Source organism: Isoptericola sp. NPDC056134, assembly GCF_042264825.1.
Lineage (GTDB): Bacteria > Actinomycetota > Actinomycetes > Actinomycetales > Cellulomonadaceae > Isoptericola > Isoptericola nanjingensis.
This window is the reverse complement of the sequence record NZ_JBHJVM010000025.1, coordinates 434-57,554: the sequence shown is the minus strand read 5'-3', so window position 1 is coordinate 57,554 and position 57,121 is coordinate 434. Positions and strand designations below refer to the sequence as shown.

Below are 57,121 nucleotides of genomic sequence, written 5' to 3'. Positions count from 1 at the left end.
GCGGTCGGCCGGCTCGCGCGCGACCCCGCGGCCTCGCTCGGGCAGATCGCGGACGCCGCCGGGGTCGGTCGCACCACCCTCCACCGGTACTTTCCCGACCGCGCCACGCTGCTCGAGGCGGTCGGCGCCGAGACCGTGGCGCGGCTGACCGAGGCGCACGCGCGGGCCCGGCTCGACGAGGGCGACGCGCGCTCCGCGCTGCGGCGGCTGTGCCCCGAGTACCTGCTGCTGGGCGACCTGCTCACGCTGCTGTTCACCGGCGTCGTCCCGGACGCCGTCCTCGACGGGGAGGGCGCCGCCCCGCTCGCGGCGCTCGTGGCACGCGGGCACCGCGAGGGCAGCATCGATCCCGCGCTCGACCTCGAGTGGGTGGTGGGCGTCGTCTGGGCGCAGCTCTACCTCGCGTGGGCCACGCTGCGCGAGGGGCAGGCCGCGCGGCACGACATCGTCCCGATGCTGGTGCGCACCGTGGACAAGGCCGTCGCTCCCTGACCTCGTCGGGCGGGGCCGACGTCAGGTGGTCAGCCGGACCCGGTCGTGCGGGGCCACGCCGTGCGAGCGGCCCGGGTACCGCAGCCCGGAGAAGTACATGGTCGTGTGCGCCACGATGTGCTCGGCCGGGACCACGACGCCCTCCCACTCGGCATCCGTCGTCGTGTGGGCGTCGCTGACGAGCGTGACGTCGAGACCGCGGGCCGCGGCGGCCTGCGTCGTGGTGCGGATGCAGTAGTCGGACTGCGCCCCGGCGACGACGAGGCGCGTCGCGCCGAGGTCGTGCAGCACGTCCTCCAGCTCCGTGCCCGCGAACGAGTCGCGGTACGCCTTGCGCACCAGGGGCTCGCCCGAGGCCCGCTCGAGGGGCGCCGCGAGCTCCCAGCCGGGGGAGCCCTCGGGCAGGTCGCCGTGGTCCTGGACCCAGACGACAGGCGTCCCCGCGCGGCGGGCCCGGTCCACGAGAGCGGCGGTGCGGCGCACCACGCCGTCGGCGTCGAGGCAGCCGTCGAGCACCCCGACCTGAAGGTCGATCACCAGCAGCACGGACCGCTCGGCCCCGAGCGCCCGAGGCGTCGGGTGCGTGACCACCACCGGCGTCAGGCGGTCGCCGCGGCGGCGGCGCGGGCGCCGGCGGGCAGGGCGTCGAGGATGCGGTTCACCGCGTCGTCGTCGTGCGCGGCGGAGACGAACCACGCCTCGAAGACGGACGGCGGCAGGTTGACGCCGGCGTCGAGCAGCGCGTGGAACAGCGCACGGTAGCGGTACGCCTCCTGCGCCTGGGCCTGCGCGTAGTCGCGCACGCCCTCGGCAGCGGCGAGCGGGCCGAAGAACGTCGAGAACAGCGACCCGGCGCGCTGCACGCGGTGCTCCACGCCCTCGGCGGACAGGGCGTCGCCGAGCGCGGTGGCGATGGTGTCCGCGACGGCGTCGACCCGCGCGTAGACGGCGTCGTCGGCGAGGCGCAGCGTCGTGAGGCCGGCGGCGACCGCCACCGGGTTCCCGGACAGCGTGCCCGCCTGGTAGACCGGGCCGGTCGGGGCGAGCTGGTCCATGACCGACGCCGGGCCGCCCAGGCCCGCCACGGGCATGCCGCCGCCCACGACCTTGCCGAAGGTGATCAGGTCGGGGGTGTACCCCTCGCCGCCCTCGCCCCGGATGCGCGCGTTCTCCAGCCCCCACCAGCCGGACGGGCCGACGCGGAAGCCGGTGAGCACCTCGTCCATGACGAACAGGGCGCCGTGCGCGCGCGTGATCCGGCGCAGGCCCTCGTTGAACCCCTCGGCCGGGGGCACCACGCCCATGTTGGCGGGGCTCGCCTCGGTGATGACGGCGGCGATCCGCGAGCCATGCTGCGCGAACGCGGCCTCGACGGCGGCGAGGTCGTTGTAGGGGAGCACCAGCGTCTCGGCCGCCGTCGCCTCCGTGACCCCGGCCGTGCCCGGCATGGCGAGCGTCGCGACGCCCGACCCGGCCTCCGCCAGCAGCGCGTCGACGTGCCCGTGGTAGCAGCCGGCGAACTTCACGACGAGAGGCCGGCCGGTGACGCCGCGCGCCAGCCGGACCGCCGTCATCGTCGCCTCGGTGCCCGTGGACACCAGGCGCACCCGCTCGGCGACGGGCACCCGGCGGCGGATCTCCTCCGCGAGCTCCACCTCGGCCACCGTGGGCGCGCCGAACGACAGGCCGCGCGCGGCGGCGTCCTGCACGGCCGCGACGACCTCGGGGTGCGCGTGGCCCAGCAGGGCCGGGCCCCACGAGCAGACGAGGTCCACGTACTCGCGCCCCGCGACGTCGGTGACGTACGGGCCGCGCGCGCTGGCGAGGAACCGCGGGTCGCCGCCCACCGAGCCGTACGCCCGGACCGGGGAGTTCACGCCCCCGGGGATCGCGGCCTGCGCGCGCAGGAACGCGGCGTGGTTGTCGGTCGTCATGGTCACTTGATCCACTCCGCGATCTCGTTGGCCCAGTAGGTGAGGACGACGTCGGCGCCGGCGCGCTTGATGGCGGTCACGGACTCGAGCACGGCGCCCTCGCGGTCGATCCAGCCGTTCGCGGCTGCCGCCTCGATCATCGCGTACTCGCCGCTGACCTGGTACGCCGCCACGGGGACGTCGGACCGGTCGGCGACGCCGCGCAGCACGTCGAGCGACGTGCCCGCCGGCTTCACCATGACCATGTCCGCGCCCTCGGCGAGGTCGAGGTCCGCCTCGCGCAGGCCCTCGCGGGCGTTGGCGGCGTCCATCTGGTACGTGCGGCGGTCGCCCTGCAGGGCGCTGTCGACGGCCTCGCGGAACGGGCCGTAGAAGGCGCTCGCGTACTTGGCGCTGTAGGCGAGGATGCTCACCTGGTCGAACCCGGCGTCGTCGAGCGCGTCGCGGATGACGGCCACCTGGCCGTCCATCATCCCGGACGGCGCCACGACCTCCGCGCCCGCCCGCGCCTGGGCCACGGCCATCGCCGCGTACCGGTCGAGGGTCGCGTCGTTGTCCACGGTGCCGTCGGCGGCGAGCACGCCGCAGTGGCCGTGGTCGGTGAACTCGTCCAGGCAGGTGTCGGCCATGACGACGGGGCCCGGGCGTCCGGTCTCGGACTCGACCTCCGCGACGGCCTCGCGCGCGACGCGGATGCCGCGCTGCAGCACGCCGTCCGGGTCGTCGCCGGCGGTGCCGGTCGCGTCGCGCTCGGCGGGGATGCCGAACAGCATGACGCCGCCCAGTCCCGCGCGGGCAGCGTCGGCGACGGCGTCGCGCAGCGTGGCCTCGGTGTGCTGCACCTGGCCGGGCATCGAGGTGATCGGCGCCGGCTCGGCCAGGCCCTCCTTGACGAACAGCGGCAGCACGAGGTCCGCCGCGTGCAGGCGGGTCTCGGCGGCCAGGCGCCGCATGCGGGGGGTGGTGCGCAGGCGGCGCGGTCGGTACACGATGCCGGTGCCCGAGGTGCTCACGGGTGCTCCTTCGCTGAGGTGTCAGGCGCACGGTTCGCTCCCGTGGGCCGTGGTGCTGACGGTGCCGGGTCTGATGCTGCGGGGTCGGTCAGCGCCTGCGCGACGGCGGCGGCGAGCGCGTCGTCGGTGGGGTGCGACGCGACCGCGGCGACGCGCAGCCCGGCCTCGCGGGCGGCGTCGGCCGAGGGGGTGCCGATGGCGACGACGGGCGTGCCGGTGCCCGCCTGGTCGGCGATCTCGCGCGCCACCGAGCCGGACGAGACGACGACGACGTCGAAGCCGCCGGCGCGGGCGCGCTCCGCGACGTCCGCGGGCAGCGCGTGGCGCACCGTCCGGTAGGCCGTCACGACGTGCGGCGCCCAGCCGCGGTCGGCCAGCCCGTCGTCGAGGGTCGGCCGGGCGAGGTCGCCGAGCGGCAGCAGCACGGCCGGCGTCTCCGGGTCGGTGACGGCCGGGTCGGGGAACGCCGCGACCAGGCCGGCGGCCGTGGCGTCGTCGTCGGGGACGAGGTCGGTCGTGACGCCGGCCGCGGCGAGGGCACGGGTCGTCGCGGGCCCGACGGCGGCCCAACGCGCGGGGGTCTCCGCGAGGCTCGTGCCGGTCCGGGCGGCGGCGTCGACGAGCGCGTCGACGGCGTTGACGCTGGTCACGACCGCCCACACGTAGGCGCCCCGGGCCAGGCCGCGGACGGCGTCGTCGAGGGGGGCGAGGTCGTCCGCCGGGGCGCGCTCGATCACCGGCGCGACGACGACCTCCAGCCCGTCGTCCCGCAGCCGGGCCGCGAGGCCTGCCGCACGCTCGGGGGCCCGCGCCACCAGCACGGCGCGGGCCGGGGTCGCGGGGGTGTCGGGTGTCACGCGCCCTCCGGGTCGTCGGTGCCGGTGGGCGTGTGCAGGGGCTCGACGTCGGAGCGCGGGGTGACGGCGTCCGCCTCGCCCCGGCGCGGCTCAACCGTGCCGCCCACCAGCGGCGCGAGCCGCGCCGCGCCGTCGGCGAGCAGAGCCTCGGCCACGCGGACCCCCAGGGCCGTCGCGGCGTCGTCCTGCGCGGCCGGGTCGAGGGGGGCGTCGTCCGCGGCGAGGACCGCCGACGCGCTGTGCGTGAGCTGCTCGGTCCCGTCCACGCGCGCGACGACGGCGGTGAGCTGCAGCTCGCCCGCCTCGACGCGGGCGTGCGCGCCGACCGGAGCCGCGCACCCGGCCTCGAGGCGCGCCAGCACCGCGCGCTCGGCCAGCACGGCGAGCCGCGTGGGGCGGTGGTCGAGGGCGGCGAACGCGTCGGCCAGGGGCGTGCCGGGCGCGAGGTCGGCGGTGCGGGCCTCGACCGCGAGGGCCCCCTGCCCGGGCGCGGGGGCCACGACGGCCGGGTCGAGCGCCTGCGTGACCACCTCGGTGCGGTCCAGCCGGGTCAGGCCGGCGAGCGCGAGCACGACGGCGTCCAGGTCGGCGTCCGGGCCGAGCGCGCGGGCGAGGCGGGTCTCGACGTTGCCGCGGATGTCCACCAGCTCGACGTCGGGGCGCGCCGCCTGTACCAGCGCCGCCCGGCGCGGGGAGCCGGTCCCGACGCGCGCGCCGCGGGGCAGGGTGTCGAGGGTGAGGCCGTCGCGGGCGCACAGCGCGTCGCGCGGGTCCTCCCGCTCGGGGGTGGCGATCGTGAGCTCGGCGGGCTGCGCCGTCGGCAGGTCCTTGAGCGAGTGCACGGCGACGTCGCAGCGCCCGCCCGCCAGCGCCTCCCGCAGCGCGGTGACGAACACGCCCGTGCCGCCCAGCGACGCGAGCGAGCCCGTCTTCACGTCGCCCTCGGTGCGGATGCGCACCAGCTCGACCGGCCGGCCCAGCAGCTCCTCCAGCCGGCGCGCGACCAGGCCGGACTGAGTCGTCGCGAGGGCGCTGCCGCGGGTGCCGAGGCGCAGCGGGGCGGGGGCGGTCTCGGGGGTGCTCACCCGTCCAGTGTCGCGCAGCGGTACCGCCTGTGGACAACTCCCGGCGGGCTGGAGGCCGATCTCACACCGTTCTCCCCGACGTCGTGACGCAGGGTCATGACGATGCGTCACTACCGCCCGGAGAGCTGTCAGAGGGCGGCGACGGCGGCCTGCGCGTGCGCGACGATCGCGGCCAGGCCGGTGCCGGCCACCCAGCCTCCCGTCACGGCCAGCCCGGGCGTGTGCCCGACGGCGGCGGTGAACGCCCCGACCTGCGCGCGGTAGGCGGGGGTCGGCGGGGGCAGGGCGCCGTCCCAGCGCTGCAGCAGGTGGTCGCGGACCCGGTCGGTGAGGTCGACGCCGAGGAGGGCGGACGCGTCGCGGGCGGCCTCCTCGGCGGACGGGGGCTCGGTCGCGGCGCCGATCCGCCCGTACGACAGCCGCACCACGTGCACACCCGGGCCGGCGACGGCGCGCAGGCGGTCGGCCAGCCACGGCCACTTCGCCGTCGCGTGCGTCAGCGCCTTGGCGCGCACCCCGTCCGCCCCGTCGCCGTCGGGAGCGACGAGGAGCCCGGAGCCGCGGGGGGCGTCGTCGAGCTCGGGCGCGTCGAGCAGGAGCGTCGCGAGCCAGATGTCGGCGCCGGCCTCCGCTGCCGGCACGGGCACGGACCCCGGCTCGACCTCGCCCGGAGCCGTCACCCACGGGGACAGCAGCGGCGCGACCTGCGGCGTCGTCACGACCAGCCGCGGCGCGCGCACGGTGTCGCCGACGGTCGTGGTGACCTGCCAGTCGACGCCGAGCCGCTCGACGCCGTCGACCTGCTGCCCCACGCGCACGGCGGCGTGGATCGGGCCGGTCGCGTCGGTGCGCGGGGAGTCGGCGAACTCCTCGGCGCTCGCGGCGATCTCGCCCGTGAGCGCCTCGACGACGGCGTGGATGCCGCCGTCGATGCCCCTGACGGCGGACCCGGCCGGCGCGGCGGCCCGCAGCTCGGCCACGGCGCGCGACAGCGACGCCGTGCGGGCGAACGCGTCGAGCAGCCCGGGTGCGACGGCGGCGACGTCGAGGCGGTCGAGCGGGGCGGAGTGCACCCCCGTCGCGACGGGCGCGACGAGCCGGTCGGCCACGCGCCGGCCGAGCCGGGAGCGCACCAGCGTCCCGAGGTCGGTGGTGTCGGCGACGAACCGCGGCAGCACGCGGTCGAGGGCCGCTCGTGCGACGCCGGGCCAGCCGATCGCGCGGCGGACGTCGGGAGCCCACGGCACGGAGGGGATGCCGAGCACTCCCGCCTTCGGCAGCGGGAAGGCGCGGCCCGCCGCGTACCCCCAGGCGGACAGCGGGGCCGGGCTCACGACGTCCAGCCCGAGCTCCTCGGCCAGGTCCGTGACGGCGGTGCCGCGCGCCGCGAACGACTCGGCGCCGAGGTCGAGCCGCACGGGGAGCGAGCCGAACGCACCGCCGCGCACGGGCCCGCCCACGCGGTCGGACGCCTCGAGCAGCACCACCTGCAGGCCGCGGTGCACCAGCGTGCGGGCCGCGACGAGCCCGCCGATCCCGCCGCCGACCACCACCGCGTCCACGTGCTCGGGCGGCCGGGCGGGCCGGCCCGAGGGCACGTCGACGGGGGCGCCGAGCGGCGGGAGCGGCGTCACAGCGAGTGGACCAGCTCGACGACGCGCGTGAGCACGGTCGGGTCGGTGTCCGGCGGGACGCCGTGGCCCAGGTTGACCACGTGGCCGGGGGCCCCGGCGCCGCGCGCGACGACGTCGCGCACGTGCGCCTCGAGCACCGGCCACGGGGCGCCCAGCAGCGCGGGGTCGATGTTGCCCTGCACGGGCACGGCGCCGCGGGGGTGGTCGGCGAGCAGCCCGGCGGCCTCGTCCAGCGGGGTGCGGTAGTCGACGCCGACGACGGGGTACCCGATCCCGGCGGTGTCGAGCACGTCGCGCAGCGCGGGCAGCAGGTGCCCGGTGCCGGTGCCGAAGTGGATCGCCGGGAGGCCGTCGCCCTCGTCGGCGCCCGGCGTGCGCAGGTCGGCGACGTGCGCCAGCGCGGCGGTCGACGACGGCGCCACGTGCGCGGTGTAGTCGGCCAGCGAGAGGGAGCCCGCCCACGAGTCGAAGAGCTGCACCGCCGAGGCGCCGGCGAGCACCTGCGTGCGCAGGAAGCGGCCGGTGAGCTCGGCCGTCCAGGCGGTGAGGCGGGCCCACGTCTCGGGGTCGGCGTGCATGAGGGTGCGCGCGGCGAGGTGGTCGCGCGAGGGCCGGCCCTCGACCAGGTAGGCGGCGAGGGTGAAGGGGGCGCCGCCGAAGCCGAGCAGCGGCACGTCGCCCAGCTCGGCCACCGTCAGCCGCACGGCCTCCGCGATCGGCGCGAGCGCGCCGTCTTCGAGCGTCCGCGAGGTGAGCCGCGCGACGTCCTCGGCCGTGCGGTACGGCTGGTCCATGACGGGCCCGACGCCGGGCTTGATGTCCACGTCCACGCCTGCGAGCCGCAGCGGTACGACGATGTCGCTGAAGAAGACGGCGGCGTCGACCCGGTGGCGGCGCACGGGCTGGAGGGTGATTTCCGCGGCGAGCGGTGGCCGGAGGCAGGAGTCGAGCATCCCTACTCCCTGACGGACCTCGCGGTACTCGGGCAGGGAGCGACCCGCCTGCCGCATGAACCACACTGGGGTCACGTCCGGACGGTCGCCCCGCAGGGCACGCACCAGCGGGGCACGCGTCGTCCGGCCGTCGACCAGCGGGTGGTCGGCGGGGAGCGGGTGGGTCTCGCGGCTCGGCTCGGGAGCGATCGTGGGGGATGTCACGGTTCATGATTCTGCCCCGCCTCGTCGGCCCTCTTAAAGTGGAGCCACTGTGGTACTCCTCTCCCTCACCGCCTCGCACCGCGAGCTGGACCTGGACGCGCTCGAGCGGCTGTCCACCGGGTCCGGCTCCGTCGGGCGCGTCGCCGTGGGGTCGTGCGGGCCCGTGCAGGGCGCCGTCGTGATCTCCACGTGCAACCGTTTCGAGCTCTACCTCGACGTGGACGCCCCGTTGCACGGCGACGCCGTCCGGCACACGACGAAGCACGTCGCGGCGCTGGTCGCGGCCGGCTCCGGGGTCTCGGAAGAGGTCGCGGCCGACTCGTTCACGGTCCGCACCGGGCCGGAGGTCACCTCGCACCTGTTCACGGTGGCCGCGGGCCTGGACTCGATGGTCGTGGGGGAGCGCGAGATCGCCGGGCAGGTGAAGCGCGCCCTCGCCGAGGCCCGCGACGACGGCACCACGTCCAAGACCCTCGAGCTGCTGTTCCAGACGGCGTCGCGCACGTCCAAGCGCGTCGGCACGCGGACGGAGCTCGGCGCCGCCGGGCGGTCCGTCGTGTCGCTCGGGCTGGACCTCGCCGGCCAGGACCTGCGGCGCGGACGCGCGGCCGAGCTCGACGCGTCGTGGCGGGGCCTGCGCGTGGTGCTCATCGGCACGGGCTCGTACGCGGGGGCGTCGGTGGCGGCCCTGCGTGCCCGCGGCTGCGACGACGTGCGGGTGTACTCGCGCTCCGGCCGCGCCGAGATCTTCGCGCAGGGCCACGACGTCGAGGCGGCGCCGGACCTCGTCGAGGCGCTCGCCGACGCCGACCTCGTGGTGTCGTGCTCGGGCGCCCGCGGCCGCCGGGCCGGCGGCGTCACGGACGGGCGGGCCGAGGCCTCCCTGGAGTACGTGCTCGACGCGGCCGCCGTGGTGCGCTCGCGCGAGCGGGCCGCGGTCGCCGCGGGCGACGAGCCGGAGCCGCGCCCCCTGGTCGTGCTCGACCTGGCGCTGCACCGCGACGTCGACCCGCGCGTCGCGGACGTCGAGGGCGTGCTGCTGTACGACCTGGGAACGCTCAAGGCGCACGCCCCGGCCACCGCCGCGGACGTCGTCGACCGTGCCCGGCGGATCGTGGACGACGCGGCCGCGGGCTTCGAGGAGACCCGCCTGGGCCGCGCCGCGGACGCCGCCGTCGTGGCGCTGTTCGACGCGGCCGAGGTCGAGGTCCGCCGGGAGGTCGACGCGGCGGTCGACCGCCTCACCACGGAGCTGGCGGCGCGCGGCGGGACCACCCCCGACGAGGCCGACGTCGACGCCATCGCGCGTGACGTCCGCAAGCGGGTGCACGCCGCCCTGCACGGCGAGATCGTGGCCGCGCGGGCGGAGGCGCTGGCCCGGGCGCGGGCCGAGGAGGCCGCCGTCGTGGCGGGCGCCGAGGAGCTCGTCGAGGACGCCGAGCGCGCCGACCGGCGCTGATCGTCCCGCCTGTCGCGAACCTCCCGCAGAGCCCGGTTCGCCGGTTGGGGGCCTAGATCACCCCGTTTCAGCGCGCGCGTCCGGCATGTCGGCACTAGCGTGCCGAAAGCGGGCACCTGGCCGCCCCTGTCGGCCGTCGACGGTGTGGGAACCGCCTTCGAAAGGACGCGCTGAACATGGACACCTTCTGGGACTTCTTCTGGTACCTCGTCTGGATCTTCCTCTTCGTGGCTTACCTGATCGTCCTCTTCCAGATCCTCACCGACCTCTTCCGTGACCGGGACCTGTCGGGCTGGTGGAAGGCGGTGTGGGTCATCTTCCTGATCTTCGTCCCGATGATCACCGCGCTGATCTACCTCATCGCCCGCGGGCGGGGGATGTCGGAGCGCCAGCTCGCGGCGGTGAAGGAGGCCAAGGCCGGCACCGACGCGTACATCCGGGAGGTCGCGGGCAGCCCGGCCGACCACATCGCCCAGGCGAAGAAGCTGCTCGACGAGGGCACCATCACGCCGGAGGAGTACGCGCAGCTCAAGGCGAAGGCGCTCGCCTGACCACTCCCGGCTGACCGGCTCACGACGCCCGGCCCCGCCCCGCGGGACCGGGCGTCGTCGTGCGCGGGGCGGGTACGGCGTCCGACGCCGCCGCTACGCTCGGCTGCCATGAGCAGCGCAGCCCGGGCCTCCGCGCCCCGCCTCGGCGTGATCGACATCGGCTCCAACACGGTGCACCTGCTCGTGCTGGACGCGCGGTACGGCGTGCGGCCGGTGCCGCACGCGGAGCGCAAGATCACGGTGCGCCTCATGCGGTACCTCGACGCCGACGGCGCGGTCACGGACGAGGGGCGGCGCACGATCCTGGCCGCCGTCGACGACGTCATGGAGCTCGCCCGCGAGTCCGCGGTCGACGAGCTGCTGCCGATGGCGACCTCCGCGCTGCGGGACGCCGCGAACGGCACCGCGGTGCTCGCGGAGATCGCCGGGCGCGTGGGGCGCGAGGTGGTCGTGCTGTCGGGCGAGGACGAGGCCCGGCTCACGTTCCTCGCCGCCCGCCGCTGGCACGGGTGGGCCGCCGGCCGGCTCCTGGTGCTCGACATCGGCGGCGGCTCGCTGGAGATCGCGACCGGCGTCGACGAGGAGCCGGACCTCGCCGCGTCCGTGCCGCTCGGCGCCGGCCGGACCACGAGGGAGCACCTGCCCGACGACCCGCCCCCGCCCGACCAGGTCCAGGCGCTGCGCGTGCACGCCCGCGCGCTGCTGACGCCCGTCGTCGACAGGCTGGCCACCGTGCCGGCACCCGACCACGTGGTCGCGACGTCGAAGACGTTCCGCTCGCTCGCGCGGCTGGCCGGCATGCAGGTGGAGGCCGTCGGCCCGGACGACCGCTGGCGGTTGCGCCTGCCCCAGCTCGCGGACTGGGTGCCGCGGCTGGCCCGCCTCACCGCCGAGGGCCGCACCGCGCTGCCCGGCGTGACGCCGGAGCGCACCTATCAGATCGTCGGCGGTGCGGTCGTGGCGGAGGAGACCATGCGCGCGCTCGGCGTCGACGAGGTCGAGATCTGCCCGTGGGCGCTGCGCGAGGGCGCCGTGCTGCAGTGGCTCGACCACCTGTGAGGCCCGATCCTCGGTGCAGCCGGCACTGATCCGGCGGGCTCAGCGGGGCGGGGCCTGCACCCAGGCCGCGCCGGACGCGGACACGCGGACGCCGTCGGGGCGTTCGACGACGACGAGCAGGACGGCGGCGCAGGTCGCGCAGCGCACGACGCCGCCCATGGCGGACAGGTGCACGGTCGTGCGGGCGAGGACGTCGGTGTGCCCGCAGCTCGCGCAGCGCACGACGGCGCTCGTGGTCTCGAAGGCGTAGACCTCGCTCAGTGCGCCGGCCAGGGCCGACCCGTCGAGGACGGGCCCGCCCGGGGCGGACGGCTCGGGGGACGACATCAGGCACCTCCGAATCGCTCGGTGCGGACCCGGTCGGGCGGGTGCCCGAGGCCGGTCAGCAGGCCGGCCGCCGCCTCCACGAAACCGGTGGGGCCGCAGACGAAGACGTCCGTGCCGTCGTCCGGGCCGAAACCGGGGGCGGCGAGGTCGTCGGTCGTGATCCGGCGGGGCGGAGTCGGCCACCCCGCCGGGGCCTCGCGCGTGAAGACCCAGCGCACGTCGAAGCCGCGGTCGGGGGTGTCGACCTCTCCGCGCTCGATCACGTCGGCGGGCGTGCGTACGGAGCACACGAGGCGGAACGGCGCGCGGCGGCCGGTGCTGCGACGGGCGCGCAGCATCGCGAGGAACGGCACGACGCCGGAGCCGCCGGCGACGAGCAGCACCGGGGCGGTGTCGGCGTCGTGCCAGACGAAGTACCCGCCGAGCGGACCGCGCACCTCGAGCTGGTCGCCCGGCCGGGCGTCGCGGACCAGGTAGGGCGACACCTCGCCGTCGGGGACCTCGTCCACGACGAGGTCGACGCGCTCGTCGTGCCCCGTCTCGGCGAGCGAGTAGGCGCGGGTGGCCTGGTAGCCGTCGGGGGCGGTGAGCCGCACGTCGACGTGCTGGCCGGGCAGCGCCCCGACGAACCCGGGCACCGCCAGGGTCAGGGCGCGGGCGGTGCGCGTCAGGGGCCGCGCCCCGACGACCGTCGCGACGTGCCAGCTCACGCGTACCGCTGCTCGAGCCAGGGGTCGCCGTAGGCGTGGTACCCGTTCTGCTCCCAGAACCCCAGGTCGTCGTCGTCCATGAGGTCCAGGCCGCGCAGCCACTTGGCGCTCTTCCAGAAGTACAGGTGCGGCACCAGCAGCCGGGCAGGCCCGCCGTGCACGGGCTCCAGCGGCTCGCCCTCGAACTCGTACGCCACCCACGCCTGCCCGTCGAGCAGGTCCTGCAGCGGCAGGTTCGTGGTGTAGCCGCCGTAGGAGCGCGCCATGACGAACTCGGCGCTCGTCTCGACGTCGGCCAGCAGCGTGTCCAGGGAGACGCCGCGCCACGTCGTGCCGAGCTTGGTCCAGTGCGTCACGCAGTGGATGTCGGTGACGACGTCCTCGGCCGGCAGCGCCAGAAGCTGCTCCCACGTCCACGAGACGCCCTCGCCCGTCTCCGTGCGGACGGTGAGCTCCCAGCGGGACACGTCCACGTCCGGGGTCGGCCCTGCCGACAGCACGGGGAAGTCGTCCGTGACGAACTGCCCCGGCGGCACCTCGTGCTCCGGTTCGGGGCGCCGGCCCCCGAACCCTCGTGTCACGACCGCCATCGCCGCCCCCTCTCACGCCGCCGCCCGGACGGTGCGTGCCGGGTCAGGTCCGATGACACCAGAGGCCCGGCCCCTTCGCACGTCCCGGGCCGAGGATCACCCCGGCAGCGGTGTCGACCAGGCGGCGTGGTCCGTGCCCCAGGGGTGGGCGGGCGCCGGGTGGTCGTCGTGGCCGGGCAGCGCGGGGCGGGCGGTCGTGACGCGCGGGCGACGGCCGTGGCTCACGACCGCTTCCGGTCCGGGCGCCGCGGCCGGCGGGTGCGCGGGGTCGCGGCCACCGGCGTCGAGCAGCCAGGCGGCGGTGCGCGCGAGCGACGCCGCGACGTCGCGCCCGCGGCCGTCGTCGCGGCGGGCGGCGAGCGCGTCCACGACGCCGGCGGCGAGCAGGTAGCCCGTCGCGTGGTCGAGCGCCTGCGCGGGCAGCGCGCCGGGGGTCTCGCCGTCCGGCGACTCGAGCAGCGCGACGCCCGACGCCGCCTGCACGATCGAGTCGAAGCCGCGACGGTGCGCCCACGGACCCTCGACGCCCCAGGCCGACACGTGCGCGACGACGGCGCCCGGCGGCGGACGCAGCCCGAACCGTGTCAGGGCCCCGGGACGGTAGCCGGTGACCAGCACGTCGGCGTCGTCGAGCAGGGCCTGCGCGCGCTCGCGGTCGCCGTCGTCGCGCAGGTCGAGCAGGGTCGTGCGCTTGCCCTGCCCGACGTCGAGGTGCTGGTGCCGGATCTCGGCGGGCAAGGGCGGGTCGACGCGCAGCACGTCGGCGCCGAGGGCGGCCAGCGCCCGGGTGGCGACGGGGCCGGCGATGACGCGGGTGAGGTCGAGCACGCGCACCCCCGCGAGGGGTGCGGCCCCGCCCGCCAGGACGGCCGGCCGGGCGACGACGTCGTCGCGCACCCCGGCCCGCACCAGCGCCCCCCGCGAGGCGGCCCGGCCGGGCGCGGACGCGCGCCACCCCGCCTCGGGGCGCACGCGGACGGCGATCGCGCCCGCGGCGGCGGCGTCGTCCTCCACGGCGCCGGCCGAGGTGTCCGCGAGCCGGGCGGCGAGGTCGTCCCGGTCGGCGCCGTCGCGAAGGCCGAGCAGGCGCAGCAGCCGGACCCGGTGATGCGGGTAGTTGGCGTGCGTGCGCACCCAGCCGTCGCGGGTGCGGAAGAAGCCGGACAGCGGCGCGAACCCCGGGACCGGCCGCCCGTCGAGCCGCAGCAGCTGGTCGGAGCCGAACGACGCCGCGAGCCTCGCCGGCGACGGCCCGCGCTCCACCAGGGGGCCGGTCGCGCCCGCGCGGCGGGCGGCCGAGGCGAAGGCCGCGACCGACCCTGCCGCCAGGTCCAGCGCCGGCAGCGTGCCGGCGAGCCAGTGGTCCCGCGCGCCGTCGAGCGGCGGGACGTCGTCGTCGGTCCGGGCGCCGTCGTCGAGCCCGGACCGGTAGTCCGCCACGAGGCGGCGCCACGGCTCCATCCCGTCACCGTACCCACGCCCTCCGGGGACGACCCGACCTGGCGAGGTAGTACCGGACCCGTCGAGGTAGTACGAGATCGCGCGAGGTGGTGCCGGGCCCCGCGAGGTGGTGCGGCACGCCACGAGGTACTACCTCGGCAACCTCCGTACTACCTCGGCGAGCCCCGTACTACCTCGGCGGGACCGGTACGACCTGGGCGGGAGGGGGGGTGTGCCGGGCCGATAGGATCGCGGGCATGGCCAAGAGCTCTGCGACCGCCCCTGTCCTGCGTCCGTTCGAGGGTCTTCCCGGGGAGGCGGACTGGGTCGCGCTGCGCGAGGTGGTGCCGTCCGCCACGGCGACGGCGCGCACGACGGCCGACCACGGCGGGCGCGACGTCACCGTCACGACCGTCCTCCCCGGCGGCTGGTGCGCGCTGCACCGTGAGGACGGCACGGTCCTGCTCGCGCTGCAGGGCCTGGGCGCCTCCGACGACCTCAGCCGCGACCTGGCCGCCGCGCTCCTCGCGGCGCTCGCGGCGGAGCCCGGCTCGGGCATCCTGCCCGAGGAGCTGCCGGCCCCGGCGGACGACGACCCGCGCCTGCAGGACGTGCTCGACCTCGACGTCCCGTTCGAGGTGACCGTGCACGACGGCTACGACTACTGGATCGACGCCGGCACGCAGATGACGGACGAGATCCGCGAGTCCCTCGACGAGGCCGCGGAGTCGTCCATCCCCACCGTGAAGCTGGCGTCGGTCGCCGCGGCGTACTGGTGCCGGATGTCGCGCGAGTTCCTGCGCTGGGCGCGCACGGAGGACGAGGACGCCGTGGTCGACGCGATCGCGCGGCTGCACGCGCGGCGCGAGTCCGGCCTCGCGGGCGGCAAGTTCCTCGGGATGTTCCGCGCCTGCGGGCTCGTCGTGCCGGTCTGGGAGCTGCCGCGCGGCACCGAGGCGGCGGAGCTGGAGGAGCCGGTGGCGGAGCTCGCGGCCCGGCTCGACGAGGCGCTCGCGGTGACCGAGCCGCTGGACGCGAACGAGCGACGCGCCCGGGCCGGTATCGTCTCCCGACAGGTGACGCTGCGCTGACGCGGCGCCGCCCGGCGGCCTCGGCCGCCGGCGGTACCCCGCGACGTCGCGGGCTCCGCACGATCTTCACGGACCGTCCCGCTCGACACCGTTTCTTGACCAGAGATCGGGCGTTCCGGGGGAGTACAGTTTCTCAGGAAAAGTTTGCTCTTCTGATTCCCGGTGATTCCCCCAAGGGGACACCGCACAGCACGCCGGCGGAGCGCCGGCCGACACGGGCGAGAGAACCCAACAGGCAGGGAGTCGTGAACACGGACCACGGAGCGACCCGCACGGGCGCTGAGGTGTCCACCAGCCAGGACGAGGCCCGCGAGCGGAACTCCGTCGCCGGCGGCGACGGCAGCGTCGTGACGACCCGCGTGGGCGCGCTGCCGGTCGCCAAGACCCCGCGGCCACCGGTCGCGCAGGGGAGGCGCAACCCGCAGCGCGTCGCGGTGATCATCCCCGCGAAGGACGAGGCGGCGCGCATCGCGGCGACCGTGCGCTCGGCGCGCGCGATCCCGCACGTCGACCTCGTGCTGGTGGTCGACGACGGCTCGACCGACGACACGCAGCACGTCGCGCGCGACGCGGGCGCCGTCGTCGTGCGCCACTCGCACAACCGCGGCAAGGCCTCCGCGATGGAGACCGGCGCGGCGGTCGTCGCGATGCGCGACGCCGACGGCCGGGCCCCGCGGCTCCTGCTGTTCGTCGACGGGGACCTCGGCGACACCGCCGTCAACACGGCGCCCCTCGTCGCCCCGGTGCGCGAGGGCGTGGCCGACCTCGCCATCGCGCTGCTGCCGAAGCAGACCGGGGCCGGCGGTCGCGGCATCGTCGTCGGCACGGCGCGCCGCGCCATCCAGCACCTCACCGGGTGGAGCCCGAGCCAGCCGCTGTCCGGGATGCGCTGCCTCACCCGCGAGGCGTTCGAGGCGGCGACGCCGCTGGCGCACGGCTGGGGCGTGGAGACGGGCATGACGATCGACCTGCTCCGCCAGGGCTACGTCGCCGTCGAGGTGCCGTGCGACCTCAGGCACCGCGCTTCGTCGAACGACCTCAAGGGCCAGCTGCACCGGGCCGGGCAGTACCGGGACGTCGTGCTCGCGGTCAACGCGCGCCGCGTGCGCGGGGCGGTGGACGCGGTGCGCGGCATCGGGCGTTCGCACGAGAGCGCGCAGTCCTGACCCGGGCGACCTGACCGGGCCGCCGGGGCCGATCTGGCCCCTGATCAGCGCCGACACCTCGCGTCGACAACCTCGCCGGGGCGTGGCTAGGCTCGCAGCGCCGGGACGAACGCGTCCCGTCCCGCCCCGACGGAGGCCTGATGCCCACCACCACTGACACCGGAGCTCCCGGCCCGCTGCGCGGGTCCGACGTCCTGGAGGTGCTCGACGCGCTGGTGGCCGCCGGTCCGGCCGACGACGCCTCGGTCGCCGAGGCGACCGGCCTGCCCCGCGCGACCGCCGCGGACGCTCTCGCGGCGCTCCGGGCGAGCGGCGCGGCCGCGGACGACGGCGCCGCGGGCGCGTTCCGAGTGGACCCGGACACCGCGTTCGGGCTCGGCGTGGACGTCGCCCGGGACCGGGTGCGGGTCGCCCTGGTGGACGCGACCGGCGCCGTCCGGGCGCGTGCGGAGCGGCGGGACGTGCAGCGCACCCCCGTGGCGCGGGCGCGGGCCGCGGCGGTGCTGGCGAACTCCTGCCGGGAGGACGTCGAGGCGCGGCTCGCGCCGGGCCGCCGGGTCGAGGTGAGCCGCGCGGTCGTGGCGTTCCCCGCCGTCGTCGGGGCCGACCGGACCACGGTGCTGCACGTGCCCGGGTACGAGAAGGGCGGGACGGCCCTGCACGACGCCCTGGTGGACGCCCTGGCCTGCCCCGTGGCGCTGGACAACGACGTGAACCTGGCCGCGGTGGCGGAGCAGCACCGGGGAGCCGGGCGCGGACGCACGTCCTTCGTGACGGTCTCGTTCGGCGCGGGGTTCGGGGCCGGCATCGTGCTCGACGGCCGGGTGCACCGGGGTGCCGCAGGCATCGCGGGCGAGGTGGCGTTCCTGCCGCAGCCAGGGCACGCCCTGGGGGAGCAGGTGCTGGGCGACGCCGCGATCGCGGCGCTGGCGAAGGACCACGACCTGCCGGAGGACGTCACCGTCCGTGAGCTCCTCGACCGCGCGGAGCAGGGCGACGGGGTCGCGGACGAGGTCGTCGCGGAGCTGGCGCGCCGGGTCGCCGTCATCGTCGCGTCGCTGGCGATCGTGCTCGACCCGGAGGCCTTCGTCCTGGCCGACGAGGCGGCGCGGCCCGCGATCCACGACCGGGTCGCCAGCTACCTCCGCGACCGCATCGGCGTCCTGCCCGTCCACATCGACGCGTCGCCGCTCGGCGCGGACGGCGCCGTGCTGGGCGCCGCGTGGGCCGCCGGCGAGGCGCTGCGCGCGCGGATCGCCGACGACGTGGCCGACGACGCGGCGGCAGTCGTCGACGGGGCCACCCGGTGAGCGCGGCCGGCGCGCCGCCGTCCGACCTGACCGCCCGCCTCGGGCTCGCCCCCGACGCCCGTGCGATCATCCTCAACGCGGACGACCTGGGCATGTGCCGGGCCGCCAACCGCGCGATCCTGCCGCTGCTCGGCGAGGGGCTCCTGGACTCCTCGACGGTGATGGTGCCGTGCCCGTGGGCGCCGGACGCCCTCGCGGCGGCGGCCGCGGACCCAGGGCTGGACGTGGGCGTGCACCTGGTCCTCACGAGCGAGTGGACCCGCTACCGGTGGCGGCCGCTCACCGGCGTGGGCACGTCGCTGGTGGACGACGCCGGGTACTTCCCCACCGCGGTGGACGTCGTCGAGCGTCACGCGCGGGACGAGGACGTCGCCGCCGAGCTCGCGGCCCAGCTCGACGCCGCGCTCGCCGCGGGCGTCGACGTCAGCCACCTGGACAACCACATGGGCTCGGTCTACGGGCTCGCCACCGGCCGCACGTTCCTGTCGCAGGTGCTGGAGCTCGCGGCGACGCGCGGCCTGCCGTTCCGGCTGCCGCGCTCGCTGGACGGGCTCGCGGCGATGGGCGCCGACCCCGACGCGCCGGGGTCGCAGGCGATCCTCGACGCCGCGACCGCCGCCGCCGACGCGGCCGGCGTCGTCATCCTCGACCGGCTGTGGACGCACCCGTTCGAGCTGGCGGGCGAGGGCACCCCCGACGCGGAGGGGTACGAGGCGGTGAAGGCCGGCTTCCTCGACCTGCTGCGCGGCGTGCAGCCGGGGGTCACGGAGATCTTCCTGCACCCGATGCTGCACGACGACGAGCTGCGCGACGCCGTCGACTACGCGGCGCCCAAGCGCGGCTACGAGGAGCGGCTGCTCCGCGACCCGGACGTGGCCGCCATGATCGAGGACGAGGGCCTGGTCCGCGTCGGCTGGCGCGACCTGCGCGCGGTGCAGCGGGGCGAGACGGTGCAGCGGGCCGAGCGGTGAGCGACACCGGGACCCGCGCGGGCGTCCTCGCCCGGCTGCGCGACCGGCGTCTCGAGGGGGACCCGACCCGGGCGCAGGCCGTCGCCTACGGCGCGTCCGCGTTCCCGGCGAACCTCATGCTGCAGACGTTCTCCGCGTTCGTCGTCTTCTTCTACGTGGACCACCTGGGCGTGCCCGCCGGCTGGGTCGCGGGCGCGATGGTGGCGCACGGCGTCCTCAACGCCGTCCTCAACCCGGTGGTCGGGGCGGCGTCCGACCGGCGCCGCACGCGCTGGGGCCGCCGCGTCCCGTGGATCGTGCTGGGGATCGTGCCGCTCGTCGTGTCGTTCGCGCTCGTGTGGGCGCCGCCGTCCCTGCCCGCGGCGGGGCTGGTGGTGTGGTTCCTGCTCGTCGTCGCGGTGTTCGACGTCGCCTACGTGGCGGTCGTGCTCAACGTGTCCGCGCTGTTCCCGGAGATCTTCCGGACGACGGCGGAACGGGCGCGCGGCAACGCGCCCCGGCAGCTCTTCGCCCTGGTCGGCATGATCCTCGGCACGGCGGGGGCGCCGCTGCTGTACGACGCGATCGGCTGGGCCGGGATGGGTGTCGCGCTCGCCGTCGTGTGCGCCGCCTTCTTCGCCTGGTCGCTGCTGGGGATGGTGGAGCGCGACGCCGACGACGCCGTGCGGGCCCGCGCGTCCGCCGTCGGGCTGCGCGACCAGCTGCGGTACACGTTCGCCAACCGCGCGTTCGTCACGTACGTGCTCGGGTCGCTGTTGCTGCAGAGCACCACGGCGGTGCTGCTGGCCGGGATCCCGTTCTACGTGAAGTACACCGTGGGCGGCACGGAGGCGGACGCGACGCTGCTGCTGGCGCCGATCTTCGTGGCCGCCATCCCCGCGATCTGGGGCTGGTCGTGGGTGGTGCGCCGGCTGGGGCCGCGCACCACGATGCTCGCCGTCGTCGCCGTGTACGGCCTGGCGACGTGCCTCTACCTGCTGCCGACGACCGTGCTCGGCGCCGCGGTGGCCGGGCTCGCCGTCGGCCTCGGCGTCGCCGGACTCATGCAGGTGCTGGAGGTGGCCCTCGGCCAGGTGATCGACGACGACGAGCGCCGCACCGGCCTGCGCCGCGAGGGCATGTACTTCGGCGCGAACGGCTTCGTGGTGCGCGGGTCCGTCGTGGTGCAGGCGGTGGTCGTGGCCGGCGTGCTGGCCGCGAGCGGGTACGTCGAGGGCGCAGCGACGCAGGTGCCGCAGGTGGCCACCGGCATCCGTCTGCTCGTCGGCGGGGTGCCGGTGGCGCTCGCCGCCCTGGCCTTCGTCTGCTTCTGGCTCTATCCCCTGCGCTCCGCGGCGCCGGCCGCGCCCGCCCCCGCCGCCACGCCCTGAGCCGGGCCGCCGCGCCGTGCGACGAGCCTGTTCAGGCGCTCGGACATGACCAGGCCCAGCGCCACGAGCACCGCGAGGAACAGGGGGAACACCCAGGCCCCGGCCCACGTCGAGAGCACGCCGAAGGCGGGCGGCGCGAGGGTCGAGCCGGTGTACGCCGCGGCCATCTGGATCCCGATGATCGCCTGCGAGCTGCGCGCGCCGAAGTTGACCGGCGTGGAGTGGATGATCGCGGGGTAGATCGGCGCGCACCCCAGTCCCGCGACCACGAGGCCCGCCAGGGCGGGCACGGGCGTGCCGACGGGCAGGGCGACCAGCAGGACACCGAGGCCGACCACCGCGAAGCCGCCGCGGATCAGCAGCTTGTCGCCGACCCTGTCGGCGAAGAATCCGGCGAGGAACCGCCCGGCGGTGATGCCGAGGAGGAAGAGGGAGGCGAACGCGGCCGCGGTGGCGTCGTCGACCCCGCGGTCGGTGACCAGGTACGTCGACGCCCACAGGATCGCGGTGCTCTCGAGCGCGCAGTAGGCGAAGAACGCGGCCAGGACCAGCAGGACGCCGGGGATCCGCAGTGCCTGTGCGAGCGGGACGTGCGAGCCGCCGGTCGCCGGCTCGCCGTCGCCGGCGTGCTCGGCGCCGGGGGCCGGCCCGACCTTTCTCCAGAGCGGGATGCTGAGGATCAGCACGGCCGTGAGCACCGCCTGCGTGACGCCGACGATGCGGTAGGCGCTGGACCAGCCCAGGCCCGAGGTGATCGCGTAGCTCATGATGAACGGGCTGATCGAGGCGCCCAGGCCCCAGAAGCTGTGCAGCCAGTTCATGTGCCGCGCCGCGAAGTGCAGGGCGACGAAGTTGTTGAGCGCCGCGTCGACCGCGCCCGCCCCCAGACCGTAGGGGACGGCCCAGAGGCAGAGCAGCCAGAACGAGCCCGAGACGGAGAAGCCCACGAGCGCGGCGGCGGTCAGCCCGACGCTCACGGCGGTGACGGCGCCGGCGCCGAACCTCCGGGTCACCCGCTCGGACGCGAGGCTGGAGAGGATCGTGCCGCCCGCGATGATCATCGTGATGATCCCGGCGAAGGCGACGGGGACGCCGAGGTCCTGGTGCATCACGGGCCAGCCCGCACCGACGAGGGAGTCCGGGAGCCCGAGGCTGACGAAGGCGACGTAGATGAGGGCGAGGAGGAGCGAGTACACGGTGGGGCGGGTCGCCTTTCACGGGTGGCTGGCGGGAGACACGGCGAGGTCCATCGTCGCAGTCGTCGCCCGCGTCCGGGTCGAGCCTGCCCCACCTCGGCGGGTGACGGCAGGCTCGACCTGCGGGACGGGTCGGACAGGCGTCAGGACCGGAGCCAGGCGGTCGTGCCGCCGGGCAGCGCGCCGCCGGCGAGGGGCGCGCTGCCCAGCAGCACCTCGCCCTCGGGCAGCGGCACGGCGGCCGCGCCGAAGTTGGTGACGCTGGTCCACCCGTTGGGGCGGCGGAACGCGAGGACGTCCGGCGAGCCCGTCTCGAGCCACTCGAGCTCCTCGGCGGTCTGCAGCTGTCGCCGGAGACGCAGCGCGTCGCGGTAGAGCTCCAGCGTCGAGCCCTCGACGCCGTCCTGGGCGTCGGCGGCGTGCTCGGCGAACCATGCCGGCTGCGGCAGGTGCGCGGGCCCGTCGCCGAAGCCGAGCGACGGCCCGTCGGCGGTCCAGGGCAGCGGCACGCGGCAGCCGTCGCGGCCGACCTCGACCCCCCGGTGGCGGAAGAACGTCGGGTCCTGGCGCTCGCCGTCGGGGATGTCCGCGACCTCGTGCAGGCCGAGCTCCTCGCCCTGGTAGAGGTACGACGAGCCGGGCAGCGCGAGCTCGAGCAGCGTGGCGGCGCGCGCCCTGGCCAGCCCGGCCGCGCGGTCGAGCTGGTCCTCCGGGCCGCCGGCGAGCAGCCAGTCCGTGCCGCCCTTGCGTCGGTCGTCGCCGCGGGGGGCGAGGCCGTAGCGGGTGGCGTGCCGCACCACGTCGTGGTTGGAGAAGACCCAGGTGGTCGACGAGCCCGACGCCGCTGCCAGCTCCAGGTTGGCCGTGATGATGCGGCGGAACTGCGCGGCGTCGAAGTCGGCCTCGAGCAGGTCGAAGTTGAACGCCTGCCCCAGACCGTCCCTGCTGGCGTACCGCGCGCGGCGCTCGGCGGAGCCCACCCACGCCTCCGCGACGGCGGTCCGGGGCGGGTCGTAGGAGTCGAAGACCTCGCGCCACGCGGCGTACACGTCGTGGACGTCGTCGCGGTCGAACAGGGGGTGCTGGCCGTCGCGCGGCAGCGCCTCGAGCTCGTCCTGGGACGGGAGCGGCTCGCCGTCGGCGGGCAGGTCCTTGGTGAGCATGTGCGCCACGTCGATGCGGAACCCGTCGACGCCGCGGTCGGACCAGAAGTGCAGCGTGCGCAGGAAGTCCTCGCGCACCTCCGGGTTGTCCCAGTTGAGGTCCGGCTGCTCGACGGCGAAGTGGTGGAAGTACCACTGCCCGTCGCCCACCGGCTCCCAGGCGGGGCCGCCGAAGGTGGAGGTCCAGTCCGCGGGCGGCAGCTCGCCGTGCTCGCCGAGGCCGTCGCGGAAGATGTAGCGGTCGCGGGCGGGCGACCCCTTCGGCGCGGCGAGGGCCTCGGCGAACCACTCGTGCAGGTTCGAGGTGTGGTTGGGGACGATGTCGACGACGACGCGGATCCCCGCGCCGTGCAGCGCGGCGACCATCTCGTCGAAGTCGGCGAGCGTGCCGATCTTCGGGTCGACGTCGCGGTAGTCGGCGACGTCGTAGCCGCCGTCGGCCAGCGCGGAGGGGTAGAACGGGCTGAGCCACACGGCGTCGATCCCGAGGGCGGCCAGGTAGTCCACGCGGGAGGTGACGCCGCGGAGGTTGCCGATGCCGTCGCCGTCGGAGTCCGCGAAGCTGCGGGGGTAGATCTGGTAGACGGCGGCCTGGCGCCACCAGGTGGCGTCGGAGCCCTCGGTGGTGGGGGCGGGGACGTCGAGCAGGTCGCTCATGGGGTGCATGCCCTTCTTCGGTGGTGCGGTCTGGCGGGGAGTCGGGCGGTCAGCCCTTCACAGCCCCCTGGGTGACGCCTTCCATCACCCAGCGCTGCGTGAACAGGTACGCGACGATCGCCGGAGCCATCGCCATGAGGTAGGAGGCGAACGAGACGTTGTAGTTGTTGCTGAACTGGGTCTGGAACAGCTGCTGGCGCACGGGCAGCGTCTGGAGGTCGGGGTCGGAGATGATCAGCGACGGCATCATGAAGTCGTTCCAGGCGTAGAGGAACGCGAAGATGCCGACCGTGGCGCTCATGGGGGCCAGGAGGGGGAAGATCAGCCGCCAGAAGGTCTGCCACGTGGTCGCGCCGTCGATCCGGGCGCTCTCCTCGAGCTCCAGCGGGATCGAGCGGAGGAACGCCGTGAACAGCAGCACGCTGAAGCTCAGCTGGAACATCGTGGCGAGCACGATCACGCCGACCGGGTTGTCGAGGCCGAGGCGTCCGGTGAGCTGGATCTGCGGCAGGGCGACGACCGGGAACGGGATGAACATCGCGCCGAGCAGGTAGAAGAACGACCAGCGGAACAGGCGACGCTCCCAGTTGCGCATGATGGCGAACGACGCGACCGCGGCCAGCAGGATCGTCGCCGCGACCGTGCCCGCCGTCACGAGGACCGACACCGCCAGGCCGACGGGGAACTCGGTGAGCTGCCAGGCCTGGACGAAGCCCTGCACGTCGAACGGCGCCGGCAGCGAGAACGCGTTGCCGTCCACCGCCTGGCCCGTGGTCTTGAACGCCATCGAGACGGTGACGTAGAGGGGCAGCAGCACGGTCACCGAGCACAGCAGGAGGAGCAGGGTGCCGGACCTGCTCCACCGTTCCCGGGACGGTCGCAGCGGGCGCGCGGCGGCGGTGCGCGGCCTGCGCGCGGTCGGTGCGGTGAGCGTGGCCATCAGAGGGAGTTCCTTCCGCGGGTGACCGAGAGCTGGAGGAAGGCGATCAGCACCGTGACGACGAAGAAGATCGTCGCGTTCGCCATCTGGTAGGCGTAGTCGCCGCCGTTGAAGCCGGTGATGATGGTCATCGCGATGCTCCGGGTGGCCGTGCCGGGGCCGCCGTTCGTGAGGCCGACGATGATGTCGTAGGCGTTGAGGAAGTTCTTGAAGCCGAGGATGACGTTGATGACGACGTACCCGGCCATGAGCGGCAGGGTGATCCGCGCGAGCCGCTGCGACCTGGTCGCGCCGTCGATCTCGGCGGCCTCGTACACGTCGCCCGGGATGGCGAGCAGGCCGGCGATGTAGATGAGCAGGGTGCCGGGGACGGCCTGCCAGGCCGTGACGACGACGATCGCGAGCCAGGCCAGGTCCGGGTTGGCGAGCAGGCTCGTCTCCAGGAAGGGGATCCCGACGGCCTGCCCGGCGGCGGGCAGGGAGTTCGAGAACAGGAAGTTGAAGACGTACGCGATGATGATGCCGGAGACGACCATCGGGATGACGAAGACCGCGCGCAGGCCCACCTTCAGCCGGATGCGGGAGGTCAGCCCGACCGCCAGGAGGAACGCCACGACGTTCACCAGCACCACGGTCACGAGCGAGAAGCCGAAGGTGAACAGGTAGCTGCGCAGGATCGCGGGGTCGGTGAACGCGACGGCGTAGTTCGTGAGGCCGACGAAGTCCCAGTCCCCGATGCCGACCGAGTTCGTGAAGCTGAAGAAGATGCCGACGATCGCGGGGACCGGGATCGCCAGGGTGAACAGCACGAGGCTCGGCAGGAGGAAGAGGTAGTAGATCGGCTCGGTCCGCCTGGTGCCGCGCGGAGCAGGCCGCGCGGCGGCCGGAGCGGGCACGGCCGTCGTGGTGAGGAGGGACATGAGCAAGGACTCCTTCGTTCCGCGCGGGCTCTACCGGCGCCGGGCCAGGCGGGCCCAGTCCGTGTCGAGGGTGCGCATCGTGGCGTCGACGTCGGCGCCGAACGCGATCCCCTGGGTGTAGGCCATGACCGGGATCGTCTTGGGCACGAGCACCGAGGCGCCCTGGTAGACCCGCCCCTCGTCGTAGTACTCCGTCATGCCCGCGAGCCGCGGGTCGGAGGGCGGTGGCGCGTCCGTCGTCGGGGTGTAGCCGAGCTGCGACTCGTTGTAGGCCTCGATGATCTCGGGCCGGTACAGGTACTCGAGGAAGTCGCGCGCGGCCTCCTGGTGGCGCGACCCCTCGGGGACGATCGCCGCGAGGTCGACGTTGACGCGCACCTTCAGGTCGGCCGGGTCCTCGGTCATGGGCAGGGGGAACGTGCCGAGGTCGAGGTCGGGAGCGGTCTTGGCGATCTCGCTGAAGGCCCACGGGCCCTGGAGGTACATCGCGGCCTGGCCCTGGGCGAAGGCGAGGTTGCCGTCCCCGTACCCGCGGCTCGCGGCGTCGTCGTTCGTGTACTGCGCGAGCTGGGTCATCTGCTCGAGGGGCCGGCTGAAGTCCTTCTCGAACGAGACGTCCGAGCGTGGGCCGACGTCCGCGCCCTCGGCGTCGAGCCGGTGGAAGAAGTCGAGGGTGTCGACCTGGCCGCCCACGGCGTAGTCGAACCACCCCTGCGCCACGGTCCAGTCGTCCTTGAACGTGCCGTAGAACGGCGTCACCCCCGCGGCCTCGAGCGTGTCCGCCACCTCGAGCAGCTCGCTCCAGGTCTGCGGCACCTCGAGGTCGTGCTCCGCGAAGACCGCCTTGTCGTAGATCACCGAGGCGGCCATCACCGAGTACGGCAGCGCGCTCGTGCGGCCGTCGCAGGTGCCGTACTGGTCCATGAGGGGCTGCAGGTCCGGCCGGATCCGGGCCGCGGCCGCGGTGTCGCCCAGGTCGCTCAGCGTGCAGCGGTCCACGAACCGCGCGACCTCCATGTTGTAGTTCGCGAGCATGAGGTCGGGCGGGTTGCCCCGCACGAAGCTCGCGGACACGACGTCGACCCCCGAGGTGTCGAGCTCCACGCGGACGTCGTCCTGCGACGCGTTGTAGTCGGCCACGACCTGGGTCATGTACGGGATCGCCTCGCGCTTGCTGAAGGTGAAGCGGACGGGCTCGGCGCCGTCGCCGCTGCCGCACCCCGCGAGGAGGCTGCTGACGAGCGCCAGCCCCAGCGCCCCGGAGATCCCGCGCAGCGCACGTCTCGGTTCCTCAGACACCGTCGTCCTTTCGTCGAGAGAGCTCGAACCGGGTAGATTTCCGCACTAAATGTTGTGCCGAAATTAACTCGGTCGAAGCACCATCTCACCCGCCTGCGCCCAGGGTCAACCCCTCCGGCCGAGAAAATCGCGGCCTAGAATCAACCCGCCCGCCGGCTCGCCGCCGGGAGGGGACCACGACGCGAGGCGGAACGATGACGAACGGCCCGGAGGGGGCCACGACTCCCTCGACCCACCTGGTGCGCCGGCTCAACGCCGAGCGCGTGCTCCAGGAGGTCTGGGACGGGGAGCCCGTGACGGCCAGCGACCTCATGGCCGCCACCGGCCTGGCGCGCTCCACCGTCCTGGCGCTGTGCCGGGAGCTCATGGACCGGGGCTGGCTCGTCGCCCTCGACGACGCCCGCGCCGCCGGTGCGTACACCAAGGGCCGCCCCGCGCTGCGCTACGCCTTCCGGCCCGATGCCGCGCTCGTCGTCGGCGTGGACGCCGGGCAGCACCGTGTCTCGGCGGCGGTCGCGGACCTGCACGGTCGGGTGCTCGCCGAAGAGGCCGTGCGGGTGGACCCGGCGAGCGACGCGGACGCGCGCCGGGCGACGGTCCGCGACGCCGTGGACGCCGCCGTGGCGAGATCCGGCCGCGACGGCCGGGCCGTCGTCGCCGCGGTGCTGGGGGTGCCCGCGCCCGTGGGGACGGGCGACGTGCCGGCCGGCGCGCGGAACCCGTTCTGGGCCCTGATGAACCCCGGTCTGGGCGACCTGTTCGCGTCCCGCGGCTGGGACGTCGTCGTCGAGAACGACGCGAACCTCGCGGCGGTCGCGGAGACCGAGCACGGCGACGGCGCCGCGGCCTACGCCGCGCTCCTCGTGGGGGAGCGGATCGGGGCCGGGATCGTGCTGGACGGCGCCCTGCGGCGGGGGCCGCGCGGGGCGATCGGGGAGATGCGGATCCTCGACCTGGTCGTGGGGGTGGGCTCCAGCGACGGCCTGGGCGCGCTGGCGCGGGACGAGGCGGGCCGGCTGCTCGACGCCGGACGGGCCGGGAGCGTGCTCGCGGACGTCCCGCGCCAGCGCCTGGACGCCGAGCACGTCCTGGCGGCGGCGGACGCCGGTGACGCCGTGGCGCGGGAGGTGGCCGACGGGCTCGCCGACCGGCTGGCCCGGGTGTGCGCCGTCCTCTCCGGTCTCCTCGACCTCGACCGCGTGATCGTCACGGGGGCGATGGCGCCCGCGCTGGGGCCGGTCGTGGAGCGCGCCCGCGCGCTGCTCCCGGACCACCTGCACGACCCGGCGGTCGAGGTGGTGCTGTCCGACCTCGGTCCGGACGTCGTGCGGACGGGGGCCGTGCGCCTCGCGGTCGAGCGCGTCCGGTCCCACGCCCTCGACCGCGACCTGCCCGCGGGCGCCTGACCCGGGTCCCGGGACGTCCGGTCAGCGCGAGCGCAGCAGGGCGATGAACTCGTCCGCCATGGCGAGCCTGCGGGCCAGCCCTGCCCGGCGCTCCTCGGCCGCGGCGCGGTAGCCGTCCAGGCGGGCGCGGGCGTCGCCGGCCCCCGCGTCGTCGAGCGTCCCCGCCTCGAGCGCGTCGGTGATCTCCAGCAGCTCCGCCATCTCCTCGAGCGTGAAGCCCAGGGGCTTCATGCGGCGCACGAGCAGCAGGCGCTCGACGTCGTCCTCGGTGTACAGGCGGAACCCGCCCTCGCTGCGGGCCGACGGCCGCACCAGCCCCACCTCGTCGTAGTGGCGCAGCGTGCGCAGCGACAGCTCGGTGCGGCTCGCGACGGCCCCGATGTGCAGCGTGGCGGCGGGAGAGGGGTCGGTCATGGGGACCAGTCTGACGGATCCGGACGGGGTGGAACCCTACCCTCACGTGAGGGTAGAGTCGGCGCCGCCGCGGACGCCCGTGCCCAGTCCGACCGCGGCCCTCTGGACCTCTCCCCGTGACGCACGCTCCCGCCCCGCCAGGGCGTGCCGTCGGCCGCCCCCGGAACGAACGGAGTCCTCCGCGTGTCGGACGACCTGCGCGCCTCTCTGCCCGACCCGGCCCCCCGCCCCCTCCCGGTGGCGCCCCCCGAGGCGACCTCGTCGGGCTCGTTCCGGGCCGCGTTCAGCTCGGGGAGGGCCCTGCGCACCGAGGTCCTCGCGGGCCTCGTCGTGGCCCTCGCGCTCGTCCCCGAGGCGATCGCGTTCTCGATCATCGCGGGCGTGGACCCGCGCATCGGCCTGTTCGCGGCGTTCACGATGGCGGTGACGATCTCGTTCGTCGGCGGCCGGCCGGCGATGATCTCCGCGGCCACCGGCGCGGTCGCGCTGGTCGTCGCGCCCGTCATGCGCGACCACGGCCTCGACTACCTCGTCGCGACCGTGATCCTCGGCGGCATCGTCCAGGTCGTGCTCGGCGTGCTGGGTGTCGCCAGGCTGATGCGGTTCGTCCCGCGCTCGGTGATGACGGGCTTCGTCAACGCGCTCGCGATCCTCATCTTCACGTCCCAGCTGCCGCACCTGTTCGGCGACAAGGTCACGGCCGACAACCGGTGGTGGATCTACGCGCTGGTGGTCGTGGGCCTCGCGATCATCGTGCTGCTGCCGCGCTGGACCAGGGTCGTGCCCGCGCCGCTGGTCGCGATCGTGCTGATCACCGCCGCCGCGCTGCTCGGCGGGCTCGACGTCCCGACCGTCGGCGACGAGGGCGAGCTGCCGCAGTCCCTGCCGACCCTGGTCTTCCCCGACGTGCCGCTGAACCTCGAGACCCTGCGCATCATCGCCCCGTCCGCCCTCGCGATGGCGCTGGTCGGCATCCTCGAGTCGCTCATGACGGCCAAGCTGGTCGACGACATCACCGACACCCACTCGAACAAGACCCGCGAGTCCTGGGGACAGGGCGTCGCGAACATCGTCACCGGCTTCTTCGGCGGCATGGGCGGCTGCGCCATGATCGGCCAGACGATGATCAACGTGAAGGCGTCGGGCGCCCGCACCCGCCTGTCGACGTTCCTCGCCGGGGCCTTCCTGCTGGCGCTCGTCGTCGGGCTCGGCGACGTCGTCGCGACCATCCCGATGGCCGCGCTCGTCGCCGTGATGATCATGGTGTCGGTGGGCACGTTCGACTGGCACTCGGCCCGCCCGTCGACGCTCCGGCGGATGCCGAGGTCGGAGACGGCGGTCATGCTGGCGACCGTCGCCGTCACCGTGGCCACCCACAACCTCGCCTACGGCGTGGGCGTGGGCGTGGTCGTCGCCGCGGTCCTGTTCCTCCAGCGCGTCGCCCACCTGACCACGGTGACCCGCCTGGACGCGTCGGACGCGGACGACGAGCGGGTGTACGCCGTCGACGGCGAGCTGTTCTTCGCGTCGTCGAACGACCTCGTCGACCAGTTCGACTACGCGGGCGACCCGCACCGGGTCGTCGTCGACATGTCGAGGGCGCACGTGTGGGACGCCTCCACGGTCGCCGCCCTCGACGCCGTGCAGCACAAGTTCGCCCAGCACGGGAAGACCGTGGAGTTCCGCGGCCTCGACCCCGACAGCGCGGCGCGTCTCGACCGGCTCGCGGGCCGGCTGGGCGCCGGCCACTGACCTCGGTGCGGGCCCGGAGGCGGCCGGGCGCGCGGTAGGTTCGGGCCATGCCCGCTGCCATGCCCGCTGTCGGAGGACTCGCCACCTCGATCCCCAGCCCCGACCCCGCGTGGGCGGTGCTCGAGCTCGGCCCGTTCTCGGTCCACGTGTACGCGCTGTGCCTGCTCGCCGGGATCGTGCTGGCCACGTGGATCACGCACCGGCGCCTCGTCGCGCGCGGCGCGGGCCCCGAGGTGACGCTCGACATCGTGATGTGGGCCGTGCCGCTGGGCATCGTCGTCGCGCGGATCTACCACGTGCTCACCCACCTGGGCGACTACTCGGACGGCACCGGGACGTGGGGCTACTGGGAGTGGGTGCGCATCTGGGACGGCGGCATCGCCATCTACGGTGCGCTGATCGGCGGGGCGCTCGGCGTGTGGATCGGGTGCCGTCGTGCGGGCCTGCGGTTCTGGTCGTTCGCGGACGCGCTCGCGCCCGGCATGCTCGCGGCCCAGGCGGTGGGCCGGCTCGGCAACTACATGAACCAGGAGCTGTTCGGGGCGCCGACCACGCTGCCCTGGGGCCTGGAGATCGACCACCCGGTGGCGGGCTTCCCGGACGACACCCTGTTCCACCCGCTGTTCCTGTACGAGATGCTCTGGAACCTGCTGGGCGTCGCCGTCCTGCTCCTCGTCGAGCGGGCGGTCCGGCAGCGGGCCGAGGTCCGCGCCGACGCCGTCGGCGAGCCCGGCTACGGGCTGCGCTGGGGCCGGCTGTTCGCCCTGTACCTGGTCTGGTACGGGCTCGGGCGCAGCTGGCTCGAGGCGCTCCGCATCGACCCCACGAGCAACGCGTGGCTCGACATCCCGGCGAACATCTGGACGTCGTTCGTCGCCGTCGCGCTGGGCGTCGCGCTGTTCGTCGTCCGGGGCCGCCAGCACCCGGAGCCCGAGACGTCCGTCTACCTGCCGGGTCGTTCCGCCCCGTCGGAGGCGGCGAACACCGCGGACTCCCCGGACGACGCGGGTCCCGCGGACGCCTCGGGTTCCTCGGACGAGGCCGGCACCCGCTCGGGCGACGCCGGCTGAGCCGGCCCGTCGGGCTCGCCGGTCATCCACGACCGCAGCACGATCGACCCGACGAGCGGCACGGCGGCCATGAGCATGATCGACACCATGCGGATGCCGTAGTCGTTGACGACGGCGCCGCCGACGCCGGCGATGATCAGGCTGATCAGCACGGGCCGCAGCAGCGGCCAGCGGTCCTCGGTGCGCTGCAGCCACCGTGCCCGCAGGCGCGGCCCGCCCCACAGCACGGCGACGAGGCCGACGAGGACGGCGAGCGCGAGCCACGCGGGCACGCCGCCGCTCAGGGAGCGCAGGGCGTAGCCGGCCTTGCGGGCGATGGTCTCGAGGGCGGTGCCGTCGACCACGGACTGCACGAACGCCCCGAGGTGGGTGCGCTGGGCCGGGGGCCGCAGCCAGTCGACGACGCCGATCGCGGCGACGAGCGCCACGCCCGCGAGCCCGGCGAGGATCAGCCGCTTCCACGTGACGCGGGCCTCGACGACGCCGAGCACGAGGACGACGAAGACGGGCACCAGCACCAGCCCGCCGCCGACGTCGGCGCCGAGGGTGGGCCAGACGCTCACGACCAGGGTCACGGCGCCGACCGCCGAGGCGACCACCCCGGCGGGGATCCGGCCCCAGCGCCGCCGCACGGCCGTGGCGAGCCCCGCGGCGGCGATCACGGCGGCCGTCGCGTAGACCGAGTACGTGGGGTTGCCGAAGCCGTAGTAGCGACCGCCCAGGGTCGGGGCGGAGCCCAGCGGGCTGCCGCGGTGCAGGGGCGTGCCGAGCATCGCGTCGATCGTGAGGACGAGGAAGGTGAGCGTCGCGATCACCGTCGCGCCCGCCCACGCGGGCCGGCGGGGGGCCAGGGCGCCGACGAGCGCGACGACGACGGTGCTCAGGCCGAGCGTCACCCACAGGGACGTCGCGGGCTCGGCGAGGCGCCACCATCCCCACGCGGTCATGAGGAACGCGGCGGCGGGCACCGCGGCGCACGCGAGCAGGACGACGTCGAGCACGCGGGCCCACAGGCCCGCGGCCCGCGGCGACCTGCGGCGCAGGGCCGGGAGCAGCAGGACGACCAGGGCGAACGCCACGAGCCCCACGTACGCGGGGGCGGTGGTGACCGTGCCGGTCGTGACCCGCAGCATGTGGTCGCGCTCGGTGAGCCCGGCGAGCTCGCGCACGGTGGCCCCGGTCCCGCCCGGGCGCTCGGCGGCGAGCTCGAGGGGCGAGCCGCTGAGGTCGGCGGGCACGGGCAGGCCGAACGCCGTGACGAGGGTGGTCGGCACGTCGAGCAGCCGCACGACGCCGAGCCAGTGCGTGGCGCCGGACGTGAGGTAGGCGGGCGCGTCGTCCGCGTCCGCGTCGGCCACGCCGACGCCGAGGGACGGGCGTCCGGGGGCCGGGTTGCCGACGTTCATCACCAGCACGGTCGCGTCGGTGGGCACCGCCGCCAGCACGCGGCCGACGGTCGCGTCGACGGCGCGCAGCGCGGCGTCGCGGGCGGGGCCGTCGGACGTCGCGTCGTCGGTCAGCGGCACGAGGCCCGTGGAGGTCTCGGGGTCCGGGTGGTACGGCGCGCTGCCGGCGTCGACCAGGGTGACGGGGCACGAGAAGGTGTCGGCCGGGTCGGCGAGCGCCGCGTCCAGGTCGCGGTAGCGCGCCACCGTCCCGTCGCGGCCGGCCAGGGCGAGCGCCGCACCGGGTGCGACGGCGGTGGTGCAGACGCCGCCGTCGGCGAGGGCGTCGCCGAGCACGCCGAGCGTCGGGCGGAACTCGGACGACGACTGCAGCGCGGCGAGCCCGTCCCACCCGTCGACGGTCGCGGCGCCGTCGTCGCCCGTGCCGCCGGGCGCGACCTCCCACGGGGCGCACGACCACGCGCCGTCGGTGGTCTCGCCGGTCACGGGGCTGCGCCCGGACGACAGGCCGAGCCACCCGGCGGCCGGGCACGTCGCCGAGGCGCCGCCGACGGCGGGCGTCACGCCCGCGCCGCTGGCGCCGTCGCGCAGCACGTCCCACAGCGTCGGCGTGGCGGACGGGCTGACGTCCTCCCAGCGCACCCCCTGGGTCCCCACGATGACGACGGGGTGCGCGTCGTCGACCACGGGGGTGCCCGAGGTCGAGACGTCGCCGGCCCGCGCGGACGCCGAGCCGGGCAGCGCCGTGGTGCCGACGAGCAGCGCGACGAGCAGCCCCGCCGACGCCCCGACGAGCACGGCGGGCACGCGGGAGAGCACGGGCGCCGCGGCGCGCGCGGCGTCGCCCCGGGGTCCGGCGCCGGCCGCGCCCGCGTCGTCGGCGTGGGCGAGCCGCCCCGCGAGCAGCACGGGCAGCGCGAGGGCGAGCACGATCGCGGCGACCGCGACGCCGGAGTCGTTGAGCAGGGTGCCGACGGCGGCCGTCACGACCAGCGCGACGACGAGCCGCCACAGCACCGGGTCCTGCCGGTAGGCGCGGGCGAGGTCGTCGAGCCGCGCGCGCTCCGGGGAGAGCACGGCCCACGCGGCGGCGACGCACACGAGGAGCGCGGCCGCGCCGGCGGGGTTGGCGACGGTCGCCCACGCGCCGGCGGCCTTCCCGGCCACGACGCCGAGGGCCTTGCCCTCGACGACCGACTCGACGAAGCCGCCGAGGTGGCTGCCCGGGCCGGGCAGGAGCCAGTCCACGACGGACACCACCGCGACCAGGAGCACGGTCCCGGCGGCCACGAGCAGCACGCGGCGCCAGGTGATCCGCACGCCCGCCACGCCGAGCGCCAGCACGGCGAAGCCCGGGACGAGGGCCAGGATGCCGCCGAAGTCCGCGCCGAACGGCGGCAGGCCGTCGACCAGCACGGTCACCAGGCCCACCGCGGCCACCGTCCACCCGGCCCGGGCCGGGCTGCCGCCCCGGGCGCGCACGGCCGCCGCGAGCCCCGCGGCGAGGACCAGGCCGACCACCGCGTAGACCGCGAAGACGGTGTTGGAGAAGCCGTAGAACCGCGCGCCCAGGGAGGGCGCCGGGCCCAGCAGCGAGCCCTGCTGCAGCGTCGTGCCGGTGAGCCCGTCCACCGTGGCGACCAGCCACGTCACGCCCGCGAGGCTGGTGGCCAGGCGCCACGGCGACCGCGGCAGCAGGTGGCGCGCGAACCAGGCGACCAGCGCGGCGGCCAGGGCCGCGACGGTGAGCGCCAGGACCAGCGTCGTCACCGGGGACGGCGCCGCCCACCAGCGCGACAGGGTCGCCAGCGACGCCGCGACCGGCAGGCTCGACGCGACCACGAGGACGGCGAGCCCGACGCGGCGGCCGTACCGCGGCCCGGCCGGGCGGCCCGCGTCGGGAGCGTCGAGGCGGGCGCCCCGGCGGCGGGCCAGCAGCAGGGCGCCCACCACGACGACGTCGGCCAGGCCGACGAGCCCGAGCACCAGCGGGGACAGGCGCGGCACGGTGTCCGTGAGCACGCTGAGGTACTGCCGGTTCTCCACCGTGCGGGACACGGAGATGCGGCGGTCGTCGCCCCGCTCCAGAGGGGAGCCGCTGAACGGCGCGAGGGCGGTGGTGAGCGCCTCGTCGGCCTCGTCGGCCTCGTCGGCCTCGTCTGCCCCGTCGGCCGCCGGGTCGTCGTCCGTCGCGTCGTCGTCGGCCGAGGTCCCGGACAGGGCGCCTCCGGTGACGGTGTCGGCGAGGGTCGCGGACAGGTCGGCCAGCACCACCACGCCGGCCCAGCGGGACGACGTCGAGGTGAGCCACGTCGCGCTGCCGCCGGGTGACGTCCAGTCCACGACCACCTGGAGGTCCGCGGGGCCGAGCGGCGTGTCGGAGATCCCGGCCACCACGAGCCGCCCGCCGGCGGGGAGCAGGTCGGCGAGGCGGCCGACCTGCGCGTCGAGCTCCTCGACCGCGGCCGTGCGCTCGCTCGCGGCGTCGGGCAGCACGCCCAGGTCGACGACGGTGGCCGGGCACTCCGCCACGTGCGCGGCCGTGAGACGCCCCACGTCGGGGAGGTAGCGCGCCACGTCGCCGTCGGCGTCGGCGAGCGCGACGGCGGCGCCCGGCCCGACGGCGGTCGTGCAGGCCCGCGCGACGTCGGCGACCTCGCCCAGCGCGCCGGGCTCGGCGGCGTTCGGCGTCAGGGGGTCGCTCGCGGCGAGCTCCGTCCACCCGGGCACGTGCGTGCGCTCCGTGCCGGCCTCCGCGCCTGTCTCCGTGCCGCCCGCCGTCGTGCGGGGCACGGGCACGGAGGTGCAGCCGAGCGCGGGCGCGCCGTCGTCGGGGGCCGGCCCCTCCTCCTCGTCGCCCTCGTCCGCATCCTCGAGGAGGGTGGGCTGCGCGACGGCCCTGCTGCCCGCGGACAGGCTGAGCCACCCCTCGACCGGGCAGGTGGGGGTGAGGGTGCGCACGGCGATCGAGGCGACCGACCCGCCCCCGATGAGCCGCCAGAGGTGCGGGGTGCGCACCGCGTCGACGTCGGACCACTGCAGGCCCGACACCCCCGCGAGCACCAGCGGGGTCTCGGGCGGCTCGGCGTCCGCCGGCGCCGGGGCCGCGGACGCCGCCGGCGCTCCGAGGAGGAGGGCGGCGAGCAGGGCGAACGTCGACGCGACGAGCGCGCGGGCGGGGCGGATCACGCGGGCCAGCCTATGCACCGCCCGGTCGCGGGGTCCGCGAGGCCGCCGCGGGACGCCGGACGTTCACGCGATCATCCCGTCCGGACCACGAGCGCGCCGGGCTCCACCCAGGTCTCCAGCTCGACCGCGTTCCCCAGCGGGTCGCCGTCCACCTGCGCCTGCTCGCCGTCGTCCACCCGGATCACCGCGCGGCGGGCGCGGGTGTGGTCGATCCGGCCGATCTTGCCGGGCAGGTCGTTGCGCACGCCGAGGCCCTGCGCCACGACCTCGCCGAACAGCTGCGCCCACCCGGCCAGGCCGCCGCGGGTGTCGATGGCCGCGACGTCGAGCTCGCCGTCGTCGATGACGGCGTCGGGCAGCAGCGTGATGCCGCCGGGCAGCCGGCCGCAGTTGCCGACCATGATGCTGCGCAGCCGCGCCTCGACCGGCTCGCCGTCGTCGAGGCGGATGGTCGCGCGCATGCGCCGGCCGTGCAGGTGCCGTGCCCCGGCGACGAAGTAGGCCACCCAGCCGACCTTGGCCTTGAGCTGGTCGTCCGCGTCGGCCACCATCGCGGCGTCGAAGCCCAGCCCCGCGATGACGAGGAAGAGGTGCGCCTGGTGGGGGTCGCCGTCGACGAGGGGCTCGGCGCCGGGGGCGAACTCGCTGACCCGGGCGCGGCCGACGTCGATGGCGCGGTCGGTGCCGCCCAGGACGACGGCGACGGCGTCGGTCACCGACGTGAGCGGCAGGTCGAGGTTGCGGGCGAGGAGGTTGCCGGTGCCGACCGGGATGAGGCCCATCGGGCGTCCGGTCCCGGCCAGGACCTCCGCCACGGCGCGCACGGTGCCGTCCCCGCCCGCGGCGACGACGACGTCCGCGCCGTCGGACAGTGCCCGCCGGGCCTGGCCGGTGCCGGGGTCGTCCACCGTGGTCTCGTAGAACAGGGGGTGGGGCAGCGCGGCGTCGGCGCACACCCGCTCCACGACGGCGCGCACGTCTGCCGCGCCCTCCTTGGAGGGGTTGATGACGACGGCGAGCCGCATCCCCTGGGCCTCGCCCTCCTGCGCACGCTGCGCGTCCCGTGCCGCGAGGACGTGCTCGCGGGTCCGGGCGCGGCGCCACAGCACCAGCGTCGCGGCGAGCGCGCTGAGCACCAGGGCCAGCGCGACGACCAGCGCGACAATCTCCGCGTACTCGTCCGGCATGACGGCAACCTACGACGGATCAGCCGCCCGGACCCGGCGAAGTCGTCCATCTCACGCCGAAGGAGTGCCCACGTGCCGAGGTAGTACGGAACCTGCCGAGGTAGTACCGGACCTGCCCAGGTAGTACGGAACCTGCCGAGGTAGTACGGCACCGAGCTCCGCGGATATCCGTGGGGCCGCGTGCGGCCCGGCCGTTAGGCTTGCGGGCGTGATCGACCTCCGACTGCTGCGCGACAACCCCGACGTCGTCCGTGCGAGCCAGCTGGCCCGCGGCGACGACCCCGCTCTCGTGGACGCGGCGCTCGACGCCGACGCGCGCCGTCGCTCCTCCCTCACGGAGTTCGAGTCGCTGCGGGCGGAGCAGAAGGCGCTCGGCAAGCAGGTGGCCAAGGCGCAGGGCGACGAGAAGGCCGAGCTGCTGACCCGCACCAAGCACCTCGCGGAGCAGGTGAAGGCGCGGCAGGCGGAGGCGTCGGACGCCGAGAAGCAGCTCGACGAGCTCCTGTACGGCATCGCGAACGTCGTCGAGGGCGCGCCTCCCGGGGGCGAGGACGACTACGTCGTCGTCAAGGAGGTCGGCACGCCGCGCGACTTCGCGGCCGAGGGCTTCGCGCCCCGCGACCACCTGGAGCTCGGCGAGGGTCTCGCCGCGATCGACACGGCGCGCGGCGCCAAGGTGTCGGGCTCGCGGTTCTACTTCCTCACCGGCATCGGGGCGCGCCTCGAGCTGGCGCTGCTGAACGCGGCGGTGGACCAGGCGGTGAGCGCGGGCTTCACGCCGATGATCACGCCGACGCTGGTCAAGCCGGACACGATGCGCGGCACCGGCTTCCTCGGCAGCCACGCGGACGAGGTGTACCACCTGGAGAAGGACGACCTGTACCTGGTCGGCACCAGCGAGGTGGCGCTCGCGGGCTACCACGCGGACGAGATCATCGACCTGTCGGCGGGCCCGAAGCGGTACGCCGGCTGGAGCGCCTGCTACCGTCGCGAGGCCGGCGCCGCGGGCCGCGACACCCGCGGCATCATCCGCGTGCACCAGTTCCACAAGGTCGAGATGTTCAGCTACTGCGACCCGGAGGACGCGGCCGCCGAGCACCAGCGCCTACTGGCCTGGGAAGAGGCGATGCTGGCCAAGGTCGAGCTGCCCTACCGCGTCATCGACACGGCCGCGGGCGACCTCGGCACGTCCGCCGCGCGCAAGTTCGACTGCGAGGCGTGGCTGCCCACCCAGGAACGCTTCCTCGAGCTCACCTCGACGTCGAACTGCACCACGTTCCAGGCCCGTCGCCTGGGCGTGCGCGAGCGGACCGTGGACGGCACCACGCGCCCGGTCGCCACGCTGAACGGCACGCTGGGCACCACCCGCTGGATCGTCGCCATCCTCGAGAACCACCAGCAGGCCGACGGCTCGGTCCGCGTGCCCGAGGGGCTGCGGCCCTACCTGGGCGGCCTCGAGGTGCTCGAGCCGGTCGCGTGAGCGGGCAGCCCGCCCCGCGCCTGGTCGCCCTCGACATCGACGGCACGCTGCTCGGGTACGACGGCGGCCTGTCGCCCGCGGTGCGCGACGCCGTCGCGGCGGTCCAGGCGGCGGGGCACCACGTGGTGCTGTCGTCGGGGCGGTCGCTCATCGCGATGACGCCGGTGGCGCAGCTGCTCGGCATCACGACCGGCTGGATGGTGTGCTCCAACGGCGCCGTGACCGTGCGCCTGGACGCCGCCCTCCCGCACGGCTGGGAGCTCGACGAGGTGCGCACGTTCGACCCGGGCCCTGCGCTGCGCCTGCTGCGCGAGGAGCTGCCCGACGCGCGCTACGCCGTCGAGGACATCGGCATCGGCTTCCGCATGAACGCGCTGTTCCCCGAGGGCGAGCTCGACGGCGTGCACCAGGTCGTCGACTTCGAGCAGCTGTGGGCCCGCGAGGTGACGCGAGTCGTCATCCGCAGCCCCGAGCGCACCCCGGAGGAGTTCAGTGCGATGGCGGCGCGCATCGGCCTGGGCGACGTCACCTACGCCGTCGGCTGGACGGCGTGGATGGACGTGGCACCGAAGGGCGTCACCAAGGCGTCGGGGCTGGAGCGGCTGCGCGAGCGCCTGGGCGTCGACCCCGCGGACACCGTGGCCGTCGGCGACGGACGCAACGACGTCGACATGCTGCGCTGGGCCGGCCGCGGCGTCGCCATGGGGCACGCGGACGACGTCGTGCGCGCCGCCGCCGACGAGGTCACCGGCCCCGTCGACGAGGACGGCGTGGTGCCGGTGCTGCTCTCCCTGCCGAGATAGAGAACCCGGAACGCGAGATAGAGAGGCTCGGGGTTCTCTATCTCGCGGTCCGGGGTTCTCTATCTCGGCGCGTCAGTGGCGCGCGGTGAGGACGACAGGGCCGTCGTCCGTGACGGCGATGGTGTGCTCGCTGTGCGCGCCGCGGCTGCCGTCGGCGGACCGCAGGGTCCAGCCGTCGGGGTCGGTGAAGATCTCGTCGGTGGTCTCGAGGAACCACGGCTCGATGGCGATGACGAGGCCCGGCTTGAGCGGGAACCCGCGGCCGGGGCGGCCGTCGTTCGGCACGTGCGGGTCGCCGTGCATGGTGCGCCCGACGCCGTGGCCGCCGAAGTCCGTGTTGATGTCGTAGCCGGCGCCGCGGGCCACCTTGGCGATGGCGGCGGAGATGTCGCCGATCCGGTTGCCGGCGACCGCGGCCGCGATGCCCGCCTCGAGCGCCACCTCGGTGGTCTCGATGAGCTTCGCGTCGGCGGCCGCGCGCTGCGGCGACGCGGAGGTCCCGACGACGAACGACAGGGCGGAGTCGGACACCCAGCCGTCCACCGACGCGGCGAAGTCGATGCTCAGCAGGTCGCCGTCGCGCAGCGCGTAGTCGTGGGGCAGCCCGTGCAGGACGGCGTCGTTCACGGACGTGCAGATCACCTTGCCGAAGGGCATGGCTCCGAACGACGGGTGATAGTCGATGTAGCAGGACTCGGCGCCGCGGTCGCGGATCATCCGGTGCGCGACGGCGTCGAGCTCGAGGAGGTTCACCCCGACGGCGGCAGCGTCGCGGACGGCCGTGAGCACCTCGGCCACGAAACGCCCCGCGGGGCGCATCTGGTCGATCTCTCGCGGGCTCCTCAGCTCGATCATGGCGGTCCTCTCGGAAGGTACGTGACGGGGGTCCGGGTCCCAGGGTGTCACGAATCGTCACCGAGTCGTGACCGTGAAACGACTTGCAGGAACTTGCACCTGCAGGTGGGGGTGCGGTGAACTCTGGAGGGAGGCAGTATCCCGGTCAGGGGGACCAGGGATCACGGGCCGCCGATCGGCGGGAACACCTCCGTGGACCACGACGCAGTGGAGGAGCTCGGCAATGACCAGACGAACGACGACGGCGCGGCGACGCGCACTGGCGCTGGCGGCAACCGGCGCGGGCCTCGCGCTCGTGCTGGCCGCCTGCAGCGACCCCGACGGCGAGGGCGGTGTCGGCGAGGAGGAGACCAGCGCCTCCAGCGCGGAGATCGACTGCTCCGCCTATGACGAGTTCGGCGACCTCGACGGCAAGACCGTGAGCGTGTACACGTCGATCGTGGACCCGGAGGGGGCCACCCAGCAGGACTCGTACAAGGCTTTCGAGGACTGCACGGGCGTCAAGATCGACTACGAGGCGTCCCGCGAGTTCGAGGCGCAGCTCCTCGTCCGGATCAAGGCGGGCAACGCCCCGGACATCGCCTACCTGCCGCAGCCGGGCCTGCTCAACACGATCGTCAAGGACTATCCGGACGCCATCCAGCCGGCCCCCGACGCCACCGCCAAGAACGTGGACGAGTTCTGGAACGAGACCTGGAAGGGCTACGGCACGGTCGACGGCACCTTCTACTCCGCGCCGCTGGGCGCCAACGCGAAGTCGTTCGTCTGGTACTCGCCGTCGATGTTCTCCGACGCCGGCTACGAGGTGCCGCAGACGTGGACCGAGCTGATGGACCTCACCCAGAAGATCCACGACGACACCGGCGGCCAGGTCTGGTGCGCCGGGGTCGAGTCCGGCGACGCGACCGGGTGGCCGGGCACCGACTTCATCGAGGACATGATGCTCCGCACCGCGGGCGTCGAGGACTACGAGAAGTGGTACACCCACGAGATCCCCTTCAACGACCCGAAGGTGGTCAAGGCGTGGGACACGGCGGGTGAGATCCTCAAGAACCCGGACTACGTCAACGCCGGCCTGGGCGGCGTCGACTCGATCGCCACGCAGTCGTGGACCGACGCGGGCAACGGCATCCTCGACCAGCAGTGCTGGATGCACCGCGCGGCGAACTTCTACCAGACGCAGTGGCCCGAGGGCACCGAGGTCTCCGAGACCGGCGACGTGTTCGCCTTCTACCTGCCCACGGACCAGACCGACGTCAAGCCGATGCTCGGCGGCGGCGAGTTCGTGGCGGCGTTCAACGACCGGCCCGAGGTGCAGGCCTTCCAGACCTACCTCTCGAGCGCGGACTGGGCCAACCAGAAGGCCCTGGCCACGCCGGACGGCGGCTGGGTCAGCGCCAACAACGGGCTCGACCCGAACAACCTGTCGACGGAGTTCGACCAGTACGTCGCCGGGGTGCTGGCCGACCCGAACACGGTCGTCGCGTTCGACGCGTCCGACCTCATGCCGGGCGAGGTCGGCGCCGGCACCTTCTGGAACGGCATCGTGGACTGGCTGACCGGGTCGAGCACCCAGGAGGTCACCGACAAGATCGAGGCGTCCTGGCCGAAGTGAGCCGGCCCGCCGCGTGATTGTGCTCGACCGCGCGGTCCGGGGACGTCGCACGACGTTCCCGGACCGCGCGTCGCTCCCGACTCCGTCCCGACTCCTCGAGGAGGTCATCGATGACCTGGTTGCTCGAGCCTGACACCACGGGGCAGAAGTTCCTGCTCATGGTGGTGGCCGTGGCGCTCTTCGCCGCGGTGATGGGCCTCATCCTGTTCCTGGTGGACCGGCCGAAGCGGATCCCGTCGTGGGTGGTGGCGGCCGGATTCGTCGGCGTGCCGCTCCTGTTCCTCGCGTACGGCCTGCTGCGTCCCGGCCTCATCACGCTGTGGCAGTCGTTCTTCAACCGCAACGGCACCGAGTTCATCGGCTTCGACAACTACGTGCGGGCGTTCACCGAGGGCCAGTTCCAGCAGGTGCTGCTGGTCACCGCGGCCTGGGTGATCCTCGCGCCGCTGCTGAGCGCCGTCATCGGACTCGGGTATGCAGTCCTGGTGGACCGCACCCGGTTCGAGAAGCTCGCCAAGGCGCTCGTGTTCGTGCCGATGGCGATCTCGATGGTGGGCGCCTCGATCATCTGGAAGTTCGTCTACGAGTTCCGGCCCGACCAGGCGAACATCAACCAGATCGGCCTGCTCAACCAGGTGCTGGTGTGGGTCGGCCTGCCGCCGCAGCAGTTCCTCATCGGGCAGCCGTGGAACACCTGGTTCCTCATCGTGGTGATGATCTGGATCCAGACCGGGTTCGCGATGACGGTGCTGTCCGCGGCGATCAAGGCCATCCCGGACGACATCGTCGAGGCCGCCCGCCTCGACGGGCTGCACGGCATGGGGATGTTCCGCTACATCACGGTGCCGAGCATCCGGCCGGCGCTGGTCGTCGTCCTCACCACGATCGCGATGGGCACGCTCAAGGCCTTCGACATCGTCCGCACGATGACGGGCGGCCAGTTCGGCACGCAGGTGGTGGCCAACGAGTTCTACACGCAGGCGTTCCGGCAGGGGAACCAGGGGCTCGCCGCGGCGCTCGCCGTCGTCCTGTTCATCCTGGTGATCCCGATCATCGCGTACAACGTGCGGCAGATGCGCAAGTCGGAGGAGATCCGATGACCTCGACCCCCACCCCCGGCCAGGCCGTCGCCGGCTCCGCCCTCGACGACGACGTCCCTCAGGCGGGCGTCCGCAAGCTCTCGCGCCTGGAGCGCCGGGCGATCGCCACGAAGGGCAAGCTGAGCTCCCCGTGGGCCTCGGGCATCGCGATCATCATCGCCATCCTGTGGACGATCCCGTCGCTCGGCCTGCTCATCACGTCGTTCCGCCCGCAGGAGGACATCCGCCGCACGGGCTGGTGGACCGTGTTCGGCGACCTGTTCACCGGGGACGCCCAGTTCACGATGGACAACTACAACGAGGCGCTGTACGGGAACAGCAACGACCTGTCCACGTTCTTCGTGAACTCGTTCGTCATCACGATCCCCGCGGTCCTCATCCCGATCACGCTGTCGCTGCTGGCGGCGTACGCGTTCGCGTGGATCAAGTTCCCGGGCCGGAACTTCCTGTTCGTGGCCGTGTTCTCGCTGCAGGTGGTCCCGCTGCAGATCGCGCTGGTGCCGCTGCTGTCGGACTACGTCGACTGGAACGTCAACGGCAGCTTCTGGACGGTGTGGCTCTCGCACTCGATCTTCGCGCTGCCGCTGGCGATCTTCCTGCTGCACAACTTCATGAAGGACATCCCGGCCTCCCTCGTGGAGGCGGCCCGGGTCGACGGGGCCGGGCACGTGAAGATCTTCTTCCGCGTCCTGTTCCCGCTGCTGGTCCCGGCGATCGCGTCGTTCGGGATCTTCCAGTTCCTGTGGGTGTGGAACGACCTGCTCGTCGGCCTGACGTTCGCCGCCCCCGAGTACCAGCCGCTGACGGTGAAGATCGCCGAGCTGGCCGGCACGCGAGGAGGGGACTGGTACCTGCTCACCGCCGGCGCGTTCATCGCGATGGTCGTGCCGCTGATCGTGTTCATCGCGCTGCAGCGGTTCTTCGTCCGCGGCATGCTCGCGGGCGCGGTCAAGGGCTGAGTCCGACCCGCCGCAGGGCGGTGCGGACACGGGGACGACGACGGCGGCCCGGGCATCCGCCCGGACCGCCGTCGTCGTGCGTCTCGTGCTGCGGTCAGACCGCCGGAGCGCCGTAGGGCGCGGCCGGGCCGGCCGGCAGACCCTTCGGGTCCGGGCCGAACCGGTTCGGGCCGTGGGTGCCGTCCGTGGCGTAGAAGACGAGCATGATGATCGGCCCGGCCAGCGGGATGAAGGACATGAACCAGTAGAAGCCCGACTTGTCCTGGTCGTGCAGGCGGCGCACCATGACGGCGATCGTCGGCACGAGGAGCGCGAGGCTGATCAGCCCGACCAGCGCCGTGACGACGAAGTACCCGGCGCCGAACGTCCCGGTGGTGGTGTCGAGCGACGCCGCGCCGACGATGCCGAGCAGGATGCCCGCCACCGCGGCGACGATCACCAGGAACAGGTACCAGAACCAGAACTCCGACCGGCGCGCGCGGCCGGTGAAGGTGACGTACTGCGAGAAGACGGACTTGATCGCGTCCGGGAAGGACATGACGGCCTCACTGGGTCGTGGGGGAGGGCGGCGGGGACGAAGACGCCCCGCGGTGCGCGCGGGATCGCGCGCCGGCCCTGACAGCCCCGCGAGCGTAGGGCGTGTGCGCACGCGACGTCCAGGGCTCGTCCACGTCCCGTCCACATCCTGGGTGGGGAGGGCTCCCCGTCGCGGGTGCGGGCCGGATGTGCTGCGCCCGTATGCTCCCGGGGGTGTCGACCCCCGCCCCCTCCTCGCGCGGAGTGCTGGACCGCGTGCCTGCCCCCGCCATGTTCCTGGTCTCCGGGATCACCCTGTACGCGGGCGCGGCCGTCGCGGTCGGCCTCTTCGACCGGCTGGGGGCGCCCGCGGTCGGCTGGTGGCGCATCGCGCTCGCCGCCGTCGTCCTCCTCGCGTGGCGGCGCCCGTGGCGACGGCGCTGGACCCGCCGCGACCTCGTCGCGGCCGCGCTGTTCGGCGTCGTCCTCGCGGCGATGAACGTCGTGTTCTACGTGGCGGTGGACCACCTGCCCCTCGGCGTCGCCGTCGCGATCGAGTTCCTCGGCCCCGTGGCCGTCGCCGCCGTCACGGGCCGTGGCTGGCAGGAGCGGGCGGCGATCGTGGTGGCGGCGGCCGGCGTGGTGCTGCTCGCGGGCGTCACCCTGGGCTCCGGGATCCCGCGCGAGGACGCCGTGATCGGGCTGAGCGCCGTCCTCGCCGCGGCCGCGTGCTGGGCCGGCTACATCGTGCTGGGCAAGCGGGTCGCCCATGGCGGGTCCGGTGTCGACGGGCTCGCGGTCGGCATGGTGGCGGGTGCCGTCGCCTTCGCGCCGTTCTTCGCGTGGTCGGCGCCGGAGGTCGTGACCGACCCGCCCCTCCTGCTGTTCCTGCTGGTCGTGGCGGTCTGCTCGTCCGTCGTCCCGTACGTGCTGGACCAGGTGGTGCTGCGCCGGGTCGGCATGGCCCGGTTCTCCGTCATGCTCGCGCTCCTGCCCGCGACCGCCGTCCTCGTCGGCGCCGTCGTCCTCCAGCAGGTCCCCACCTGGCCGGAGCTGGCCGGCCTCGCGCTCGTCTCCGGCGCCATCGTCATGACGGCGCGGACCTGACCGGTCCCCGCGGGACCCGGTCGGGCTGCACGTACGGGCTACAGGTACTGACCGGGGGAGGGGCGCCGGTCGTCCTGCCCGGGCGGACCGGGCGGCTGGCCCGGGCCCGCCGGCCCGCTGGGGCCGAAGGGCGCGGGATGCGCACCGGGCGGTAGCGCGCGCCGCATCTGCGAGAGCTGTGCCTGCGCCGCCATCTGCTGGGCGACGAGCGCCGTCTGGATGCCGTGGAACAGACCCTCGAGCCAGCCGACGAGCTGGGCCTGCGCCACCCGCAGCTCGGCGTCCGACGGCACTCCCTCGTCCGAGAACGGGAGCGTGATGCGGTGCAGCTCCTCGACGAGGTCGGGGGAGAGGCCCTCCTCCAGCTCCGCGAGGGAGCGTTCGTGGATCTCGGCCAGCCGGGTGCGGGCGGCGTCGTCGAGCGGGGCGTCGCGCACCTCGTCGAGCAGCCGCTTGATCATGCCGCCGATACGCATCACCTTGGCGGGCTCCTCGATCCGCGACGCCTCCTCGGGCTCGCCTTCCTCGCCGGGGGCCGCGACGCCCACCGGCTCGGTGGTCTCCCCGTCCGGGGTGACCACCCGCGGGGCGGTGCCGTCGGTGTCGCGAGTGCCGTCGTCGCTCTCGGTCATGCGTCCCAGTGTGGCCCACGGGGCCGACAGGAGCCGGTCGGGGCTCGGGAGGGCGTCCGAAGGCGTCCGTGGGCGCCCGGGGTTGTCCGACTGGCGTCAGGGCACCAGGAGCACCTTGCCGAACACCGCGCCGGACTCGAGCAGTTCGTGCGCGGCAGGGGCCTCGGCGAACGGCACCCTGGCGTGCACCACGGGCCGCACCCGGCCGTCGGCGACCAGGGGCCACACCCGCTCGCACACGGTCGCGACCAGGGCCGCCTTCTCCGCGGCGCTGCGCGGACGCAACAGGGTCCCGGTGACCCAGGCGTGCTTGGCCATGAGGGCGTCGAGGTCGAGCTCCCCGCGGCGGCCCCGCTGCAGCCCGATGACGACGAGCCGGCCGCCCGGGGCGAGCGCGCGGACGTTGTCGGTGAGGCCGCCGCCGCCGAGCACGTCCAGCACGACGTCGGCTCCGCGCCCGCCGGTCGCGTCGCGCACCGCGGCCACGACGTCCTGCGTGCGGTGGTCGACGGCGACGTCCGCGCCGAGCTCGACGCAGCGCGCCACGCGCTCCGGGCCGCCCGCGGTGGCGACGACGCGCACCCCGAGCGCCGCGGCGAGCTGGATCGCGACGCTGCCGACGCCGCCCGAGCCGCCCTGCACGAGGAGCGTCTCGCCCGCGTGCAGCCGGCCGGTGTCGACGAGGTTGGTCCAGGCGGTGCAGACGGCCTCCGGCAGCGCGGCGCCGTCGACGAGGTCGACGCCGTCGGGCAGGGGCAGCAGCTGGGCGGCACGCGCCACGACCTGCTCGGCGTACCCGCCGCCCTCGAGCAGCGCGACGACGCGGTCGCCGGGCGCCCAGGTGGTCACCCCCGGCCCGAGCGCGCGGACCGTACCCGAGATCTCCAGACCCGGCCACTCGGGAGCGCCGGCCGGCGGAGGGTAGTTTCCGGCGCGTTGCAGCAGGTCAGCGCGGTTGACCCCCGCGGCGGCGACGTCGATCAGAACCTCGCCGGGGCCCGGTTTGCCCAGGTTGACGAGGGATAGGGTGAGTTTCCCTGGACCGCCAGGTGCCGATATCGTGACCGCTCGCACACCGATGGAGCCTACTCGCGTGCCTGGAAGCCCAGCCGGGCGCGGGGAGTGGTGCCGGACGTGATGGCACCCACCCGAGGATCGGACGACGACGGTCGCCACGCCTCGACGAACAGTGTTGGAGAGAGGTTCAGATGCTCCGCAGGTTGGGCGTTCGCGGGAAGATTCTTGCGACACTCGCCGTGCCGATCTTCGTCCTGGCGTTGACGGCGGGCTGGATCACCTGGCAGTCGCTGCAGGAGAACCGCAGCGCAGAGCAGACCGCGGCCCTGATGGAGTCGCTGCAGCTGCAGGACGACGCAGGCTCCGCCGTGGCCGCGGAGCGCGCCACGAACATCGCTGCCGACATGGGGATCCCGGGCGCGAAGAAGGCTCTCGTCAAGGCGCAGGAGACCACCGACCGCGCTCTCGACGCCCGCGACGAGGCGCTCGAGGTGCTCGACACCACCGCCCTGCCCACCAACGTGCAGGACGCCGTGAACCGGACGCTCCGTGACCGCACGGTCCTGGACGACCTGCAGCGCAACGTCATCTCCGGCCAGCTCTCCGAGTCGCGCGCGACCGAGCGGTACACCGCGCTGAGCGAGAACGCGCTGGACGTCCCGCGCGCCATCGCCCAGAGCAGCGACGACGCCGGTCTCACGCGCCACATCAACGCCTACGTCGCCCTCGACGAGGCGATGCTCGCCAACACCATGGAGCGACCGGTCGCCGGGGCGGCGCTGGCCCTCCTCGCGCAGGGCGAGGCACCGCCGTCGGACCTCAACGGCCGCATGGTGAACCTGCTGCAGACCACCGACGGCCTGATCGCGACCGCGCAGGAGCAGCTCGACCTGATCCCGGGCGAGCTCGAGGTGCCCGGCTACGAGGCGGACCTCGACCGTGCCCGCCTCCAGCTGCGCTACCTGAACTTCTCCGGCATCGACCCCGAGGTCGCGAGCCAGTGGAACGCGCTCTCGCAGGGCTGGGTCGAGTCCACGCAGCCGGTGCGCGACGACTCCCGCGACGCCGCGGTCGAGTACTCGAAGGACCTCGCGGGCAGCGCGCAGACCGCCGCCCTGCTGACCGGTGCGGCGGCGTTCGGCGTCGTGCTCGTGTCGTTCCTGCTGGCGCTGCTCATCGCGCGCCGCATCGTGCAGCCGCTGGCCCGCCTGACCTCCGCGACGGCGGAGGTGCGCGACCGTCTGCCCCGCATGGTGGAGCAGATGGCGGTGCCCGGGCAGGCGCCGTCGATCGACCTCGTGCAGGTGCCCGTCGAGTCCAGCGACGAGATCGGACGCCTCGCGGCCGCCTTCAACGAGGTGAACGAGACGACCATGGTCGTCGCGCGCGAGCAGGCCGCGCTCCGCGGCTCCATCGCGGAGATGTTCGTCAACGTGGCGCGTCGCGACCAGGTGCTCCTCAACCGCCAGCTGTCGTTCCTCGACGAGCTGGAGCGGTCCGAGGAGGACCCGAGCACGCTGTCGAACCTCTTCCGCCTGGACCACCTGGCCACGCGGATGCGGCGCAACGCCGAGTCGCTCCTCGTGCTCGCGGGCATCGACTCGGGCCGGCGCGTGCGCAACCCGATGCCGATCTCCGACGTCGTCCGCACGGCGTCGTCCGAGATCGAGCTCTACGACCGCGTCCGCCTCGACCTGGGCGTCGACCCGCACATGCTCGGCCACAACGCGCTGAGCTCCGCGCACCTGCTGGCGGAGCTGCTGGAGAACGCGACGATGTTCTCCGAGCCGCACACGCCGGTCGAGGTGTCGACGTCGCGCGACGAGCGCGGCGTCGTCGTCACCGTGCGCGACCACGGGCTCGGCATGAGCCCCGAGGAGATCGCGGACGCGAACACCAAGGTCTCCAGCCGCTCCGCGTCGGACGCCGTCGGCGCCCAGCGCCTCGGCCTCTACGTGGTCGGCCGCCTGGCCGACCGCCTCAACGCGCAGGTCCGTTACCAGGGCGGAGCGTCGGGGTCGGGCACGGAGGTCACGGTCGTCTTCCCGGCCGACCTGTTCCTGCCCGACGACGCCCTGCCGCTGCCGCAGCCGACCGACCCGCTGGAGGCGGCCACGCAGAACGCCGCCGCCGACCTCGGCGGCCAGATCGCGGAGGCGTTCGAGGAGCAGGCCCCGGGGCCGATCGGCGGGGTGCCCTTCGAGGCTCCGGAGCCCGCACCGTCGTTCGGGGTCCCGGACGCGGCGGAGCCCCCCACGATGCCGACCCCGGCGGTGGCCCCGGTCGCCCCGGTCGCGTCGGCCGCCCTCCCGGTCGAGCCCGAGCCGCCGGCCGCGGTGCCGGTCGACCTGGACGCGTTGACCGACGGCACGACGTCGATCGGCATGCCCCGCCGCCGGCGCTCCGGCGTCGGCTCCGGCGAGGCCGTGACGCGACCGGACACCGGCCCGATCGTGCTGCCGCCGCTCGCGACGCCCGAGCTGCCGGACCTGGACGAGGCGACCACCGACTCCTGGCGGCCGCCGGCCGAGGTCGAGGCCTCGGCGGGCTCGCTGCCGAGCCGGCACCGGGCGCAGCCCGAGCCGGTCGCCGAGCCGGAGCCCGTGTCCGCACCGGTCCTCGGCGTCGACCAGCGGGCGGGCCTGTTCTCGAGCTTCCGCTCGATGGGGTCGCTCGACGCCTCCGAGACCGAGAGCACGCTCCAGCTCGACGCGGTGACGGAGGACCCGGCGGCACTCCCGGACGAGCTCGCCCCGCTGACGCCGGCCGACCCGGCGCCCGCGGCGCCGGTCCTCCCCGAGCCTGTCGCACCGGTGTCCGCGCAGGACGCCCCGTACGCGGCCGCGCCCGTCGAGACGCCCTACGAGGCGCCCGTCGACACGCCTGCGGCAGAGGCGTTCGCGCCCGTGCAGCCGGAGCCGTACAGGCCGGCCACCGAGGCGGCGCCGGCCGTGGCGCTGCCGACGCGGGACGTCGCGTCCGCCGCGCCGGTCGAGCCCGCACCTCCGGTCGAGGAGCCGGTGCGGCACGAGCCGGCACCCGTGCCCTACGCGGAGCCCGTGACGTCGTCGTTCGACCCGGTCGTCCGCGAGGTCACGGAGCCCGCCGCCGGGCCGGCCCCGGCTGCCGTCCCCGGGGCGTCGTTCGACCCCGTGACGCCTCCGTCCGCGAGCCCGTTCGCACCGACGACCTCGCTCGCGCCGGCGGAGGCGCAGGGGAAGGACGCGTTCCAGGAGCTGCCGCCTTTCGAGGACCTCATCGCCGACCTCCCGGGGCGTCGCGCCGGCCGCGAGGCGCCCGCGCAGGGCGGTCGCAAGCGCGGCCTGTTCGGGCGCAAGCCCTCGGCCGACGAGCCCGTGGCCCCGGCGGTCCCGACCGCGTCGCCCTTCCCCGCCGCCTCCCAGGCCGCGCCGGAGCCGGCGCTGCCCGAGGCCCCGGCCTTCGGGGCGACGGCGTACGGGACGACGCGGGACGAGGCGCCGGCGCCGGCCGACGAGCCGGCCGCCTCCGCCGCGACGTCGTACGGCGGATCGGTGCTGCCGCTGCGCCCGACGGAGCCGGCGGGCTACGACCCGCTGGACCCGCACTTCGTGCCCGACACCGTCGAGGCGCGGTCGGAGTGGATGGCCTCGGCCGTCCTCTACGAGGAGATGTCCACGATGCTGCAGCGCGGCGTCTTCCAGGAAGGGAACGTGACTTCGACGAACGAGCAGACGTACCGCCCGACGACGGTCGCGGGCGAGGCCGGCGGCCTCGCGCGGCGCCAGCGGGCGGGGGAGTCGACCGCGTCGACCGAGCGGTTCACGGCCCGTATCGAGCGGGACCCGGAGCAGCTGAGGTCGCGACTGTCGGCCTTCCAGTCCGCCACGAGCCGCGGCCGGAACGACGCCGGGGCCGTCCGGGCCTCGACGCAGGCCGCCCCGACCGTGAATGATGTCCCTGGATCCGCGCCGCACCAGCGGTGACCTGCGCCTTCGGCGTATCGACGAGGAGGAAGCGTGACCCTCAGTACTGAAGCGACCAACTTCGGGTGGCTTCTCGACAACTTCGTGCGCACCGTCCCGGGCAGCCGCCACACGCTGGTGGTCTCGGCGGACGGTCTGCTCATGGCGATGTCCGACCAGCTCGACCGCACCAGCGGTGACCAGCTCGCGGCGATCGTCTCCGGCATGTCGAGCCTGACGCGCGGGGCGGCGCGCCAGCTCGACGGCGGCAACGTGCGGCAGGCCGTCATCGAGATGGACAACGGCTTCCTCTTCCTGATGAACGTCTCGAACGGGTCGGTCCTCGCGGTGGTGGCCGAGTCCTCGTGCGACATCGGGCTCATCGGCTACGAGATGGCCCTGCTCGTCTCCCGCACCGAGGCGACGCTCACCCCGCAGCTGATCTCGGAGATGCGCGGGAACCTTCCGGTGGACGGCTCGACGCGCTCCGCGCGGGTGGGATGAGGTCGCGATCATGACGCACGCATCGTTCGGTTCTCTGGGTGCGCACTCGGCAGACGGCTACGAGGCCTCGACGGTGCGTCCCTATGCGGTGACCGGTGGCCGCGTCCGATCCGCCCTGTCCGACCTGCCGCTCGAGGCGCTGGTCGAGGTGATGCCCGGCGCCGTCACGAGCGTCGGACTCACCCCGGAGAAGCGGGCGATCCTGCAGCACGCCGCGCACACCTACGTCTCGATCGCGGAGCTCTCCGCGCTGCTGCGACTGCCCCTCGGCGTCGTCCGCATCCTGGTTGCGGACATGCAGGAGGAGGGGCACATCACCGTGCACACCTCGACCCCGGTGAACGTCCACACGGGTCACGGCAGTTCCCACTCGGGCCTGTCTCTGAGCGTCTTGGAGAGTGTTCTCAATGGCATTTCCGCCCTCTGACAGCCCGGCGCCCGGAGCCTCCGGAGGCATGTCCCCGGCGTGGGCTCCGGTGTCCCCGGCCTTCGGCGCCGTGAGCGCGCCGGTGGCCGGCGGCGCGCCGGCGGCGGTCGGCGCCCCGCAGCGACAGAGCGTGCTCGGCGGCGCCCCGTCCGCCGCCCAGGACCCGCGTCCCGCGGCGGCGCCCCAGGGCCCGATCACGTCCGTGCCGTCCGCCTCGGCGGCGCCGTCGGGGGCGGCGGCGCGGCCCGTGGCGCAGCAGGTGCCGGCCTCCCCGCCGCAGCAGGCGGCGCCCCAGGCGCCGGCCGCCCCGTCGGCCACGGCGCCGCAGCCCGCCGCCTCGCGCCCCGCCGACGCCGCCGCCACGCAGTCGGCCGCCGCGCCCGCGCCGCCCGCCGGTGCCCCGACGGTGACGAAGATCGTGGTCGCCGGTGGCTTCGCCGTCGGCAAGACGACGTTCATCGGTTCGATCTCGGACGTCGAGCCGCTCAACACCGAGGCCGCGATGACCGAGCACTCGGTGGGCGTCGACGACGCGGGCGGGGTCTCCGACCGCAAGACGAGCACCACCGTGGCCATGGACTTCGGCCGGGTGAACCTCCCGGGCAACCTGTGGTTGTACCTGTTCGGCACCCCGGGGCAGGACCGCTTCCTGTTCATGTGGGACGACCTCATCCGCGGCGCCATCGGCGCCGTCGTGCTGGTCGACACGGACCGCCTGGAGCAGTGCTTCCCGGCGATCGACTACTTCGAGTCGCGGGGCGTGCCCTTCGTCGTGGGCGTCAACTGCTTCGACGGCGTGGCGAAGCACCGCCTCGAGGACGTCCGCGAGGCGCTGCAGATCCCGGCGCACGTGCCGATGCTCTACACGGACGCGCGCTCGCGCGCGGCGACCAAGCAGACGCTCATCGCCCTCGTGCAGCTCGCGATGCGCCAGCTGCGCTCGGGCGGTGGCGCGGCCTGAGCGCAGGTCGCACGTCGCTCTCGCGGCCCCGGAACGCCTCGGCGTCCGGGGCCGCGGGCGTACGCCGGCCGGTACACTCCTGTGCCGGACGGGCGCTCGGGCGGCCGTCCCGGGAGGGCTGACAGAGCGGCCTAATGTGACGGTCTTGAAAACCGTTGTGCAGCAATGCACCGGGGGTTCGAATCCCTCGCCCTCCGCCCGACGACGCCCCGACGGCCACGCCGTCGGGGCGTCGTGCCTTCCCGGACCGGCTCAGCGGTGCCGGATCTCGACGAGCGGCAGGCGCAGCGCCCCGGGCGCGGCACCGATGACGACGGGTCGCAGGGGCGCCGTCGGCGGCACGACGACGTAGCCGGCGCCGGGCGCGGGCCGGGCGTCGTCCTGCCCGTGGTTGGGCCACAGCGCGCACGCCCGCTCCGCCTGTGCGGTGATGGTCAGCGACGGGTTGACGCCCAGGTTCGCGGTGACGGCGGACCCGTCGAGCACGTGCAGGCCCGGGTGGCCGTGCACGCGGTGGTACGGGTCGACGACGCCCGTCTCCGGGGTCTCGCCGATGGTGCACCCACCGAGGATGTGCGCGGTCATCGGCACGTCGAAGGGGTCGCCCGCGCTGCCGCCCGCGAGCCCGCCCATGCGGTCCGCCATCGCGCGCACGGCGTCGTGCGCCACGGGGATCCACGCGGGGTTGGGCTCGCCGGTGCCCTGCCGGGAGGTGAGGCGCCTGCCGAGCGGGCCGGGCCGCGTGAAGGTGGTGAGCGAGTTGTCGCGGCTCTGCATGACCAGCGCGATGACGGTGCGCTGCGACCAGCCGCGCAGGTCGTACAGGCTGGGCAGGTGCCGGCGCTGCCGCCACAGCTCGCCGAGCCAGCGCCGCCAGCGCGGACCCTCCCCGGGTCCGACGCCGTCGACGAGCACCGTCTGCAGCAGGCCCATCGCGTTGGAGCCGCGCCCGTACCGGACGGGTTCGACGTGCGTCTGCGGGTCCGGGTAGAACGACGACGTGATGGCGACGCCCTCGGAGTAGTCGGGCCCGCCGTCCCGCCCGCGGCGGACGGGACGCATGGCGCCGAGCAGCGCCTCGGAGTTCGTGCGTGTGAGGTGCCCGAGCCGGTCGGACAGGCGCGGCAGGTCGCCGCTGTCCCGCATCGCGTGCAGGAGGCGCTGCGTGCCGAGCGTGCCGGCCGCGAGCACGACCTGCCGGGCCCGGTAGGTGCGGCGGCCGGCCCAGCGACGCCCCGTCCGGTGGGTGCGCACCTCGTACCCGCCACCCGACCGCGGCACGACGGCGGTGGCCGTGGTCAGCGGGTGCACCCGGGCGCCCGCACCCTCGGCGAGGTGCAGGTAGTTCTTCACGAGCGTGTTCTTCGCGTTGTGCCGGCAGCCGGTCATGCACTCGCCGCAGTGCAGGCACGGGTTGCGGTCGGGCCCGGCGCCGCCGAAGAAGGGGTCGGGGACGGCGGGGCCGCCGGCGCCGCGCGGGCGCTCGTCGCCGTCCTGGCCGAGGTACACGCCCACTCGTACCTTGCGGAAGGTGTGCCCCTCGCCGAGGTCGTCGGCGACGTCGCGCATCAGCTCGTCGGCGGGCGTCGTGCGGCGGTAGTCGACGACGCCGAGCATCCGCTCCGCCTGGTCGTAGTACGGCTCGAGCTCGGCCTTCCAGTCGGTCACGTGGGACCAGGCGGGGTCGGTCCAGAAGGCGTCCAGCGGCCGGTACAGCGTGTTGGCGTAGACGAGCGAGCCCCCGCCGACGCCGGCGCCGGCGAGGACCAGCACGTCCCGCAGCCGATGGATCCGCTGGATGCCGAAGCACCCGAGCGCGGGCGCCCACAGGAAGCGGCGGAGGTCCCACGAGGTGCGCGGCAGCTCGTCGTCGGCGAACCGGCGCCCGGCCTCGAGGACGCCCACCCGGTACCCCTTCTCCGTCAGCCGGAGGGCGGCGACGCTGCCCCCGAACCCGGACCCGATCACCAGGACGTCGTAGTCGTCCGGTGCGTCGTCGGGTGGTGTGGAAGGGGGTGTGCCGGCGCTCGTGCCGGGGGTCGTGCCGGGGTGAGTGCGGTCGTCCTTGCCCTGGTCGGCGCGCTGCGTGCGGTCCTGGTCGTCGTCGTCCAGCATGCGGCAGACCGTAGCGCGGTACGGCGTGTGGCGGGGACGACGCCGCGCGGCTTTGCCCCCGGGCAGCGTCGGCGGTTAGTCTGGGCGCCGCGGTGTTGCTGTGTTGCCGCGAGGAGACGTCGCATAGTCTGGTCTAGTGCGCCACCCTGCTAAGGTGGTAACGGGGCAACCCGTTCGCGGGTTCAAATCCCGCCGTCTCCGCCAGGAAGGCTCCGGCTGCTGAACGCCCGGGGCCTTTTCTGTTGCCCCGGAAGGGGCGCGGCCGGTGGCGTGCATCACGATGCGGCTTCCCGGTTTGGGGAACCGGCTCGAGGGCTGTAATGTTCTCGTCGGTCGGTGCGAGAGCGCCGGCAAGGACTGCGCCCGTAGCTCAACGGATAGAGCATCTGACTACGGATCAGAAGGTTGGGGGTTCGAATCCCTCCGGGCGCACCGAAAGGCACAACGGCTCGATCCTCACCCGGGATCGGGCCGTTGGTCGTTTCGGCACCTACGGGGTGGCACAGCAGCGAGGTCAGCGCCGACCGCGTCCCGACCTGGCCCCGGCCCGTCGCGCACCACGCGGCGGTCGGCGCGTCGAGCGCCAGACGCTGCACGACACGACCGAGAGGGTGATCGATCGCATGAGCGATCAGACCTGGCAGACGATCGCGATCGTCGCGTACCTGGTGGCGATGCTGTGCATCGGCTACGCCGCGTACCGCCGCACGGACGACCTGGACGACTACATGCTCGGCGGGCGCAAGCTCCGCCCGGGCGTGGCCGCGCTGAGCGCCGGAGCCTCCGACATGTCGGGCTGGCTGCTCATGGGCCTCCCCGGCGCCATCTACGCCACCGGCCTCGTCGAGGCCTGGATCGCCGTCGGTCTCACGATCGGGGCGTGGCTCAACTGGAAGTTCGTGGCGCCGAGGCTCCGTGCCTACACCGAGGTCGCGAACAACTCGATCACCGTCCCCAGCTTCTTCGACAACCGCCTGCGCGACCCGGCGCACCTGCTGCGCATCGCGGCCGGCGTGATCGTGCTCGTGTTCTTCACGTTCTACGTGTCGTCCGGCATGGTGGCCGGCGGGACGTTCTTCGAGAGCTCGTTCGGCTTCGACTACCTCACCGGGCTGCTCGTCGTGGGCGGCGTGACCCTCGCCTACACCCTGTTCGGCGGCTTCCTCGGGGCCACGTGGACGGACGTCGCGCAGGGCTGCCTCATGCTCGCCGCGCTCGTCGCGGTGCCCGTGATCGCGATCGTCGAGCTGGGCGGCTGGGGCGAGGTCCTCGAGGGGATCCGTGCGGTCGACGCCGCGAGCGGGACCGACCACCTGTCGTTCCTCGTGGGGGCGTCGGTCACCGGGGTGATCTCCGCGCTCGCCTGGGGCCTGGGGTACTTCGGGCAGCCGCACATCATCGTCCGCTTCATGGCGATGCGCAGCCCCCAGGACGCGCCCGCCGGCCGCCGGATCGGCATCAGCTGGATGGTCGTGACGGCGGTCGGGGCCGTCACCACCGGCCTCGTCGGCCTGGCCTACGCCAACCTCGAAGGCCTCCAGATCGACAACCCGGAGACGGTCTTCCTCGTGCTCGCCCAGCTGCTCTTCCACCCGCTCGTCGCGGGGCTGGTCCTGGCAGCGGTCCTCGCGGCGATCATGTCGACGATCTCGTCGCAGCTCATCGTCTCGTCGTCCGCGCTGGTCGAGGACCTGGTGAAGATGGCGGGCCTGCGCCTGAGCAACCGTGCCGAGGTGATGCTGGGCCGGGCGGGCGTGCTCGTGGTGGCCGTCGTCGCCGGGGTGATCGCGCTGGACCGCACGTCGTCGATCCTCGACCTGGTCGGTTTCGCCTGGGCTGGCTTCGGCGGCGCCTTCGGTCCCGTCGTCATCCTCAGCCTGTACTGGCGCCGCCTCACGCGCTGGGGTGCGCTGTCCGGGATGGTCGCGGGTGCGGTGGTCGCGTTCGTCTGGGGACGGTCGTCCCTCGCGGACTCGCTCTACGAGATCATCCCGGGCTTCGCGGTCGGCCTGCTCGCCGCCGTGGTGGTCAGCCTCCTGACGCCGCGGCCCGACGGCGCGGTGGTCGAGGAGTTCGACGCCGCGCGCCGGCTGGCGCGCGGGGACCGGCCGGAGCCGGAGTCCGTGACGGTCTGAGCAGGCGTCGGGGCTCTCGTCGCAGCCCGTGGCCGGACGTGGTGTAGGGCCCTTCCTGGCCCCTTTCCCCGAGAGCCTCTCCCAGGTTACTTTCTCCTACCTCCCCCCGACCAGACCACGGACCGTAGAGCGAAAA

General features: G+C 74.7%; 46 protein-coding genes and 3 tRNA genes (1 of these 49 only partly in view). 26 read left to right on the top strand and 23 right to left on the bottom strand.

All coding sequences use genetic code 11. The features are described from left to right. A protein-coding gene (locus ACFCZN_RS18375; RefSeq protein WP_430557692.1) for a TetR/AcrR family transcriptional regulator crosses the window boundary here: on the top strand, positions 1–492 show its 3' portion. 66 nt of this gene lie to the left of the window's left edge; only the last 492 of its 558 coding nucleotides appear in the window; its start codon lies off the left edge, out of view; it ends in the stop codon at positions 490–492. 21 nt (positions 493–513) lie between these two features. Here the strand turns inward: ACFCZN_RS18375 and ACFCZN_RS18370 are convergent, their stop codons facing one another. The 7 genes from ACFCZN_RS18370 to hemE all read right to left on the bottom strand — a co-directional run bounded on the left by ACFCZN_RS18370 (position 514) and on the right by hemE (position 8,172). After that, on the bottom strand, positions 514–1,086 hold the full coding sequence (locus ACFCZN_RS18370) for a cysteine hydrolase family protein (protein ID WP_429763167.1): 573 nt from the start codon (positions 1,084–1,086) through the stop codon (positions 514–516). Positions 1,087–1,091: 5 nt separating this feature from the next. Next, on the bottom strand, positions 1,092–2,426 hold the full coding sequence (hemL, locus tag ACFCZN_RS18365; protein WP_430557691.1) for a glutamate-1-semialdehyde 2,1-aminomutase: 1,335 nt from the start codon (positions 2,424–2,426) through the stop codon (positions 1,092–1,094). A 2-nt stretch (positions 2,427–2,428) separates the two neighbouring features. Beyond that, complete coding sequence (gene hemB / locus ACFCZN_RS18360; RefSeq protein WP_429763223.1) at positions 2,429–3,379, bottom strand: porphobilinogen synthase; 951 nt, start codon at positions 3,377–3,379, stop codon at positions 2,429–2,431. 56 nt (positions 3,380–3,435) lie between these two features. Further along, positions 3,436–4,296 carry a uroporphyrinogen-III synthase gene (locus ACFCZN_RS18355; RefSeq protein WP_429763169.1) on the bottom strand — a complete coding sequence of 287 codons (861 nt, stop codon included), beginning with the start codon at positions 4,294–4,296 and terminating at the stop codon, positions 3,436–3,438. Beyond that, entirely contained in the window at positions 4,293–5,381 is a 1,089-nt protein-coding gene (gene hemC, locus ACFCZN_RS18350) for a hydroxymethylbilane synthase (RefSeq protein ID WP_430557690.1), read from the bottom strand. Before hemC ends, ACFCZN_RS18355 begins: the two co-directional genes overlap by 4 nt. A 128-nt stretch (positions 5,382–5,509) precedes the next feature. Next, positions 5,510–7,015, bottom strand: a complete 1,506-nt coding sequence (locus tag ACFCZN_RS18345) for a protoporphyrinogen/coproporphyrinogen oxidase (protein ID WP_429763171.1) — start codon at positions 7,013–7,015, stop codon at positions 5,510–5,512. After that, positions 7,012–8,172, bottom strand: coding sequence for a uroporphyrinogen decarboxylase (gene hemE, locus ACFCZN_RS18340; protein ID WP_429763172.1), 1,161 nt, complete (start codon positions 8,170–8,172; stop codon positions 7,012–7,014). Before hemE ends, ACFCZN_RS18345 begins: the two co-directional genes overlap by 4 nt. A gap of 49 nt (positions 8,173–8,221) precedes the next feature. Here hemE and ACFCZN_RS18335 point away from each other — a divergent pair, with 49 nt between their 5' ends. The 3 genes from ACFCZN_RS18335 (at position 8,222) to ACFCZN_RS18325 (ending at position 11,241) form a co-directional block, all read left to right on the top strand. After that, on the top strand, positions 8,222–9,631 hold the full coding sequence (locus tag ACFCZN_RS18335; RefSeq protein ID WP_430557689.1) for a glutamyl-tRNA reductase: 1,410 nt from the start codon (positions 8,222–8,224) through the stop codon (positions 9,629–9,631). 176 nt (positions 9,632–9,807) lie between these two features. Then, positions 9,808–10,182, top strand: a complete 375-nt coding sequence (locus ACFCZN_RS18330; protein ID WP_429763174.1) for an SHOCT domain-containing protein — start codon at positions 9,808–9,810, stop codon at positions 10,180–10,182. Between the two features lie 108 nt (positions 10,183–10,290). After that, on the top strand, positions 10,291–11,241 hold the full coding sequence (locus ACFCZN_RS18325) for a Ppx/GppA phosphatase family protein (RefSeq protein ID WP_429763175.1): 951 nt from the start codon (positions 10,291–10,293) through the stop codon (positions 11,239–11,241). Between the two features lie 39 nt (positions 11,242–11,280). Here ACFCZN_RS18325 and ACFCZN_RS18320 read toward each other — a convergent pair whose 3' ends face one another. The 4 genes from ACFCZN_RS18320 to ACFCZN_RS18305 form a co-directional block, all read right to left on the bottom strand. Further along, on the bottom strand, positions 11,281–11,568 hold the full coding sequence (locus tag ACFCZN_RS18320; RefSeq protein ID WP_430557688.1) for a DUF6510 family protein: 288 nt from the start codon (positions 11,566–11,568) through the stop codon (positions 11,281–11,283). Next, positions 11,568–12,278, bottom strand: coding sequence for a ferredoxin reductase (locus ACFCZN_RS18315; protein ID WP_430557687.1), 711 nt, complete (start codon positions 12,276–12,278; stop codon positions 11,568–11,570). The genes ACFCZN_RS18320 and ACFCZN_RS18315 overlap by 1 nt, the downstream gene beginning before the upstream one ends. Next, entirely contained in the window at positions 12,275–12,868 is a 594-nt protein-coding gene (locus tag ACFCZN_RS18310) for a molybdopterin-dependent oxidoreductase (protein ID WP_429763178.1), read from the bottom strand. Before ACFCZN_RS18310 ends, ACFCZN_RS18315 begins: the two co-directional genes overlap by 4 nt. Before the next feature lie 96 nt (positions 12,869–12,964). Further along, positions 12,965–14,329 (bottom strand): CoA transferase, encoded by a 1,365-nt coding sequence (locus tag ACFCZN_RS18305; RefSeq protein WP_430557686.1) that lies wholly within the window; start codon positions 14,327–14,329, stop codon positions 12,965–12,967. 236 nt (positions 14,330–14,565) lie between these two features. On the opposite strand from ACFCZN_RS18305, the gene ACFCZN_RS18300 reads away from it, so the two are divergent. From ACFCZN_RS18300 to ACFCZN_RS18280, 5 genes are all read left to right on the top strand, one after another. Beyond that, the gene (locus ACFCZN_RS18300; RefSeq protein ID WP_430557685.1) at positions 14,566–15,399 is read left to right on the top strand and encodes a DUF5926 family protein; all 834 of its coding nucleotides are present in this window, start codon (positions 14,566–14,568) and stop codon (positions 15,397–15,399) included. Positions 15,400–15,767: 368 nt separating this feature from the next. Next, the gene (locus ACFCZN_RS18295) at positions 15,768–16,565 is read left to right on the top strand and encodes a glycosyltransferase family 2 protein (protein WP_430557695.1); all 798 of its coding nucleotides are present in this window, start codon (positions 15,768–15,770) and stop codon (positions 16,563–16,565) included. Positions 16,566–16,705: 140 nt separating this feature from the next. Then, positions 16,706–17,875: an ROK family protein gene (locus ACFCZN_RS18290; protein ID WP_430557684.1), complete on the top strand. Its 1,170-nt coding sequence runs from the start codon at positions 16,706–16,708 to the stop codon at positions 17,873–17,875. Next, the gene (locus ACFCZN_RS18285; protein WP_430557683.1) at positions 17,872–18,846 is read left to right on the top strand and encodes a ChbG/HpnK family deacetylase; all 975 of its coding nucleotides are present in this window, start codon (positions 17,872–17,874) and stop codon (positions 18,844–18,846) included. Before ACFCZN_RS18290 ends, ACFCZN_RS18285 begins: the two co-directional genes overlap by 4 nt. Continuing rightward, positions 18,843–20,216, top strand: a complete 1,374-nt coding sequence (locus ACFCZN_RS18280; protein WP_430557682.1) for an MFS transporter — start codon at positions 18,843–18,845, stop codon at positions 20,214–20,216. Before ACFCZN_RS18285 ends, ACFCZN_RS18280 begins: the two co-directional genes overlap by 4 nt. Here ACFCZN_RS18280 and ACFCZN_RS18275 read toward each other — a convergent pair. The 5 genes from ACFCZN_RS18275 to ACFCZN_RS18255 all read right to left on the bottom strand — a co-directional run bounded on the left by ACFCZN_RS18275 (position 20,162) and on the right by ACFCZN_RS18255 (position 26,391). Beyond that, positions 20,162–21,412 carry a sugar MFS transporter gene (locus ACFCZN_RS18275; protein ID WP_430557681.1) on the bottom strand — a complete coding sequence of 417 codons (1,251 nt, stop codon included), beginning with the start codon at positions 21,410–21,412 and terminating at the stop codon, positions 20,162–20,164. The two genes, ACFCZN_RS18280 and ACFCZN_RS18275, sit on opposite strands and share 55 nt — an antisense overlap. A 143-nt stretch (positions 21,413–21,555) precedes the next feature. Then, entirely contained in the window at positions 21,556–23,232 is a 1,677-nt protein-coding gene (locus tag ACFCZN_RS18270) for an alpha-amylase family glycosyl hydrolase (RefSeq protein WP_430557680.1), read from the bottom strand. Positions 23,233–23,281: 49 nt separating this feature from the next. After that, positions 23,282–24,172 carry a carbohydrate ABC transporter permease gene (locus tag ACFCZN_RS18265; RefSeq protein WP_429763187.1) on the bottom strand — a complete coding sequence of 297 codons (891 nt, stop codon included), beginning with the start codon at positions 24,170–24,172 and terminating at the stop codon, positions 23,282–23,284. Then, complete coding sequence (locus ACFCZN_RS18260; protein ID WP_430557679.1) at positions 24,172–25,092, bottom strand: carbohydrate ABC transporter permease; 921 nt, start codon at positions 25,090–25,092, stop codon at positions 24,172–24,174. The genes ACFCZN_RS18265 and ACFCZN_RS18260 overlap by 1 nt, the downstream gene beginning before the upstream one ends. 30 nt (positions 25,093–25,122) lie before the next feature. After that, positions 25,123–26,391, bottom strand: coding sequence for an ABC transporter substrate-binding protein (locus ACFCZN_RS18255; protein WP_430557678.1), 1,269 nt, complete (start codon positions 26,389–26,391; stop codon positions 25,123–25,125). Between the two features lie 194 nt (positions 26,392–26,585). On the opposite strand from ACFCZN_RS18255, the gene ACFCZN_RS18250 reads away from it, so the two are divergent. After that, positions 26,586–27,797 (top strand): ROK family transcriptional regulator, encoded by a 1,212-nt coding sequence (locus tag ACFCZN_RS18250; protein ID WP_430557677.1) that lies wholly within the window; start codon positions 26,586–26,588, stop codon positions 27,795–27,797. A 21-nt stretch (positions 27,798–27,818) separates the two neighbouring features. Here ACFCZN_RS18250 and ACFCZN_RS18245 read toward each other — a convergent pair whose 3' ends face one another. Continuing rightward, entirely contained in the window at positions 27,819–28,211 is a 393-nt protein-coding gene (locus tag ACFCZN_RS18245) for a MerR family transcriptional regulator (RefSeq protein ID WP_430557676.1), read from the bottom strand. Between the two features lie 237 nt (positions 28,212–28,448). Between ACFCZN_RS18245 and ACFCZN_RS18240 the strand changes: the two genes are divergently transcribed. Together ACFCZN_RS18240 and lgt are read left to right on the top strand one after the other, a co-directional pair. Next, positions 28,449–29,963 (top strand): SulP family inorganic anion transporter, encoded by a 1,515-nt coding sequence (locus tag ACFCZN_RS18240; protein ID WP_429763226.1) that lies wholly within the window; start codon positions 28,449–28,451, stop codon positions 29,961–29,963. A gap of 47 nt (positions 29,964–30,010) precedes the next feature. Continuing rightward, positions 30,011–31,033 (top strand): prolipoprotein diacylglyceryl transferase, encoded by a 1,023-nt coding sequence (lgt, locus tag ACFCZN_RS18235; RefSeq protein ID WP_430557675.1) that lies wholly within the window; start codon positions 30,011–30,013, stop codon positions 31,031–31,033. A gap of 4,666 nt (positions 31,034–35,699) precedes the next feature. Here the strand turns inward: lgt and ACFCZN_RS18230 are convergent. Continuing rightward, a complete protein-coding gene (locus ACFCZN_RS18230) occupies positions 35,700–36,815 on the bottom strand; it encodes a diacylglycerol/lipid kinase family protein (RefSeq protein WP_429763193.1) in 1,116 nt (371 codons plus the stop codon). Between the two features lie 208 nt (positions 36,816–37,023). Between ACFCZN_RS18230 and serS the strand changes: the two genes are divergently transcribed. Both serS and ACFCZN_RS18220 read left to right on the top strand, forming a co-directional pair. After that, on the top strand, positions 37,024–38,295 hold the full coding sequence (gene serS / locus ACFCZN_RS18225) for a serine--tRNA ligase (protein ID WP_429763194.1): 1,272 nt from the start codon (positions 37,024–37,026) through the stop codon (positions 38,293–38,295). After that, positions 38,292–39,098 (top strand): HAD family hydrolase, encoded by an 807-nt coding sequence (locus ACFCZN_RS18220; protein ID WP_430557674.1) that lies wholly within the window; start codon positions 38,292–38,294, stop codon positions 39,096–39,098. The genes serS and ACFCZN_RS18220 overlap by 4 nt, the downstream gene beginning before the upstream one ends. Positions 39,099–39,170: 72 nt before the next feature. On the opposite strand, the gene map is transcribed toward ACFCZN_RS18220, so the two are convergent. Beyond that, a complete protein-coding gene (gene map, locus ACFCZN_RS18215) occupies positions 39,171–39,953 on the bottom strand; it encodes a type I methionyl aminopeptidase (protein ID WP_430557673.1) in 783 nt (260 codons plus the stop codon). A 223-nt stretch (positions 39,954–40,176) separates the two neighbouring features. Between map and ACFCZN_RS18210 the strand changes: the two genes are divergently transcribed. From ACFCZN_RS18210 to ACFCZN_RS18200, 3 genes are all read left to right on the top strand, one after another. Continuing rightward, a complete protein-coding gene (locus tag ACFCZN_RS18210) occupies positions 40,177–41,568 on the top strand; it encodes an ABC transporter substrate-binding protein (protein ID WP_430557672.1) in 1,392 nt (463 codons plus the stop codon). A gap of 110 nt (positions 41,569–41,678) precedes the next feature. Continuing rightward, complete coding sequence (locus tag ACFCZN_RS18205) at positions 41,679–42,668, top strand: carbohydrate ABC transporter permease (RefSeq protein ID WP_429763199.1); 990 nt, start codon at positions 41,679–41,681, stop codon at positions 42,666–42,668. Then, the gene (locus ACFCZN_RS18200) at positions 42,665–43,627 is read left to right on the top strand and encodes a carbohydrate ABC transporter permease (RefSeq protein WP_429763200.1); all 963 of its coding nucleotides are present in this window, start codon (positions 42,665–42,667) and stop codon (positions 43,625–43,627) included. The genes ACFCZN_RS18205 and ACFCZN_RS18200 overlap by 4 nt, the downstream gene beginning before the upstream one ends. A 94-nt stretch (positions 43,628–43,721) precedes the next feature. Here the strand turns inward: ACFCZN_RS18200 and ACFCZN_RS18195 are convergent, their stop codons facing one another. Continuing rightward, the gene (locus tag ACFCZN_RS18195) at positions 43,722–44,165 is read right to left on the bottom strand and encodes a DUF805 domain-containing protein (protein WP_430557671.1); all 444 of its coding nucleotides are present in this window, start codon (positions 44,163–44,165) and stop codon (positions 43,722–43,724) included. Between the two features lie 254 nt (positions 44,166–44,419). On the opposite strand from ACFCZN_RS18195, the gene ACFCZN_RS18190 reads away from it, so the two are divergent. Beyond that, a complete protein-coding gene (locus ACFCZN_RS18190) occupies positions 44,420–45,250 on the top strand; it encodes a DMT family transporter (protein ID WP_430557694.1) in 831 nt (276 codons plus the stop codon). A gap of 38 nt (positions 45,251–45,288) precedes the next feature. Here the strand turns inward: ACFCZN_RS18190 and ACFCZN_RS18185 are convergent, their stop codons facing one another. After that, on the bottom strand, positions 45,289–45,882 hold the full coding sequence (locus tag ACFCZN_RS18185) for a bacterial proteasome activator family protein (protein ID WP_430557670.1): 594 nt from the start codon (positions 45,880–45,882) through the stop codon (positions 45,289–45,291). Between the two features lie 96 nt (positions 45,883–45,978). Further along, on the bottom strand, positions 45,979–46,956 hold the full coding sequence (locus ACFCZN_RS18180) for an NAD(P)H-quinone oxidoreductase (protein WP_430557669.1): 978 nt from the start codon (positions 46,954–46,956) through the stop codon (positions 45,979–45,981). A 182-nt stretch (positions 46,957–47,138) separates the two neighbouring features. Here ACFCZN_RS18180 and ACFCZN_RS18175 point away from each other — a divergent pair, with 182 nt between their 5' ends. The 5 genes from ACFCZN_RS18175 to ACFCZN_RS18155 all read left to right on the top strand — a co-directional run bounded on the left by ACFCZN_RS18175 (position 47,139) and on the right by ACFCZN_RS18155 (position 52,932). Beyond that, positions 47,139–50,864, top strand: a complete 3,726-nt coding sequence (locus tag ACFCZN_RS18175; RefSeq protein WP_430557668.1) for an ATP-binding protein — start codon at positions 47,139–47,141, stop codon at positions 50,862–50,864. A gap of 33 nt (positions 50,865–50,897) precedes the next feature. Continuing rightward, the gene (locus tag ACFCZN_RS18170; protein ID WP_079573344.1) at positions 50,898–51,347 is read left to right on the top strand and encodes a roadblock/LC7 domain-containing protein; all 450 of its coding nucleotides are present in this window, start codon (positions 50,898–50,900) and stop codon (positions 51,345–51,347) included. Between the two features lie 10 nt (positions 51,348–51,357). Next, entirely contained in the window at positions 51,358–51,774 is a 417-nt protein-coding gene (locus ACFCZN_RS18165; RefSeq protein ID WP_429730019.1) for a DUF742 domain-containing protein, read from the top strand. A 406-nt stretch (positions 51,775–52,180) separates the two neighbouring features. Beyond that, positions 52,181–52,735 carry a GTP-binding protein gene (locus ACFCZN_RS18160; RefSeq protein ID WP_429731380.1) on the top strand — a complete coding sequence of 185 codons (555 nt, stop codon included), beginning with the start codon at positions 52,181–52,183 and terminating at the stop codon, positions 52,733–52,735. 112 nt (positions 52,736–52,847) lie between these two features. Then, positions 52,848–52,932 (top strand) — tRNA-Ser (locus ACFCZN_RS18155). A gap of 55 nt (positions 52,933–52,987) precedes the next feature. Here ACFCZN_RS18155 and ACFCZN_RS18150 read toward each other — a convergent pair. Beyond that, positions 52,988–54,850 carry a GMC oxidoreductase gene (locus tag ACFCZN_RS18150; RefSeq protein WP_430557667.1) on the bottom strand — a complete coding sequence of 621 codons (1,863 nt, stop codon included), beginning with the start codon at positions 54,848–54,850 and terminating at the stop codon, positions 52,988–52,990. 112 nt (positions 54,851–54,962) lie between these two features. Here ACFCZN_RS18150 and ACFCZN_RS18145 point away from each other — a divergent pair. The 3 genes from ACFCZN_RS18145 to putP all read left to right on the top strand — a co-directional run bounded on the left by ACFCZN_RS18145 (position 54,963) and on the right by putP (position 56,985). Continuing rightward, positions 54,963–55,054 (top strand) — tRNA-Ser (locus ACFCZN_RS18145). 155 nt (positions 55,055–55,209) lie between these two features. After that, positions 55,210–55,282, top strand: a tRNA-Arg gene (locus tag ACFCZN_RS18140). Between the two features lie 191 nt (positions 55,283–55,473). Continuing rightward, positions 55,474–56,985 carry a sodium/proline symporter PutP gene (gene putP / locus ACFCZN_RS18135; RefSeq protein ID WP_430557666.1) on the top strand — a complete coding sequence of 504 codons (1,512 nt, stop codon included), beginning with the start codon at positions 55,474–55,476 and terminating at the stop codon, positions 56,983–56,985. Positions 56,986–57,121: the final 136 nt, after the last annotated feature.

Excerpts from the sequence above, each read along its gene's own strand:
- ACFCZN_RS18200 (WP_429763200.1), top strand. The coding sequence starts at position 42,665 with ATGACCTCGACCCCCACCCCCGGCCAGGCCGTCGCCGGCTCCGCCCTC.
- lgt (WP_430557675.1), top strand. The coding sequence starts at position 30,011 with ATGCCCGCTGCCATGCCCGCTGTCGGAGGACTCGCCACCTCGATCCCC.
- ACFCZN_RS18205 (WP_429763199.1), top strand. The coding sequence starts at position 41,679 with ATGACCTGGTTGCTCGAGCCTGACACCACGGGGCAGAAGTTCCTGCTC.
- ACFCZN_RS18300 (WP_430557685.1), top strand. The coding sequence starts at position 14,566 with ATGGCCAAGAGCTCTGCGACCGCCCCTGTCCTGCGTCCGTTCGAGGGT.
- ACFCZN_RS18150 (WP_430557667.1), bottom strand. The coding sequence starts at position 54,850 with ATGCTGGACGACGACGACCAGGACCGCACGCAGCGCGCCGACCAGGGC.
- ACFCZN_RS18195 (WP_430557671.1), bottom strand. The coding sequence starts at position 44,165 with ATGTCCTTCCCGGACGCGATCAAGTCCGTCTTCTCGCAGTACGTCACC.
- hemB (WP_429763223.1), bottom strand. The coding sequence starts at position 3,379 with ATGCGGCGCCTGGCCGCCGAGACCCGCCTGCACGCGGCGGACCTCGTG.
- hemL (WP_430557691.1), bottom strand. The coding sequence starts at position 2,426 with ATGACGACCGACAACCACGCCGCGTTCCTGCGCGCGCAGGCCGCGATC.
- ACFCZN_RS18265 (WP_429763187.1), bottom strand. The coding sequence starts at position 24,172 with ATGGCCACGCTCACCGCACCGACCGCGCGCAGGCCGCGCACCGCCGCC.
- ACFCZN_RS18260 (WP_430557679.1), bottom strand. The coding sequence starts at position 25,092 with ATGTCCCTCCTCACCACGACGGCCGTGCCCGCTCCGGCCGCCGCGCGG.
- ACFCZN_RS18270 (WP_430557680.1), bottom strand. The coding sequence starts at position 23,232 with ATGAGCGACCTGCTCGACGTCCCCGCCCCCACCACCGAGGGCTCCGAC.
- putP (WP_430557666.1), top strand. The coding sequence starts at position 55,474 with ATGAGCGATCAGACCTGGCAGACGATCGCGATCGTCGCGTACCTGGTG.
- ACFCZN_RS18210 (WP_430557672.1), top strand. The coding sequence starts at position 40,177 with ATGACCAGACGAACGACGACGGCGCGGCGACGCGCACTGGCGCTGGCG.
- ACFCZN_RS18165 (WP_429730019.1), top strand. The coding sequence starts at position 51,358 with ATGACGCACGCATCGTTCGGTTCTCTGGGTGCGCACTCGGCAGACGGC.
- ACFCZN_RS18325 (WP_429763175.1), top strand. The coding sequence starts at position 10,291 with ATGAGCAGCGCAGCCCGGGCCTCCGCGCCCCGCCTCGGCGTGATCGAC.
- ACFCZN_RS18290 (WP_430557684.1), top strand. The coding sequence starts at position 16,706 with ATGCCCACCACCACTGACACCGGAGCTCCCGGCCCGCTGCGCGGGTCC.
- ACFCZN_RS18230 (WP_429763193.1), bottom strand. The coding sequence starts at position 36,815 with ATGCCGGACGAGTACGCGGAGATTGTCGCGCTGGTCGTCGCGCTGGCC.
- ACFCZN_RS18245 (WP_430557676.1), bottom strand. The coding sequence starts at position 28,211 with ATGACCGACCCCTCTCCCGCCGCCACGCTGCACATCGGGGCCGTCGCG.
- ACFCZN_RS18310 (WP_429763178.1), bottom strand. The coding sequence starts at position 12,868 with ATGGCGGTCGTGACACGAGGGTTCGGGGGCCGGCGCCCCGAACCGGAG.
- ACFCZN_RS18320 (WP_430557688.1), bottom strand. The coding sequence starts at position 11,568 with ATGTCGTCCCCCGAGCCGTCCGCCCCGGGCGGGCCCGTCCTCGACGGG.
- ACFCZN_RS18305 (WP_430557686.1), bottom strand. The coding sequence starts at position 14,329 with ATGGAGCCGTGGCGCCGCCTCGTGGCGGACTACCGGTCCGGGCTCGAC.
- map (WP_430557673.1), bottom strand. The coding sequence starts at position 39,953 with ATGATCGAGCTGAGGAGCCCGCGAGAGATCGACCAGATGCGCCCCGCG.
- ACFCZN_RS18185 (WP_430557670.1), bottom strand. The coding sequence starts at position 45,882 with ATGACCGAGAGCGACGACGGCACTCGCGACACCGACGGCACCGCCCCG.
- ACFCZN_RS18250 (WP_430557677.1), top strand. The coding sequence starts at position 26,586 with ATGACGAACGGCCCGGAGGGGGCCACGACTCCCTCGACCCACCTGGTG.
- ACFCZN_RS18330 (WP_429763174.1), top strand. The coding sequence starts at position 9,808 with ATGGACACCTTCTGGGACTTCTTCTGGTACCTCGTCTGGATCTTCCTC.